The following is a 57459-nucleotide window of genomic DNA, read 5'->3' on the forward strand; positions in this document are numbered from 1 at the left end:
GTGCTGGGGCGGCGGGCGGTGCGGCTGCGGCTGCGGTGGCTTCGGCGCCTGTGGCTGCTCCTGGTTTTGCGGCGGCCGAGGAGCGTGCTGGGGCGGCGGGCGTTGCGCCGACGCAAGCGGCGCCGGCTCCGCAGGTTGCACCGTCGGCGCAAGAAAAGAGGCAGGTCGCTCAGCCGGCGCAAGGGGGAGTGCAGGCTGCTCCGCAGGCGCAAGAGGAGAGACAGGTTGCTCCGCAGGGCGGGGCTTCGGCTTCCGATCAGCTGAAGGCGAGTTTGCAGAATCCTGCTGCGTTGCAGCGGGTTTGGCAGGCGGCTTTGGCGACGCTCAAGAAGAACAAGGCCGCGTACGGCGTGCTGTTCTTGAACACGAAAGCGGTGTACGACGAGCGCAACGGGCTGCTGGTCATCGAGTTCCCGGCCGAGAATTCGTTCGCGTTCAAGGCGGTGCAGAAGAGCGACGTGCAGGATGCCGTGGGCGTGGCGCTCTCGCAGGCGTGCGGAGAGGCGTTGCCGTTTGCGTATGCGCAGGCGGGCTCGGCACCCGTGCCCGCAGGGGCGGCGGTGTCGGCTCCGGCCCCGCGTCCCGCCGCGGCCGCGGCCCCGGCCCCCGCGCCGCGTCCGCAACCGGCGCCCGCTCCGCAGCCCGCGCCGCGCCCGGCCCCGGCACCCGCCCCTGCGGCGACTCCCGACTACGACATTCCGCCGTACGAGGACGAAGTGGTTCCGTACGACGACGGCTTCGTCTCGTCGGCACCGGCCCCGGCTCCCGCGCCCATGCCGACTCCGGCACCTGCGCCAACGCCCGCCCCGACACCGGCACCCGCGCCCGCACCCGCGTCGGCGCCCGCGTCCGCGCAGTCGCCTGACGACCTCAAGGCCATCCTTGCAGCTGGCTTCGGCGCCGGAGTGCGCGTCGAAGAAGTGAAAGAATAACGATCCCGATACCGAACCCGAGAAGGAGCACCACCATGGATATGAAGAAGATGATGAAGCAGGCCCAGCGCATGCAGGCCGAGCTGGCGAAGGCTCAGGACGAGATCAAGGACATGGCGTTCGAGGCCACTGCCGGCGGCGGCATGGTGAAGGTGGTTGCCACGGGCGACATGGCCGTGCAGAGCATCACCATCGATCCCGAGGCCGTGGACCCCGAGGATGTCGAGATGCTGCAGGACATGGTGGCCGCGGCCGTCAACGAGGCCCTGCGCGGCGTGTCCGAGCTGAGCTCGCAGCGCCTGAATGCCGCCACGGGCGGCATGAACATCCCGGGCCTCATGTAACAAGGCGCGGGGAATCGAATCATGTACGCTGCGCCGTCCATTCAGAAGCTGCTCGACGAGTTCGAACGCTTGCCGGGCATCGGGCCGAAGTCGGCGCAGCGCATTGCGTACTGGATTCTCAACGCCGACAAGGCGACGGCGCTGCGGCTGGCCGAAGCCATCGTCGAGGTGAAGGATACTGTGCGCTTCTGCTCGCGTTGCTTCAACTATGCCGAGGACGAGCTGTGCGAGATATGCCAGTCGTCCAAGCGCGACGCGGGCATCATCTGCGTGGTGAGCGAGCCGCGCGACATCCCGCCCATCGAGCGCACCGCCGTGTACAACGGCGTGTACCACGTGCTGGGCGGCGCGCTGTCCCCCATGGAGGGCATCGGCCCCGATCAGCTCCATGTTGCCGAGCTCATGAAGCGCCTCGCGTCCGACGAGGTGAAGGAGGTCGTGCTGGCCACGAACCCCAACGTGGAGGGCGAGACGACGGCTGCCTACCTCGCGCGGCTCATCAAGCCCCTCGGCATCGTGGTCACCCGTCCCGCAAGCGGCCTGCCGGTGGGAGGCGACCTCGAGTTCGCCGACGAGGTGACCCTCGGCCGGGCCATTGAAGCCCGCCGCCCCCTCTAGCGCGCACGCGCCGTTCGGAAGGGCGCTCCCCAAGCGAGTTTACTCCTCGGGCGCCGAGTTTAACCCTCCGCATCGCCGCCGCTCACGCGCGCGTGCGATAAGATGGGAGACGTCATCGCAGGAGGGGGAATGCGCATGAAAACGTGGCCGGCGGCAAAATACCTGACCTATAGCTTTTGGCGTTCATGGATACTCGTCGTGTACACGGCGCCCATCTGGTCGTACATCGCGAATCCCGCGCAGGCCGAGGCGTGCTCGTTCGGCATGTACGTGTGGTCGACCATCGCCTTCTCGCTGCTGACGGCGCTCATCGCGCTGTTCCATCGTCGGACTGCCCGGCTGCTGGCGAACCGGTTCGTCATGTGCGCGTCCGGCGTCGCCGCGTCGCTGGGCATGGTCATGGAGTACGCCGGCGCGTACCTGGCCGATGCGTCTTCGCCGCTGTTCGCGGCCGGCGCGCTGCTCACCGGGGTGGGCACCGCGTTCATCGCCGTGCGCGCGGGGCAGATTTACGCCTCGACGCGTCCCGTCGTGGCGGTGACGAACACGGCGCTGTCCGAACTTGCCTCGGGCCTCGTGTTCTTCTTCGTGGTGGGCACAGTGCCGGCCATCGCGCTGCTGGTGGCGGCGGTGCTGCCGCTTGCCGCCGCGCTCATGACGCTGTTCGACCGCGACGGTGCGACGGAGTCGAGCGCCGAGCGTCCCGACGCGCAGCTGGACGCTGCCACGCGGCGTGCAAGCGTCGGCGCCTTCGCGCGCTTCCTCGTCATCGTGGCGCTGTTCACCTTCGTGGCAAGCCTCACGAAGGGCATGTTCGCGTTGCAGGACGCGCAGGCATCGCTCGCGAGCGGCGAGTTGGGCGTGTCGCTTGTCATCCTCGTGAGCTTCGGGCTGGTGCTGCTCAGCAGCCTGCGGTCTTCGTTCAACTTCGGCGCCGTCTACTACCCGCTCGTGCTCATGCTTGCGGTGGCCCTCGTCATCGCGTTCTCCTCGAGCGTGGGCAGCGAGCCGGCCGCCGCGGTCATCGTGCTGGTGTACTGCCTGTTCTCGCTGTTCATGTGGTGTTTGCTGGCCTACCTGGCGCGCAGCGATTACTGGAGCCCCGTGCAGGTGTTCGGGTGGGGCCGCTCGGTGTTCGCGCTCGGCTCGCTTGCCGGACTCGTGACGGGGGAGCGCTACCCGCAGCTGGGCATCGCCGACTCGCAGACGCTGGTGGTGGGGCTCGTCCTTGCGTTCTTGCTGGTGGCGGCATCCATGCTCATCTTCCGCGAAAGCGACGTGCGCAAGATCATCAACGCCGGATGGCTGGCGGCCGATCGAACCATCGCGGAAGCCGATGCGGCAGCTGCGGCGATCCCGGCATCTTCGGCCAACGTGTCGGAGGACGCCCGTCTGGACGGGGAAGGCGTGGTCGATGCCGAATCGTTCGCAGCCGATCATAACCTGACGATGCGCGAGCGCGAGGTGTTCGTGCTCATGCTGCGCGGGCGCGACGCCCGCTCCATCGGCGAGGCCCTCGTGATTTCCGACAACACGGCGAAGGCGCACATCCGCAGCATCTACGCGAAGACGGGCGTGCACACGCGCCAGGAATTCGTCGACGTCACGGAGCGCATTGTCCGTTAGCCCCGTTCAAAGGCTCGTGCGGTGGAGTTTACTCCCTGCGCCCCTCCGGTTTAGGCACCTGCCAAGCTCTTTTTATCCTTCCAGGCGATAGGCGCGATGCCGCGTTGCGCGCACACTGCTCACTCGTAAGGTCGACCGGCGCCAAGCGTCGGCGACGCATGCAAGACGAGTGAAAGGCGATGTGTATGAGTCAGCTCAACATGTCGAGGCGCGGGTTCATGAAGGCCGCTGCCGCCACCGGGGCGCTGGCGGCGCTCGGATCGGCGACGGCGCCCGGTCGCTTCCGCGAGGCGCATGCCGACGAGACGACGTCGGAGACGAAGAAGGTGTACACCTCGTGCCAGGCGTGCATCTGCAGCTGCGCCGTCATCGCGACGGTGCGCGACGGTCGCGTCATCCGGCTCGAGGGCAATCCGGAGAGCCCCATCAGCCGCGGCGGCCTGTGCGCGAAAGGCCTTTCGGGCATTCAAGCGCTGTACAACCCCTGCCGCAACAAGTACCCCATGAAGCGCGTGGGCGCGCGCGGCACGAACAGCTTCGAGCGCATCAGCTGGGAGCAGGCCATCGAGGAGATTTCCCAGAAGCTCATGCAGGACTTCAACAAGTACGGCGGCGAGTCGCTGGTCACCTCGACGGGAGGCGGCGGCAACCCGCACTTCGGCTCGCCGTGCCGCTTCACGCAGGCGCTCGGGTCGCCGAACGTCTTCGAGCCGGGCTGCGCGCAGTGCTTCCTGCCCCGCATGGCCACGTTCTCGCTCATGTACGGCGGCGGCAAGTCGGGCACGACGTCGATGGCGGACTCGAAGTACGGCGGATGCGCCGAACTCTACTTCCCCGACGTGACGCCCATTCAAACGCTCGTGATGTGGGGCACCACGACAAGCTACCATGCGCCGTCGGGCTCGGGCCGCGCCATCGCGGAGCTGCGTGCTCGCGAACAGGGGCTCAACCTCGTGGTGGTGGACCCGCGTTTCACGCCCGACGCCGCCATGGCCGAGGTGTGGCTTCCCATCCGCCCGGGCACCGACGTGGCGCTGCAGATGACCTGGATACGCTACATCATCGAGAACGAGCTGTACGACAAGGACTTCTGCATGAAGTGGACGAACCTTCCGTACCTCATCAACCCCGAGACGAAGAAGATGCTGCGCGCCCACGAGGTAGGCCTCGGCGATGCGGATGCGGACGACGCCGACGACACGTTCGTGGTGTGGGACGAGAAGACGAACGCCGCCGCGCCCATGCCGTGGCCGTGGGACGACGCCCTTGAGCCCGCGTTCTTCGGCACGTACGAGGTGGGCGGGATGACGTGCTCCACCGCCTTCACCCTGCTGCGCGAGCGCGTGGACGAGTGGACGCTTCAGAAGGGCGCGGACGTGTGCTGCCTCGATGCCGAGCAGATTGAGAAGGCCATCCGCGTGTACACCGACAAGGGACCGTCGGGCCTGATCCTGGGCGTGGCCACCGACATGAGCCCGCAGGCGGCGCAGGGTGCCGAAGGCGCGTGCATCATCGAGTTCCTCATGGGCAACGTCGAGCGGCCGGGCGCGCTGCTGCAGCGCTTCCCCGATCCGCCGAACAAGGTGGACCTGGGCACGCTCAACTCCATCGTGGACGAGGGCATGCTTGAGAAGCGCCTGGGCTACCGTGAGCACAAGGGCCTGGGCATCTGGTCGCACGCCCATATTCCCACGGTGTTCAAGGCCATCACCACCGGCGAGCCGTACCAGCCGCGCAACTGGATGGAGCGCTCGGGCAACAAGCACGCGATGATTGGCAACGCGAGTCAGCTGCCGGCCATCGTCGACAAGATGGAAATGATCTGCCACCTGTATATGTATCCCACGGCGTTCACCATCGAAGCGGCCGACTACGTGCTGCCCACGCAGGAGTGGCTCGAAAGCTACTTCACCATTGCGCACGCGAACAAGATCATCATTCGCCAGCCGGTGGTGCACCTCTACGAGACGGTGAACGAGGGCATCATCTGGGCGCAGATCGTGCGGAGGTGCGCCGAGCTGGGCAACCCGTACGCGCAGAAGGCCATCGACGCCGACTACCTCGCGTCGGTGGGCAGCGATCTCGTGTATTGGGACGGTCAGCAGTCCATGATGGACATGCACATGGGCAAGCTGCCGATGACCTGGGACGAGCTTGCCGAGATGGGCACGTACGAGTGGATTTCGAGCGAGGACTACCACACGTACTACACCTACAAGAGCATCGATGCCGCCACGGGCAAGGAGAAGGGCTTCAACACGCCGTCGAAGAAGGTGGAGCCGTATTCGGAAGGCATCCTCATGCTGGGGCGCACGGGCGAGCCGTGGGCGAGCGCGAACGGCAACAGCTACACGATGCAGCCTGCCGACGAGGACTACGATCCGCTCGTGTACTACCTCGAGCCCGAGGAGTCGCCGCTCACGGATGACGAATTCCCCATCACGCTCACCGAAGGGCGCATCCCGCACTACCACCATGGCACGCTGCGCAACGTTCCCTATCTGCGCGAGCTGTATCCCGTGCCGCTGGTGAGCATCCATCCCGAGACGGCCGCGGCCAACGGCGTGGAGGACGAGCAATGGGTGTGGGTGGAAAGCCGCCGCGGCAAGATTCGCGGAAAGGCGTGCGTGACGACGGGCATCGCGCGGGATGTGGTGCACATGGAGCGCTTCTGGAATCCGGAATACCTCGACACCGACACGCCGTCGAAGGCGTGGACGGAGATGAACGTCAACGTGCTCACGAAGACCGACGGGCGCTTCAACCCCGAGTTCGGCACGTACACGCTGCGCGGCTTCCAGGTGAAGGTGTACCCCGCCCCCGAAGGCGCTCCCGAGGGCGCCTGGATCAATCCGACCGACTTCGAACCGTGGATGCCTGAATTCAGCGATCCCACAGAGGTGGTGTTCAAATAATGGCTCAGTACGCAATCGTGGTCGACCTCAACCGCTGCATCGGGTGTCATGGATGCGAGGTCGTCTGCAAGAACGAGAACAATATCGCGCTTGGCGAGTATTGGAACAAGGTGGTGGATCGCGGCCCCTTCGGCGACTACCCGAACATGGAGCTGTATTTCCTGCCCACGATGTGCCAGCAATGCGCGGATGCGCCCTGCACGAACGTGTGCCCGACCGGCGCGAGCTACCGCGACGGCGACGACGTGGTGCTCATCGACAAGGAGAAGTGCATCGGCTGCAAATACTGCATGATGGCCTGCCCCTACGGCGTGCGCTCGTGGAACGCCGCCGAGCGGGTGGTGGAGAAGTGCACGCTGTGCGCGCACCTGACGAAGAACGGCGAGCTGCCCATGTGCGTGCGCACGTGCTCGGCCGGGGCTCGTTTCTACGGCGACCTGGACGATCCGAGCTCGGACGCGTCGAAGGCGCTTGCCGCGGCCGACCCCGCGAGCATCCACACGCTTGAGGACGTGGGGAACCATCCTGCAACCCACTACATTTTGTCGCCCGGTCGCGCGGCGTGGAAGGAAGGCGAGTAGCCATGACGATCCAATGGTCCTTGGTGCTGTTCACGGTGTTGGCCGGATGCGGCGCGTGGCTGTTCGCCTGCGTGGCGATCGACGAGTTCCGCGGCGCGGCCGCGAAGGTGCGCGTGCCCGCAAGCGTGGCGGCGGTGGTGCTGCTGGCCGTGGGCGGTATCGCCTCGGCGACGCACCTCTCGCACGTCGATCGCATGATGGCGGCGCTTGCGCATCCGGCCCCCGGCATCTTCCTGGAAGCGCTGCTGCTGGGATTGCTGGCGGTGTGCGCCATCGTGTACGCGGTGCTGGTTGCGCGTGGGGCGGGTGCGGGCGCACGCAAGGCGGTGGCCGTGGCGGGCATCGTGCTGGCGGTGGCGTTCTCGTTCGCGTGCGGGTCGTCGTACATGATGTCGTCGCGCCCCGCGTGGAACACCGTGGCCCTGCCGCTTGCCTACCTCGGCACGGCGGCGGCCTCGGGAACGGCGCTCTACCTGGTGATGTGCGCGGCGCTCAAGGTGGAAGACGGCGCGGTGAAGGCCGCAGGGTGGTACGCGGCGGCGGGTGGGGCGCTTGCGCTCGTGCTGTCGCTTGCGTACGGCCTCGTGTCCGGCGTGGCGTTCGGCGAACAGGCGATGCTGTTCTGGTTGGCGGTGGTTGCGTGCGGTGCCGTGGTGCCCGCGGCGTGCGGGTGGATTGCCGCGCGCAAGCCCGAAGCCGCCCTCGCTCCCGCGGTTGTGGCGCTGGCGGGCGCGCTTGTGGGCTCCGTGGCGGTGCGTGCGGTGATGTGGCTGGTGGGCACGGCGGTGGCGAACTACTTCGGGTTCGCGCTGTAACGCTGCGGTAGAGGGGCGCTTCGGTGCCGGAGGAATGCTCGGTCGCTTCGGCGCTGCGCGGTGTGCGGGCGCCGAGGCGGGAAAGGACGGAGGCGAAGCGATGGCTGTGTTTACGCGTCGCGCGTTCGTGGGGTTCGCGGCCGCGACGGCTGCGCTTGCGGGCGTGGGCGGGGCCGCGGTTGCGCTGGCCGGGGAAGAGGAGCTGCTGCGTCCTCCCGGCGGGCAGGACGAGGGCGCGCTGCTGGCCTCGTGCGTGAAGTGCGATCGATGCCGGTCGGCGTGCCCGACGGGCGTGGTGGGCGTGGCGCACGTGGAAGACGGGCTGCTGCAGGCGCGCACGCCTACGCTCGACTTCCATAAGGGCCTGTGCGACTTCTGCGGGTTGTGCCAGCGGGTCTGTCCGACGGGCGCGCTGGGTTCGTTCGACCCCGAGCGCGACAAGCTGGGCGTGGCCGTGGTGCAGAAGGACCGCTGCGTCGCCTACTTCGACGGCTGCTCGGAGTGCGAGAAAGCGTGTCCTTACGAGGCCATCGCGCTGGACGAGGCCGGGCACCCGGTGGTGGACGCGACGGCGTGCAACGGCTGCGGTGCGTGCGAGAACGTGTGCCCGGCGCTCGTGTACCGCTCGTTCGCGGGCGGGACGCGGCGCGGCATCGTGGTGGTGCCGCCCCGACGATACGAGCGGCTGGGCAAGACGGTTGTGGAAGACGAGAGCGAGATGATGGCATGAGCGGGAAGCGGAAGAAGCCGCGGGCATCGACGCTGAGGACGCTGTCGGCGCTCGGCGTGGTGGGGCTCGTGTGCCTGGGTCTCGCGGTGCATGCGGGCGTCGGCACGCCGAGCGCGTTCGGCATCGGCGACATTGCGGCGCTCTGCCCGCTTGGCGGGCTCGAGGCGATGATCGCTTCGAAGACCATCGTGCCGCCGATGCTCATAGGCCTTGCGGTGGTCGTGGTGCTGACGCTGCTGGTAGGCAGGGCGTTCTGCGCCTGGGGATGCCCGGTGACGTTGATGCGGAAGGTGTCGGGGAGGGGCGCGGGAAAATCTGGCGCCTCCCCCTTGGCCGCTGGGGGTGGACCTGCGGGTTCCCTTGTGGCGGCCGCGGAAGGGGAGGGTGGACCGGCGAGTTCCCCTGCGGCCGCAAAGGAGAAAGGGGTGGCTCCTCGGCCTTCACGGTTTTTTGTTCTTGGCGCGACCCTCCTCACTACGGCCGCCTTCGGGTTTCCGGTGTTCTGCTTGGTTTGTCCGGTGGGGCTGACGTTCGGGACGTTGGTGGTGGTGTGGCGGTTGTTCCAGTTCAGCGAGGTTACCTGGTCGCTGCTCGTGTTCCCCGCCATCCTGGTGCTCGAGCTCGTGGTGCTGAGGAAGTGGTGTCATCGGTTCTGTCCGCTCGGGGCGTTGCTGTCGCTCATCGCACGCGGCAACCGCACGTTCCGCCCGCAGGCAAACGCGGACGCGTGCCTGCACGCTGCGCACGGCGAACGCTGCAACCGGTGCGCCGACGTCTGCCCCGAGGGCGTCAACCTGCACGACAAGACGGTTTCGGCCCCGATGAACGAGTGCGTCAAATGCCGCGCGTGCGCCGACGCGTGTCCCATGCACGCCATCACATTCCCGCTGCTTGCGAAAGCGGCGAACGAAAGAGGAGGAGAATCGCAATGATCACCGAGAGCGAGGAGGGCGCGCGCGTCGAGGACGTGTTCAAGGCGGCCCCCGGAAATCAGAAGGTGCTGATCACGGCTATGGAGGCCTGCCGCGAACCACGCACGCCGCGCGAGCTCGATGCCATCATGGACGAGGTGCTGCGATGCAACCGCTCGGTGTACCGCCCGGTGGAGCTGCGCGCGCTGCTCGAGCGCTTCGGCGCACTCGTGTACGAGCCGAGCGACGAGGAGCGCGCGGCCCGCGCCGCACTCGACGCCGGCGAAGAGCGCGAACCCGTCGTGGACGAAGACGGGAACCTCGTCATCGGCGCGCTCGCCGAGGGCGTGTGGACGTTGAGCGAGGCCGGTGCGGCGTACCTTGACGGCGATCCGGTGGGGTCGTTCGCGCAGGGCCTGTTCGTCAAGGACGCGGTGTACCTACTCGTGTATCGTCTGCTGCTCGAGTTCTTGGCCGAGGGCCCGCGGGCGAAGGCCGCAATCGACGCGCTGGTCGATGCGCACCCCCTCGTGCAGCAGCCGCGCCTGTTTTCGGGGTACTTCCTCGGCGAGCTTGAGAAAGCCGACGTGGTGGAATGGCGCGAGGCGTGGCAGTTGACGGAGCGCGGACGCGTCGTGCTGGCGACGTTCCGCGCGGAATCGATCGGTGAGGAGCGATGAAGATGGACGAGACGATGAACGGGGCGATGAATGAGGGGACGCGTGTGTTCGCCGAGGCGCTCCGCGCGCAGAACGCCGGGTACGGGTTTCTGGCCCGCCTGTTTCGCGCAGAGGTGGACGAGGAAACGTTGGCCGACCTTCGTGCGATGAAGCTTCCGGCGGCAACGGGCAACGAACGGCTGGATGCGGGGTACCGCCGTTTGGCCGCGTACCTGAACGGTGCGTGGGAGCGTACCCGCACCGAGCTGGCGGTCGATTTCTTCCACACGTTCATCGGCACCACGCAGGACGCGCATGCCGTGGCGTTTCCGTACGAATCGGTGTACACGTCGCCCGATCGTCTGCTCATGCAGGACGCGCGCGACGAGGTGCTGGCGGCGTACCGCGCCGCGTGTCTTGTGCTGGTGGACGAGGTGTGCGAGCCGGAAGACCATCTTTCGTTCGAGCTGGAGTTCGCGCAGCTGTTGGGAGCGCGCGCGACGGACGCATTCGAAGCGGGCGACGAGGAGGCCTGCGCGCAGCTGCTGCAAGCTCGGCGCGCCTTCATGGACGCCCACCTCATGAATTGGGTTCCGTCGTTCGCCGACGATGTCGAGCGCATTGCGCAGACGGAATTCTACCGCGCCCTCGCGCTCGTGCTGCGCGGCGTGCTTGAAGTGGATCGCGCTTTCTTGGACGAAGCGCTTGCCCCTGCGGCGTAACCGCAGGGTTGCAAGGCATAAAAAATGGGACCTGCGTCCCAAAAGAAAGAATAAGGGTTCTGCCCCCTCCAAAAAACAGAACCCTTTTCTTTACCGAAGCATCAAAGCCTCTGTAAATGCAGGAATGATTATAGCACCGTCCTCCATGAAATCACAACATATTTTTTCGGCCAGCAACACCTACGCGTGCGACCTGCGAAAACGTGACTTCAAACGACGGTTGCGGGTTTGGTGAGGCGCAGGATGTCCTCGCGCGACGACACATCGAGCTTGCGATAGATGTTGTGGATGTGGGTGCGCACGGTGTTGGGGGAGATGAACAGCACGTCGGAGATGTACGCGCCGCTGTGGCCTTCGGCAAGGTAGGCGAGGATTTCCTGCTCGCGCGCGGTGAGCTTGTGCTCGGCGGCCAGCAGCGCAATGCGGTCGACGTTCTGCTCGGGTGCGGTTTCGGCGTGCACGGCTTCGGCATCCTGCTCGCCCGTCCAGGCGAGGTCGCGCGTGCGCCTCACGTAGGAGGACAGCACCATGACGAACGCGTACAGCGTGGTGGTCACCGTGACGGCCACGTGCACGAGATCGTCGTCGAGCACGCTTGCGAAGCTCTGGCCTGCGAACGACGCGGCGCAGAACAGCAGCACCGCGGTGGAGAACACGAGGTCGGACGAGAATTCGCCCGCGTTCGCCACCGCGCACAGCGTGGCGAGGGTGAGGATGGCGGCCAGAGCGTACAGCAGGTACGTGAGAAACGACACGAGGGCCGAGCCGCTGCCCACCGATGCGGCGATGCTCGTGGCGGCCAGCAACACCATGGCCATGAGCGGCAGAAACGTCTGGTGCATGCCGCCGCGCAGCGCGAAGCGTTTCTTGCGCAGCGCCGTGTACGCCAAAAGCGCCACCGCGTCGAGCGCGAGCGCCGCCAAGTAGGCGTCCTGGCTCTGGTTGAACGAGGTGCGCATGACGGCCATGACGAAGGCGAACACGAGCAGGCCGAGGCCCGGCGCCACGATGACGTCGGCAAGCGAGGCGATGGTGGCCGAGGTGGTGCGCCCCTCCGCCCCTTCGGGGCCGCTCGGCGCATCGATGCGCGTCGCGCCCGAGAACGCGAGGGGGACGATGACGGCCACGATGGAGCTGAGCACGAACAGCATCGTGACGCCCGGCAGCGGAAGCACGGCGTACAGGTAGCAGATCCCGGCCGACAGGATGCTTGCCAGCGACACGAGCACGAGCGCGCGGCGAATGCGGAAGCGCGCGCAGATGCGTCCCCATGCGAGCGCGAGGCACACGTCGCCGAGGGCGGTTGCCACCGACAGCGCGATGAGCAGCGTGGTGCCGAGGCTGCCGAACCATGAAAAGTAGGCGAATACGAGCGAGCAGCACAGGTACAGCATGCCGCCGCCGGCACCGAGCAGCATGAAGGGCAGCTGCTTGCGTGCGAGCGACAAGCCTACGAACAGCGCGCCGAACAGCGTGGCCGCAAGCAGCGCGGTTTCGGCGAACGTGCCCACGAACAGCTCGGTGTGCTCGAAGCGCAGAAACGAGATGACGGTGCCCGAGTAGATGAGCAGCGTGGAGAACAGGCAGGCGACGCCCACGACGAGCGCCGTCATGGCGGGCAGGGCCGTCCCCGTGCCGGCCGAGGCTGCGGTGCTGTTTCGTGGCGCTTCGATTGCTGCTCCCTTCCCCGTGATATGGGTCGCATTATAGCATTCGACCTCGGTGAGAACGCCTACGTAAAACCGTTGAGACGCCTTCGGTACCTGGGGAAACGAGAATCAACGTTTTTTCGGATGGAAGCGTGCGGCGCGGCGGGCGATGATGGCCCCAGAGTTCGAAGGCAATGCAAGCACGACAAAAGGAGATGGGGAGCATGGAGCTTTCACGCAGGAATTTCTTGATGGGCGCCGCGAGCGCCGGCGTCATCGGAGCTATGGCGGGCCTCACCGGCTGTGCGCCGCAGTCGTCCGCGTCGGCCAAGACCGACGGTGCCGCGACGGGCGGCTCGTCCGCCGCGACGCGTCCCACCTATTATATGTGCGACGAGGACTGGCTGGGCAGCGCGCCCGAGATCGCCGACGCCGACATCGCCGAGACCAAGAGCTTCGACGTCGTGGTGGTGGGCGGCGGCCACGCCGGCACCCAGGCTGCGCTCGCGGCGGCCCAGGAGGGCGCGAAGGTGGCCGTCGTGGAGAAGCATAACGACGGCGAGATCGTGTACCGCGGCGACGACATCTGCTCGTACAACTCCAAGATGCTGGAAGCGTGGGGCTTCGGGCCGTACGACCTCGACGACATCGTGAACGAGTACGTGCGTCGCGCCAACGGCCGCTGCAACACCGAGGTCATCCGCTCGTTCGTGTACAACTCGGGCGAGATGATGGACAACCTGGCCTCGCTCATTCCCGAGACGTCGAACGTGTTCGACCGCGACGGCGGCCAGTGCATCGTGCAGATCGCCTACGACAAGCCGAGCGGCGCGGACTACCCCGTGGAAGTGTCGGGCTACAAGATGTGGGCCTCCACCGTGCAGACCGTCGGCACGAAGAACGAGCAGCCGGTGGGCAAGAAGCAGAAGACCGGCATCTCGCGTTTGGCCGAGATCGAGGAGTACTGCCGCGACGCGGCGGAAGACCTCGGGGCCGAGTGGTTCTGCGGCCATACCGCAGCCCGGTGCGTGCAGGATTCCGACGGCGCGGTAACCGGCATCATCGCCGAGGACGCCGACGGGAAGTACGTGAAGTTCGAGGCGGCCAAGGGCGTCATCCTGGCCACGGGCGATTTCGGCGGCAACACCGACATGGTGTGGGAGCTGTGCTCCGAGTGCGCCGAGAACGCCGAGCGCCACGGCGTGGACCGCGGCGAGCTCATGGGCATGACCGACTGCGACGGCTCGGGCCACAAGATCGGCTGCTGGGCCGGCGGCGCCATCGAGAGCCACCCGCGTCCCGTGGCGGGCGACGCGCCCTCCATCTCGTTCGGCCCCTGGGGCTCCACGCCGTGCCTGTGGATGAACTGCAACGGCGAGCGCTTCATGAACGAGTCGTTCGCCGGGCTCGTGCTTGCGCAGTCCGCGCGCCAGCCCATCAACCCGGACGCCAAGATGGTGGGCAACTTCGCCATCATGGACAGCAAGTACATGCAGTACATCCAGGCGGGCGGCCTCGACCACGGTGCTCCCAACTGGGGCTTCCCCGAGGGCATCGAGGACTTCCAGGCGAACATGGAGGCGGCCGACCCCGCCGTGGGCACCGCCGAGGTGCGCGGTTTGGAAATCGCGAACCGCACGAGCCCGTTCGTGAACGAGATTTTCGTGGGCGCCACCGTTGAGGACGCGCTCAAGAACGCGGGCCTCGAGGGCGATGCGCTTGCCGCCGCGAAGGCCAGCGTCGAGCGCTACAACGAGCTGTGCGCCGCCGGCAAGGACAGCGATTTCGGCAAGCCCGAAGACCTGCTGATCCCCATCGACGAGGGCCCCTTCTACATTGCCACGCAGGGTACGAACAAGCTGTACGGCCCCGGCCTCAACACGCTGGCGGGCCTGTGCGTGAACGGCAACTACCAGGTGCTCACCGCGTCGAAGAACAAGGTGATCGACGGCCTGTACGCCGTGGGCAACACGATGGGCGAGCGCTACGGCAACGCCTACAACTGCCCCTCGGCCGGCAACAACATGGGCAACGCCATGACGAGCGGCCGCGTGGCCGGCAAGCACGCCGCGCAAGCCTAACGCCTCGGCGCCCCTGAACCTCCGACATCCCTCCCTCCCGAAGATGCCGCGCCCCCAAGGCGCGGCATCTGGTGATTGGGGGGGGGCGCGGCGACGTTGGCGGCTTTGACGGCGCTCCCTCAGTGGCAGTCGCCGTCGAGCTCTATCATGTCGAGGAGGGCTTGCTGGGAGTGCACGCCGAACTTGCGGTAGATGCGCTTGATGTGGGTTTTCGCCGTCTCGTCGGAGATGACCAGCTGCGTGCTGATGAAGCTGCAGTTGCGGCCCTTCGCCAGCAGCTCGAGCACCTCGGTCTCGCGCGGCGACAGGCCGCGCATCTCGGCGAGCTTCTTGAGCGAGCGCTTGAAGCGCGGGGCGGGGCCGTCCTGCGCGAGCGGATCGAACATGCTCCATCCCGAGGCGGGAAACGGGCTCTCGAAGGCGAACAGCGCCACGAGCAGGATGACGAACACCGAGCACGCGGCCACAATGGCCATGGTGTAGCGGTCGGTGGCGATGGCGACCAGCTGCGCGCCCACGATGGAGCCCAGCAGCTGGCCGGCCATGAGCATCATCATGGACAGGGATGCGAAGCGGGCGACGGGCTTGTTCAGCTTGCGCGCGAGGATGGCCCACAGCGCCCAGATGATGATGTAGAAGTACTGGTAGCCCAGCTGATGCACCGCGAACCCGATGAGGTCGAGCGGATAGGTGAGCGAGAAGAAGATGAAGCCCGCCGCCATGAGCGGCAGCGCCACCTGGTACGTCATATGGCGCAGGTCCATGCGGAACACGCTCGTGGTGACGAGGATGGCCATGGCGCCGAGGATGAGCGCGCCGATGTTGAGGTAGTCGCGCACGATGGTGAGGTGGGTGCCGCCGAAGGAGAAGAAGCCGCGCATGACGCCGTACGACAGGCCGAAGAACAGCGAGATGCCGGCGATTTCCAGCAGCGCCTTGCGCGAGGCGGTGAGCCGCGGCTTGCGCGCGCCCTTCGCTCCCCGTGCGCCCTTCGCCACACCTTCCGCGCTCTCGCCGTCGGGCTCGTCGGACGCGAGGCGCGCCGTGCGCACGATGCTCTGCTTGCGGGTGAACAGCCACATCTCCGCGACGGGCAGCACCACGGTGAGGAAGCGGGCCACCTGGCCCGGCAGGAACGTGATGAGAAGGTAGCAGGCGCTGCCCACGACGGTGGCCAGCACGCTGTACACGATGGTCTGCCGCGGCCCCAGCGTGGCCAAAAGCTCGCCCCACAGGATGACCTCGATGGCGCTTCCCACGCCGGTGAGCAGCGCGCCCAGCACGTAGGCGAGCGAGCTCGCGTCGCCGAAGGAGGCTGCCGAGGGATAGGACACGAGGAACGTGCCCACGAGCGTGAGGAATGCGGCCACGAGGGGCACGACGGCGCTGCGCCCGAAGACGGGGCGCTTCTTCGTCATGAGAAACAGGCCGCCGTAGCACAGCACGTTCGTCAGCAGCGACAGGAGCCACAACGGCTCGAGCGGCACGTGCTGCGTGACCCCGCTCGCCGCCGGCGAGGCCGAGTAGAAGGTGGAGCTCCAAAACGTCACCCACACCCACGTCCAGTGCAGCGCGAAGCCCACGACGATCGTGGCCTGCAGGTCGAAGCTGAACGCGGACAGCTTGATGCGCTTGTTGAGCGCGCCTAAACGGAACTTTCCCATCGACACCCCTTCCCCCGGTTACCTATTGTATCGGGTTTGATTTCGGATGCTACGTCGGGGCCGCGTGAACCCGGCGAAACGTGTCCCCCTAGGAGGGGTATTTTCGGGTTGCCCCCGCTCTGTCAAGGCGAAACGGCGCGCCGTCCTGCTAGATTGCACCCAACGTCACGGGGGACGGCGTCGGCCGAGCGAGGGCGGCGCACGACGATGAGGGGGACGCATGGAAACCTATCTGGACAACGCAGCCACCGCGCCGATGCACCCGTGCGTGGTGGACGCGGTGACGCGGGCGATGCGCGAGACGTACGGCAATCCGTCGTCGCAGCACGCGAAGGGCCGCGCGGCGCGGGCGCTGCTCGACGAGAGCCGCGCCGTTGTCGCGGACGCCGTGGGCGCCTTTCCCGATGAAATCTACTTCACGTCCGGCGGGACGGAATCGAACAACCTCGCGTTGACGGGGGCCTGCGCCGCGATCGCCCGCACGCAGGGCCCGGGCGCGGTGGTCACCACGGCCCTCGAGCATCCGTCCGTCACGAAAACCGTGCGCGGCCTCAAGCGCGATGGCTGGCGGGCGACCTACCTCGACGCGCCCGGAGGCGCGCTCGACATGGACGGCCTGAGCGCGGCGCTCGATGCGTCGGACGAGGTGCGCCTCGTGTCGGTGATGAGCGTGCAGAGCGAGCTGGGGTACCGCTTCCCGGTCGATCGCGTGGTGGACGCCTGCGCGGCGGCGCGCGGCCGCGACGGGGCGCGGCCCCTCGTGCACACCGACGCCGTGCAGGCGTTCGGGAAGATTCCGCTCGACGCGCACCGCTTGGGCGTCGACCTCCTGTCGTTCTGCTCGCACAAGGTGGGCGGCCCGAAGGGCGTCGGCGCGCTGTACGTGCGCCGCGGCGTCAACCTGTTCACTACCGCGTTCGGCGGCGGGCAGGAGCGCGGCCTGCGCTCGGGCACCGAAGCGCTGCCGCTCATCGCCGGCTTCGCCGAGGCGGCGCGCATCGCCCGCACCGAGCAAGGCGCCGCGCAGGCGCGCGCCGCGGCGCTGCGCGAACGCCTGGTGAACGCGCTGCGCTGCCGCTACGCCGACCTCATCCTGAACTCGCGCGACGACGGCTCGCCCTTCATCGTGAACTTCACGCTGCCCGGCACCGACAACCGCCGCGTGCTCGAGCGCTTGAGCGACGCCGGCGTGTACCTTTCGGCCTCGATGGCCTGCAGCTCGAACCACACCACGGTGCCGCCCGGCACCTGGCGCGAGAAGCACCCGCTTGCGCTGCAGCTGGCGGGCGTTCCCGCGCGCTTCACGCGGTGCACCTACCGCGTGAGCTTCAGCGATCGCACTACCGACGACGACGTGGATCGGTTCATCGCGGAGTTGGGGGAGGTGGTGCCCGCCCGCTTAGCGCAACGCATTGCATGATTTCAAACGCAACGGAGGAGGAAACGATGGAGAACGACTTCAACGAGGCTGCGGGCGGCATCACCCGCCGCACCTTCGTCAAAGGGGGCGCGGCCGTGGCCGCCGTGGGCGCGACCGGCGCGCTGGCGGGATGCACGGCTCCGCAGGCTCAGAACGCGGCCGAGGAAGGCGCGAAGCCCGCGCAGGACGAGGGCGTGTGGCTGCCCTCGCAGTGCAACATGTGCTTCAACGCGTGCAGCATCCTCGGACACGTGGTGGACGGCAAGCTCGTGGAAATCAAGGGCGACGACCGCAGCCCGGCCGGATGGGGCCACCTGTGCGGCAAGGGCACGGCCGGCATCATGCAGCTCTACGACGAGAACCGCATCACGAAGCCGATGAAGCGCACGAACCCCGAGAAGGGCGTCGGCATCGATCCGGGCTGGGAGGAGATCAGCTGGGACGAGGCCTACGACCTCATCTTGGAGAAGCTGGCCGAGCAGCAGGAAAAGAAGAAGCCCGTCATCGTGTTCGCGCTCATCACGAGCATCATCTCGTGGATCGACTCCATGAACTGGCTGGGCAGCACCGGCAGCATGCCCATCCCGTTCAAGGCCGACATCTGCGGCGCGCCCACGCACCCCATCTCGTCGCTGCTCACCGGCTGCGGCAACGCGCTGCCCGACTACGGCAACTGCACGTACCTCATGCAGTTCGGCACGCAGGCCGGTGTGGCCACGCGCCATGGCACGAGCATCACGGCGAAGGTGTTCGCCGAGGCGCGCGCGAACGGCTGCAAGCTGGTGAACTTTGACCCGCACATGTCGGGCGCGGCCGAGAAGGCCGACGAGTGGGTGCCCATCCGTCCCGGCACCGACGCCGCCGTGGCGCTCGCGATGGCGAACCTGCTGGTGAACGAGTACGACCTGTACGACAAGGAGTTCCTCACCGACCGCACGAACGGCCCCTCGCTCGTGGACCCCGCGACGCAGCGCATCGTGCGCGACGCATCGAAGGGCAACAAGGCGCTGTACTGGGATCTGTCCGACAACACGGCGAAGCCCTACGACGAGGCCGAGCAGCCCGCGCTCGAAGGCGACTTCGAGGTGGACGGCGTGGCCGTGCGCACGGCGTTCAGCATCTTCAAGGAGTCGATTGCGGAATACACGCCCGAGTACGCCGAAAAAGTGTCCACCGTGCCCGCCGACACCACGCGCCGCCTGGCTAAGGAGTTCGGCGAGGCCGCCTGCATCGGCCAGACCGTCGAGGTGGACGGGCTCACCGTGCCGTACCGCCCCGCCGCCGTGGACACGTTCTCCGGCATCGCGCGCCACAAGCACGGCTTCATCACGCACTGGGCCATTCTGCAGCTGAACACGCTCGTGGGCGCCACGTTCGCGCGCGGCGGCTATCTGGGCTACTACACGCGCAACCAGCACGGCTTCTACGAGGGCGACAAGGATCACGCCTGGGAGTTCACCATCTGGGAAGAGGACGGTCTCATCGAGGACCTCAACATGGCGCACGGGTGGCCGTCGAACGGCTCGCACTACCGGCACGTGCGCGAGGCCAGCTACACGCCCACGTCCGAGGCCATGGAGGAGCTGCAGCCGCTCACGATGGACCAGCACTTCGGCTACATCGCCCAGGTGCAGCCCGAGGTGTACGGCACCGAGCCGTCCGAGGTGGCGTTCTGCATGGCGTCGAACCCGCTGAAGAACTGGTGCAACCACGACTACCAGGCCAAGGTGCTCGAGTCGTTCGACTGGATTTTCGGCATGGACATCTACCTGAACGACTCGTCGTACTACTTCGACCTCATCATCCCCGAGCCGTGCTACCTCGAGCGCTACGACCCGCTGCCGCTGTCGTTCAACAACCACCGCGTGCCCGGCCTGCCCGAGGTGCCCTACATCGTGGCCGGTCGCATGCCCATCGTGGAGGCGAAGGACAACTGCCCCTCGGCGCTCGACACGTTCGGCGCGCTGGCGGCGAAGGCGGGCAAGACCGCGGAGTTCTCCGGGGCGCTCAACGAGTACTATCGCCTGGCCGACGAGTACAAGCTTGACGGCAAGGAGCAGATCACGGCCGAGCGCGTGTGCGATGCGGCGCTCAAGTCGCTGGCGGGCGAGGACCGTGGCGTCGACTGGTTCCGCGAGAACGGCGTGCTGACGCGCGAGCGCACGGCCGAGGAGGTATACGTGTTCGCCGCCGGCATGAAGGGCCGCATCCCGCTGTACTTCGACTTCATGCTGGAAGCGAAGGAGAAGATCGAGGCCGAGGTGGAGAAGCTGGGCATCTACTGGGAGACGGACGACTACATCCCCCTGCCCGCATTCATGCCGTGCCTCGACCACGAGGTGGAGGAAGAGGGCTTCGACCTGTTCCCCGTGTACTGGACGAACGCCATCAACACCGACACGTGGCAGGTGGAGAACGCCTGGATCAACGAGATCAACGAGGCGGACGACACCACGTACTTCCTCGAGATCAACGCGGCCACCGGAGCGGCGAAGGGTATCAAGTCGGGCGACAAGGTGCGGCTGTCGAACCGCGACGGCGACGTCGTGGAGGGCGTGGCTGTGCTCACCGAGTTCGTGCATCCCGAGTGCGTCGCGTCGGTGGGCGGCCACCTCAATGCGAAGTCCGAGTACCAGCCCATCGGCAAGACGAAGGGCACCGCGGTGAACCACCTCGTGCCCGCCGGCGATCCGAAGCGCATGGAGTACGTCGGGTCCGGCGTGGACCAGTGCGTGCGTTGCAAGCTTGAGAAGATTTCCTAACCCCCGGAAAGGAGGATGAGTTTCATGGCTTACGGATTCGTGATCGATCTGGAGAAATGCGTCGGGTGCCACGGGTGCTCGGTGGCGTGCAAGGGCGCGAACGGCACGCCTCCGGGCGTGACCCGCTCCCGCGTGGAGCGCGGCACCGAAGGCGCCTACCCCCATGCGGTGCGCACCATCCGCCCGGTGCTGTGCATGATGTGCGAGAACCCGCCGTGCGTGGCGGTGTGCCCCCAAGAAGCCACCACCGTCCGCGAAGAGGACGGCATCGTGGTCATCGACAAGGAGAAGTGCATCGGCTGCAAGAGCTGCATGACCGTGTGCCCCTACGGCGCCCGCTACCTCGTGGAGAGCGAGCAAGGGTACTTCGGCGCCGACCTCAACGAGTACGAGAGCGTCGCGTACGAGAACATGCCGAAGATGACGGTGGACAAGTGCGACTTCTGCATCGAGCATGCCGGTGACGGAAAGCCCGACCCCGTGTGCGTGAAGGCGTGCATGGCCGAGGCGCGCATATTCGGCGACCTCGACGAGATGAAGAAGCTCGTGGCCGAGCGCGGCGGCGAGGCCTACCTGCCCGACGAGGGCACGTCGCCCCGCGTGTTCTACCTGCCCACCATCACCGCGTAGCGCTGCGGCCGGCATCCGGGAGTTCGCACCCGGACGCCGGCCTCGTTCGTCCCCTGCGTTCGGGCGGCTCATGCTATACTGGTGCGCCGGAAAGGACGCGTGAACATGGTCAATATTCCCAGCCCCGCCCTGGCTATCGTCGGGCGGCACAATTCAGGTAAAACGACGCTCATCGAGCAGCTCATCGCTGCGTTGGTGGAGCGCGGCCACGATGTGGGCAGCGTGAAGCACCACAGCCATGTGGGCTTCGACATCGACTACCCCGGGAAGGACTCGTACCGCCATCGCGCGGCCGGCGCGAGCGAGACGGTGATTGCCGCTCCGGGGCAGATGGCGCGCATCAAAACGGTGGAGGGCGAAGCGGAGTGCGCCGACATCGTGCGCAGCATGCCCGGCCACGACGTGGTGGTGGTGGAGGGGTACCGCAAGAGCGGGCTGCCCACCATCGAGATCATGCGCGCGGGCAACGATGCGGACGCCCGCGTGGCCGCCGTGTTCGCCGAGGGCGCGCGCTGCGGCTGGCCGTTGGGCACCGACTTCACGCAGTTCACGCGCGGTACCGTGCCGCCGGCCGACGACGATGCGCGCGAGGCGCTGCGTCGCGCCGAGCAGCAGGCCGACGAGGCCGCGGGCGGGCACTTCAAGACGCAGCACCCCGACTACGCCGACATCTCGAACAAGCTGCCCACCTCGGACACGGTGGCCATCGTCACCGATATCGAGGAGGCGCGCCGCGCGGCCGAGCTGTACCATGTGCCCGCGTTCGCGCTCGACGACATCGCGGGGCTTGCCGACTTCGTGGAGCAGCACTACGTGCGCCCGCGCGTCACCGTGGTGATTCAGGCCGGCGGCGAGAGCCGGCGCATGGGGCAGAGCAAGGCGACGGTGCCCTTCGCGGGCCGTCCGCTCATCTGCCGCCTTGTGGAGCGTCTGGGGCCGGTGGCCGACGACCTCGTCATCACGACGAACGAGCCGGAGAACCTGGCGTTTCTGCACGGCGAGTTCCCGCAGTACCGCATTCAGCTCGTGTGCGACGCGTTCAACGTGCGCGGCGCGCTGCCGGGGCTGTACACGGCGCTGCAGGCGGCGCGCAACCCCTACGTGGCCGTGGTGGCGTGCGACATGGTGTTCGCCTCCGCGTCGCTCGTGGTGGCCGAGGCGCTGGCCATGAACGAGTCGGGCGCCGACGTGGTGGTGCCCGTCAACAAGCACGGCTTCGAGCCGTTCCATGCGATGTACCGCCGCATGGGCTGCCTGCCCGCCGTGCGCGCCGCGCTCGACCGCGGCGAGAAGCGCGCGCAGGGATTCTTCGCGGACGTGAACGTGTGCGAGTTCCCGCAAGAGCGCGTGTTGGAGGCCGAGCCTATGGGCGGCTGCTTCATCAACGCGAACACGCCCGAGGAGCTGAACGCCCTTGAGGAGACGTTCCTCGCGAAGTAGGGTGCATCGAAGGGGAAGACGAGACGAGGGAATCGGATGCCGAACCTGATCGACATAGTGGAAGTGGCCGAGGCGCTTGAGTCGAGGGCCGTGTACTTGGCGAGCGACCGCTGCGTGGTGGTGCGCAACCGCCACGCATCGTGCGCGAAATGCGCGGACGCGTGCCCGTCGGGCGCCGTGTTCGCCGCGAACAACGTGCTGGAGCTCGATCCCGAGCAGTGCGTGGCGTGCGGCGCGTGCACGACGGTGTGCCCGGTGGAGGCGCTCATCCCGCTGCGGCCGCTCGACGAGGACCTCGCGTCGAGCGTGGCCGAGAGCGTGGTTGCCACCGGTGGCGCGGCCGTGTTCGCGTGCGCGCGCATCGCCTCGAAACGCACCGCCGACCCCACGATGTTCACGGAAGTGCCCTGCCTCGCCCGCATGGAGGAGAGCGTGCTGCTGGGGCTTGCGGCGCGCGGCGTGGATGACCTGCTGCTGGTGGACGGCACGTGCGCCACGTGCAAGTTCCGCGCGAACGTGCCGGGCATCGACGCGACGGTGGCCTCGGCGAACGACCTCATGGCCGCCATGGGCTCCGACGTGCGCGTGGAGCGCTCGTCGGCGTTCCCCGACGAGCTGCTGCTCGAGGACAAGCGCACGCTGCTGGGCGAGTCGCGCCGCGGCTTCTTCACGAGCGCGCGGACGCGGGCGAAGGACGCGGCCGGCAAGACGGCCGAGGTCATGGTGTTCAAGCACGACGACGCCGCGCCGTCGCTGCGCGAGCGGCTGCGCATGTCCGATTCCGGCACGCTGCCGCAGTTCAACCCGCAGCGGCGCATGCTCGTGCTCGACGCGATGGACCGCCTCGGCGCGCCCGTCGTGCCCGAGATCGACACGCGCCTGTTCGGATCGGTGTCCATCGACACGGACGCGTGCAGCTCGTGCAACATGTGCACGGTGTTCTGCCCGACGGGCGCGCTGCGCAAGAGCGAGCTCGTCCCCGAGGAGGGCGAGGGCAGCTTCCTCGAGTTCTCCGTGGCCGACTGCGTGCAGTGCAACCTGTGCGCCGACGCGTGCCTCAAGAACTGCCTGACCGTGAACTCCGTCGTATCCACCGACGAGCTGTTCGACTTCGAGCCGCGCCTCATCCATCTGCCGAATCCGCCTGCGCGACCGGGCATTCTGTCGAGCCTCAAGCGGTAGGCGGGACGCGCCTGCGCGTGGAGATCGTGTCGATGGCCGAACTGTATCTATCTTTGTTACAGCAACTGCGGTATAACGGGAGTGAACAAAGAGCGACACGGCGCAAGCCGTAGACGGAGCGATACTATGAACAGCGATTTCATCGTGGCGGTGCACGCGCTGGTGTTCCTGAACCACAAAGCGAACGAGACGGTGTCGAGCGAAGCTCTGGCCGAGAACATCTGCACGAACGCCGCGCGCGTGCGCAAGGTGATGGCGCCGCTCAAGCGCGCCGGGTTCGTGACGACGCGCGAGGGCAACGTGGGAGGCTACCGGTTCGCCGGCGACGCGGCCGCAATCAACCTGCGCACCGTGGCCGACATCCTGGACATTCGGTTCGTGCAGTCGAACTGGCACAGCGGCAACATCGACATGGAGTGCCTCATCGCCTCGGGTATGGCGGCCATCATGGACGACATCTTCCTCGACCTGGATGCGCGCTGTCGCGAGCGCCTCGAGCAGATCGCCATTGCCGACATCGATCATCGCATCTTCGGCCCCGGCGGCGTTGCCGAGCTCGAAGAGCAGCTGGCCCTTGCCGGCGCGACCGGCTAGGGGGCTGCCATGGGTTTCTCCCTCGAATCGAGCATCCCGGCGCTCACCGTGTTCGTGCAGGGCCTGCTCAGCTTCTTCTCGCCCTGCGTGCTGCCGCTCATCCCGCTCTACATAGGCTACCTGGCCGGCGGTGCGGCGAAGACGAACGACGACGGCACCATCGAGTACCCGCGCAAGAAAGTGTTCGTGAACACGCTGTTCTTCGTGATCGGCGTGAGCTTCGCGTTCTTCCTGCTGGGCTTCGGCTTCACGGCGCTCGGGCAGTTCTTTACGGGCAATCAGCGCGTGTTCTCGATCATCGCCGGTGTCATCATGGTGGCGTTCGGCCTGTACATGCTAGGCGTGTTCGGCAAGACGAAGCTGGTGGAGAAGGAGCATCGTCTGCCGTTTCAGCTGGGCCGCTTCGCGATGAACCCCCTCGTGGCGCTCGTGCTGGGCTTCACGTTCAGCTTCGCGTGGACGCCGTGCGTGGGTCCGGTGCTGGCAAGCGTGCTGCTCATGGCGTCGTCGAGCGCGTCGGCTGCGGCGGGCTTCGGCCTCGTGGCCGTGTACACGCTGGGCTTCGTGCTGCCGTTTCTGGCGGTGGGCCTGTTCACGGGCGAGGTGCTGCGGTTCTTCCGCACGCACGGCAACGTGGTGAAGTACACGGTGAAGGTGGGCGGCGCGCTGCTCATCGTCATGGGCATCATGACCGTCACCGGATGGATGAACGGCGTGACGAGCTACCTGTCGTCGTTCGGCGCGGCGCCGAGTGCGCAGGAGCAGCCGGCGGACACGGGCACGGACGCGGGTGCGGACGGCGGCGCTGAGGGCGATGCGGCGGGCGCGAGCGGGTCGGGTGGATCGGGCGGGGCTTCGGGCGCGGCCGATTTGGAGGCGGCTCCGCTGGTCGACTTCAAGATGGTCGATCAGCACGGCGAAGAGCACTCGCTTGACGAGTACCGCGGCAAGACGATCTTCCTCAACTTCTTCGCAACCTGGTGCGGCCCCTGCAAGATGGAGATTCCCGACATCGAGAAGCTGTACACGGACAACGGCGGCAACGCCGAGGACCTCGTGGTGCTGGGCGTGGCGAACCCGAAGACCGACGAGCATCCCAACAACAATGACGTGACCGTGGACGAGGTGAAGGCGTTCATCGACGAGCAGGGCATCACGTACCCCGTGCTCATGGACACGTCGGGCACCATGTTCTCGGGTTACCGCATCATGTCGTTCCCCACGACGTTCATGATCGACAAGGACGGCAACCTGTTCGGCTACGTGAGCGGCATGCTTACCTCCGACATGATGAGCAGCATCGTCGAGCAAACGATGACCGGCGAGCGAACGTAGGACGCGCGGAGCACGTTCAACGTGGCAAATGAGAACGAATGTTTCACGTGAAACATGCGGGAGGAAGGCAGCCGGGGCTGCCTTCTTTTTTGTTTCCCGCCCTCCCTCTTGCGCCGGCTGGGCGTTGTGTGGGCTGCACGTCTCACCGCCGGCGCAAGAGGAGGAAACGGGTCATCCTCCCATTCTCCCCGTCCTCCTCCCATCCTCCCCAAATTCTTACTTTACAGCGTAAAGAAAATGTCTTACCCTGTGCTTTACATTGTAAAGTTCGTGAAGGAGGAGGACTATGGGGAATGATGTGACGCGGCGTTCGTTTTTGAAGGGGATCGGGTTGGCCGGGTTGTCGGCGGGCGCGCTTGGGGCGCTTGGGACGACCGGTATCGCGTTCGCCGACGAGGAAACGACGGGCACGGCGTACGAGGCGATAGCGACGGGCCGCGAGAAGGCGTCGTGCCCGGGGCCGCGCGGGCCTGTCGCGTTCGAGGACCGGACCATCGCCGCATCCGAGATCGTCGCGACCGAGGAGTGCGACGTGCTGGTGGTGGGCGCCGGCATCGCGGGGCTCACGGCAAGCCTCAAGGCCGCCGAGGAGGGCGCGCGCACCGTGTGCCTCGAGAAGATGACGCGCGGCCGCGGGTGCTTCGAGTGCTTCGGCGCATACGATGCGCAGGCGCAGAAGGACGCGGGCATCGAGATCGACCCGGCGCAGCTGCTCGACGAGATCTACCGTTCGGCGTACTGGCGCACGCGCCCCGAGCCGGCGAACACGTACGTGTATCGTTCGGGCGAGGCCACCGATTTCTGGCAGAAGATGCTCGACAAGGGAGACAACGGCTTCGTCATCACGCCGGTGGAGGAGGCTCCGAGCACGAACGGCATGCCGACGATCCCCTCTGAGCTGGGCTTCTACGACAGCCCGTCGCTGCCGCCCGATGCGGGCGTGCGCTCGGGCTACTCGGGCATCTACGTATGCCTCGAGATGGCCGAGGTCGCCGCAACCTACGACAACCTGGACGTGCGCTACCGCATGCCGGCCGTGCAGCTCGTGCGGGCGGACGGCGGGCGCGTGACGGGCGTCATAGCGAAAGGCGACGAGGGGTACGTGCAGATCAACGCCGCCAAAGGCGTTATCCTCGCAACGGGTGGCTACGACGCGAATCCCGAGATGATGGAGGCGTGGGTGCGCCCCGAGGACTACGCGTCGTCGAGCTGGTGGAACCCCGGCTGGGGCACGACGGGCGACGGCCACATGATGGGCCTTGCGGCCGGCGCGCAGATGGACTCGCTGCCGCAGCCGGTGATGAACTTCCGCTGGGGCAATCCCGATTCGTTCTACGACGCGCGTGTGTGGACGCCCATCTGGCTGGCTATCAACGTGAACGCGCAGGGCAAGCGCTACGTGAACGAAGACCTGCCGTTCCAGGCCGTGTCGAACGCGCAGAACGCGCAGCCCGGTTTCGGCGCGAACTGTTGGCAGATTTTCGACGACGGCATGCTGGGCGCGTCGGATGAGGAAATTGCGGCCGCGAAGGCGGCGCTCGAGGAGTTCGAGCAGAAGGGATGGGCATTTTCCGCGTCGAGCCCGCGTGAACTGGCTGCCGCCTGCGGCATCGACGCCGACGGCCTTGAGCAGACCATCGCCACGTACAACGAGTACTACGCGAACAAGAAGGACCTCGCGTTCAACCGGTTTATGGAAAGCGTGGCGCCGTTCGCGGGCGAAACCATCTACGCACTCACCACGAACAGCTGCGTGCTGGCCACCGTGGGCGGCCTGACCATCGACGGCTCGTGCCGCGTGCTCGACACCGACGACGAGGTGATCGAGGGCTTGTACGCCGTCGGAAACGCGTCGGGCAATTTCTTCGCGGGCAACTACCCGCGCCATATTCCCGGAACATCCATCGGGCGTGCCGTCACGTTCGGCTACGTTGCCGCCGAGCATGCCGTGAAAGGAGCGTAAAGCCATGTTGAACGTCAAACGATCCACCTGGGGCGCAGGTGTTGCTGCCGCTTTCGTGTTGTGCCTGGTCCTGGGCTTGACGGCGTGCGCGCCGAAGGCGGTCGAAGCGGGTGCGGGCGCCGATGGCGCGGGCTCGTCGTCGGCTGCGACGCAGACCGCTGCCGACGGCACAGGCGCGTACGTGTCCGACGAGCAGTGCCTGAGCTGCCACGGCGGCTCCTATGAGGCGCTCGCCGAAACGACGGCGAGCTACGGCGTGAGCAACCCGCACGATTCCATTCACGGCGGGTACGGCGCATGCGTGAACTGCCACGCGAAGGACAAGGAGATCACCGACAATCAGTGCCTCCACTGCCACGATTGGCCCCACAACCCCGACGCTGCATAAGGTTCGGGGGAGGGGGCTTCCCTCCCTGCGCGGGCGTCCTTGACGGGGCGCTCGCGCTGCGCTGCGGGTTGGTTTTCGTGTGGCGCGCGGCCGTCCGTCGCGACGGCTCGTCTATACTGGCGGGAGGCAATCACGCGGCGCGGAGGATGGCATCACGATGGACGGCACACGCAAGGCTCCTGCAAAACGCTCTTTGACCAGGGAGGGCATCGTAGATGCCGCCTACCGTATGATCGACGAGAACGGTATGGGCGCCTTCACCATGCGCGCCCTGGGCGCCGAGCTGGGCGTGTCGGCCATGGCGTTCTACGCGCACTTCGCCTCGCGCGAGGAGGTGCTTGTTGCGGTGCTCACGCGGTTCATGGGCACGCTCGATACCGACCCCGTGCCCGGCGAACGGTGGGACGACACGCTGCGCCGCACCATGACGTCCATCCATCGCGAATACTGCGCGCATCCTTCCATGTACCACATCGATCTCGACCCGCGCGTTTCCTACGAAGGTCTGGCCGCGCATACCGAGAAAATCGTGTCGTTGCACCTGGCACAGGGGATGCCCGAGCCCATCCTCACGAAGGCGTGGGCCATGATCGATGCGTTCCTCACCGGTTTCAACGGCAGCGCCATCAGCGCGCAGGACATTCGCCGCATCGAGAAGGCCGCCGGCGTCGACGAGCGGAATCTGCCCGTGTGGCAGCGCATCGTGCGCTCGGCCTACTCCGAAGAGTCGTTCCAGAACGGCGTGGAGATGATCATCATGGGCGTCCGCGGCCTGGCCGCCCCCGACCCCTGCGACTGGCGGACGCCGGAGTAGGGGAACGACATCCTGCGTGCTTTGCGCTGCCCTGTACCGAATTCGGTACAGGGCAGCTTTGTTTACGGGGTCGCGATGACCCCGTAAACGAGTCAAAAAATCGCCTGTTCAAAGCGCCAGACCCCCCATTACTCGATAAGCGCGGTTATGTAAACTCGAATGAATTCGAGGCTTCCGACGTCGCCTTCCTCGCCCCTGAGCTCACGAGCGAGGCCGAGGGCTCCCTCCGCGCCTCCGAGCGCGCCGACGGGCGCCTGGGCTACCGCTTCGTGAAGCGCGCCTTCGACATCGCCTTCTCGCTCGCCGCGATAGCGGCGCTGATCGTCCCCTCGATCGCGCTCTGCATCGCCATCCGCGTCGAGAGCCCCGGCTTCCCGATCTACTCCCAGAAGCGCGTCGGGCGCATCGGGCGCGCAGGCGAGGTGCGCACCTTCGACATGTACAAGTTCCGCTCCATGAGCGCCGACGCCGACGAGCGCCTGGCCGAGCTCGCCGACATGAACGAGGCCGACGGCCCGCTCTTCAAGATCAAGGACGACCCGCGCGTCACGCGCATCGGGAGGTTCATCCGAAAGCACTCGATCGACGAGCTCCCGCAGTTCCTGAACTGCCTCACAGGCCAGCTCTCCTGCGTGGGCCCCCGCCCGCCGCTTCCCTCCGAGGTGGCCCAGTACGACGGGCGCGCCATGCGCCGCCTGTCCGTCAAGCCCGGCCTCACCGGCTACTGGCAGGTGTCCGGCCGCAGCGACACGACGTTCGACGACATGGTGGACCTGGACCTCGCCTACATCGAGGAGAGGTCGTTCCTGGTCGACCTGCGCGTGATCGCGAAGACGGTGACGGCAATGTTTACCGGGAAGGGGGCGTGCTGAGATGGATGTCGACTCTCCGTCTGTGAGCATCGTTATTCCCCTCTATAACTGCGAAAAGTTTCTCGCAGAGGCGCTAGACTCTATCATCGCGCAGACACTTTCGGACTGGGAGGCTATTCTCGTAGACGACTGCAGCGCTGACAAATCAGCCAATATCGCCCAGTTGTATGTGGGGCAGGATAAACGCTTTCGTCTGTTCAGGCAGCCTGAGAATCGAGGTGCGGCCATGGCGAGGAACAAGGCTCTCTCCGAAGCTCGCGGACGCTTCATCGCCTATTTGGACTCCGACGACTACTGGCTTCCCGAGAAGCTGGAACGGCAGGTCGCCTTCATGGAAAAGCACGGCTATGGTGCCTGTTTCACGTCGTACGAGACGGTGAACGAGGATGGGAGTCACCGCAACTTCGTTCATGTGGATGGTGAGGTGAACTACGATAATTTTTTGAAGAAACCACCGACATGCAGCCACACAATCATGTTCGACACTGCCATGGTCGATCGCTCTCTTCTCGTCATGCCCGACATCCGAAAGCGCCAAGACGCAGCTACCTGGCTGCAGGTTGTAAAGGGCTACGGGCCTCTACAAGGCCTCGATGAGGTTCTGGCGTGCAATAGGAAACGTCCCGGATCGCTCAGCTCGAACAAGCTCTCGGCCGTTCGTAGCACATGGATGCTCTACACGGAGATCGAACGGCTAAACAAACCATATGCAGCGTACTGCCTTTTCTGGCAGGTGCTCCATGCTGTCCTCAAGAGAATTGGAAGGATATAGATGCTCAGTTCGCTTTACGAAGATCTGCTCGCCGGCAATGCAAAGCTCTCCCTGGTCGGCTTGGGATACGTCGGAATGCCCATTGCCGTTGAGTTCGCCAAGCACGTTCCCGTCATCGGGTTCGATGTCAACGAGGCCAAGATCGCCCGGTACAAGGCGGGATTGGATCCCACCAAAGAGGTTGGTGACAAGGCCGTGGCATCCACGGCGGTCGAGTTCACGGCCGATGCCGAACGGCTCGAGGAGGCCCTCTTCCACATTGTGGCCGTGCCGACGCCCGTAAACCAGGACAAGACGCCCGACCTCTCGCCCGTCATCGGCGCGTCGGAGACGTTGGGAAGACACCTGAAACCTGGGTCCGTCGTTGTCTACGAGTCCACCGTCTACCCCGGCGTCACCGAGGATGTGTGCGTGCCCATTCTGGAGCGTGAGAGCGGTCTCAGATGCGGAATTGATTTCAAGGTGGGCTACTCTCCGGAACGCATCAACCCTGGCGACAAGGTGCATACTCTCACGAGCATTCGAAAGATCGTTTCCGGGCAAGACGCCGAATCCCTTGAGCTCATCGGGAGGGTGTATGACATCGTCATCGAGGCCGGAACCTATCCAGTGTCGACTATCAAGACCGCCGAGGCCATCAAGGTTGTGGAGAACTCCCAGCGCGATATCAACATCGCCTTCATGAACGAACTCGCCATGGTATTCGACCGCATGGGAATCGACACCTCCGAAGTTGTGGACGGTATGAACACCAAGTGGAACGCCCTTGGTTTTCGTCCCGGCCTGGTCGGGGGTCACTGTATCGGCGTGGACCCCTACTACTTCACCTACGAGGCCGAGAAACTCGGTTACCACAGCCAGATCATCCTTTCGGGTCGCAAAGTGAACGACGGGATGGGTGAGTTCGTGGCGGACGCGGCCATCCGCGAGATGATCCACGCGGGCTTGGCGCCCGCCAAGGCGCGCGTGGCCGTTCTGGGTCTCACCTTCAAGGAGGACTGTCCCGACGTGCGAAACTCCAAAGTCCAGGATATCCTGGACCGTCTGCGGCAATATGGAATAGTCCCGATCGTCTGCGACCCTTGGGTCGATCCGGTCGACGCGAAAGCCGCTTATGGAGTGGAGCTTGTGCCGATGGAGGGCCTTTGTAATCTCGACTGCCTGATCGTGGCCGTGGCGCACCGTCAGTTCCGCGAGCTTGCGAGCGACGATGTGAAGGCGCTTTTCGCCGATGGGGCTGATGGAGCTAAAGTTCTTGTGGATGTGAAGAGCATCTTGAGCAAAGCGGATTTCCCTGGTTACCGGTATTGGAGGCTGTAAAGCGCTCATGGACGCGAGGACGAGAATAAAGACAAAGCTGCCCGAAAGTGTATACAATTTCCTTGTGGCGAGACGCGATGCTCGCGCGTATCGAGAAATGAGCGTTCTCGATACGAAGGACTACCCGACCAAGCTTATGCAACTCTACGAGCGAAGGATGGGTAAGTCTCTGGATCTGGAAAACCCTCGTACGTTTAACGAGAAGATTCAATGGCTTAAGCTCTACGACTCCTCAGCAGAAAAGGGGATGCTGGCGGACAAGTACCAAGTACGCGCTTGGGCTGCGGAGCAAATCGGCGCTGAGCATCTGATTCCACTGTTGGGCGTATGGAGCGATCCTAGCGAGATCGACTTCGATGCTCTTCCAAATAGCTTCGTTCTCAAAGCGACCCATGCGAGCGGCTGGAACATCATTGTACCCGACAAAGCCGACTTGGATGTTGCCAAAGCTCGTAGGAAAATGCGACGTTGGATGGAGACCGACTTCGCAATGACGAAGCCGACGATGGAGTTGCATTATCGGTATTGCTCGCGTCGCATCATCGCTGAAGAATTTATGGACTTCGACCACGGTGAGCCGGTGGACTATCGTTTCTTTTGTTCGTACGGTGAGGTTTTCTCGGTTTGGGAAGACGTTGCCTCCGGAACGCTCAGCCATCGCAGGAACATTTACGATCCCGAATGGAATCTTTTGCCGTCCGTTGCGACATGGCCCAAACTCGGAGCAACGAAAAAACCCGTGCATTATGACGAGATGCTTCGCTATGCGCAGGACATGAGTCGTGACTTCTCGTTCGTGCGGGTGGACTTTTATGACTATGACGAGACAGTCCTTTTCGGAGAGATGACGTTTACTCCTATGGCAGGCTACGTCGTGTTCGAACCTGAAAGTTTCGATGCTGAGCTAGGGGGATGCATCGCCCTTCCTCAAAAGAAAATTGCGCCAGGTGAATCGCGCGGCATCGAATCGGTTTTGTCGATCGACTGCATGCAAATGCGAGACGCTGGGACGGTCGAGGGTGCGAAGGATGCGATATAAGCAGAGCCCGCCGAGGAAGACGCTCTAGATGTGTGATTTGTTTCACATGAGTGAGCGTAATTGGGTGGGCCTTTTTGGCTCGCACGACCGTTCCGTCGATGTTCGCTCTGATGAGAGCGAACTTATCTCTGGGCAAAATCCAATGCATCATAGAAGACTTTTTTTGAGGGGTTGTTCGTCTAGATGCTGGATGTGAATCGCATGAAATCGTCAGGCTCTTTCTTGAACGTGCGACCTGATCCAATTGTTGCAACCACGGGCAAAGAAAGGGGTTTCGCTCTCTTTGCGTCCGGCTTCATAGTGTACCTACTGCATATGCTCTTTCCGATGAGCGCGATTGGGGAGTTTGCGACCGCCGCTGCAGGTGCCCTAGCGATGCTATGCTCCGCATTCATTTTTCGTCCGAGTATGCGGAAGATGGATCTGATCGCCGTTCTTCTCGTTGCAAGGGCGGTATGGCTGAGTTTGGTCAACCTTGTTGTGGGCGGTGGTCTGGACTACTTCGCTAATGGAGCATACTTTTCCGCAATTGTCTCGATTTTCGTTTATGTAGGCTGTCGGAGTTACTCTGCTGATGGACGGTCTTCTTCTTTGATGACGACTGGAATGCTCATCCTCTTCGTTGTCGTTTTTGCCCAGACCTTATTCTATTACATTCAGCTAGGCTCATTTGGTGACTTTAGAACTAGCAAATACATGATCTCTATTCCATTCGGCGATTCTAATGCAATTGCAATGGGCTACATCGCTGTGGGGCTCTACCTTGTTTACACCCTGAAGACCAGGTTGCAGCGAGGCATAGTCATTGTTTTGATGATCGTGGGTAGCGTTCTCTTGGCCTCAACGGGTAGCCTCGTCTCGTTGGGGTTGATTGCGACCTGTCTTGCACTTGGCTCCTTTGATCCGAACAAGCGATTATCTCACGTGACTCTTCTGCTTGGTTGCTTCGTATTCATAGCGCTTACGGTAATCGTCGTGAACATCACGCAAGGAGGATCCGTCGCTGCGCTCTTCGCCTCTACAATTGAGAAGATCGAGGAATTTTTGTCTGGTAACTTTGCGAGCGCCTCAACCAATAGAACGTATATATATGTTCATTACTTTGATCTGTTCTGCGATAGCCCAGTCGTAGGATATGGAACTGCGCCGGTGAACGCGGTGTGGGGTGTCGTTGAGTCGTATCGTCCCCACAACTGGGTTCTCGAAGCTCTTAACCAAGGAGGATTCGCGAATCTTTTCTTCTTTACTGCTGCTTGCGTGCTGGGATTTAAGAACTCGCGTCGTGACGGTTTCTCCAGAGCTTGCTGTATTCTTGCGGCTTACCTGTTGATCAATAGCTTCTTTGAACCTGGTGTTTTTGGCATCAACAAAGACTTTCTTTTGTGGTGCGCGCTCGGGTTCTCTGCCGGGAGGGGTGTGAGATCGTGAAGCGCGTAGGGGCTGTTGTATTGAACTACAACTGTTCGAGCTTGACTAAGAGGTGCTGTGAAGCTCTGCTTGACATAAGAGGCGGGCATCAAGGGATTGAGATTGTCGTAGTTGATAATTGCTCGGCAGATTCCGATCTCCGGAATTTGAGAGGTGTCACGTCGAGCATCGGTGTAACACTTCTGGAGTCAAAGAGTAACGGCGGGTATTCGGCTGGGAACAATATCGGTATAAAACATCTTCTCAAAATGGGATGCGATTTTGTGCTCGTCGTGAATCCCGATGTGATTATATCCCCGACCGCTGTAGGGAAATTGGTGTCCGCTTTCGAGCAGGACGAAGATGCGCTCTTTGCTGGGCCTCGAATCGTTGGCGCCGACGGATCGATTGACAGGCGGGCTCAGATATTTAGGCGATGGGGATACTACGCAACGTTTTTTTCGAAGTATCCACTTTCGAAAATCAAGCTAACCGGACTTGACTCAAGATATTACAGGACGAGCAGAGATTTTTCCGTCGATACGCCCGTTTTTACCGTATCGGGTTGCTGTGTCTTGTTCAAAGCTTCATTCTTCCGCGATTGCGGATTTCTTGATGAAGCCTATTTTATGTATAACGAAGAAGTGACGTGGGGGCTGAAAGCGCAGGCATGTCGACAGGGTGGGCACGGGCTTTACGTTGCATCCGCTGAAGCGATACACGACCATCCTAAGTCTTCTGGAGTTGCGAGCCCTTTCACTGTGACGCAAAGAATGAAAAGCAATCTTATCTATTGCGAGAAATATCTCCGTTGCTCGCGGATACAAAAGCTCTTGCTGCTTTCCTATTACAGGCTTTCCTATTGCTACCTATCCAGATCGAACGATTCCTTTATTGATCATCGGAGTGCTTTTATCGCTGCGCAAAGGGAGTCAATGTCTTATTGCGAGGTGGACGAATGAGTAAAATTCAACGTATAGTTAGACGAGTGCTATTTCCTGTTCGCAAAATAGAATGGCGCCTGCAGAACAGAAAAAATGCAACATCTATGCAGAATCCTTTCGATATGGGAAAGGTGATTGTCGGTCGCTATTCTTACGGAAAGCTGAACGTTTCGTTCTTTGGCGCTCCAAACGAGGCTCTTTCAATAGGAGACTTTTGCTCTATCGCAGACGGAGTCAAGTTCATCTGCGGCGGAGATCATCGTATGGATACGATCATGACCTTCCCTTTTGAACACCGTGTTTTTGGGCGGGTAGAGGCGATTTGCAAAGGTCCAATTGTTGTTGAGGACGACGTATGGATCGGAACAAACGCGGTAATCCTTTCAGGTGTCACTCTCGGACGTGGAAGCGTGGTGGCTGCCGGTGCCGTTGTAGGCAAAGACGTCCCTCCATATGCGATAGTGGGAGGAATACCTGCGAAGATCGTCAAGTACCGATTCTCTGAAGATACGATACAGGAACTAATGCGGGTCGATTTCTCGTGCGTCGACGATGACTTCGTCAGAAGCCATAGAAATGAGTTCTTGGGAGAGTTGAGTCAGGGAACGATCGAGATCCTAAAGAACCACGCCTAGTTTTATGGCATCAATAAAAGACGATCTTAAAAGCGTTGTGGGAAACTTTTCCGTGGCGATGATTGCGCAGATCGTTGCTCTCGGCATGAGTTTTCTTCAATCCTTCCTTGTGCCTAAGCTTTTAGATGTCGAGGAGTTTGCCTATTGGCAGCTGTTTGTCTTTTACGCAAGTTATACGGGCTTTTTCACTCTGGGGATCAACGATGGCATTTATCTTGTGCTTGGTGGGAAGACAAGGGACGAAATTGACAAGCGAAGCGTCGAGTCCCAGTTTATTGTTGCGCTTGCAATGCAGGTTGTTATCTGCGCAGTTGGCATCGTCTATGCGTTTGGATTCGTAGAGGAGCAGAGCAGGCAATACGTTCTTATTGCGACGGCAGCCTATCTCCTTCTTTACAATATGAGTGGTTTTTTGGGATATTTCTTTCAAGCGATGAACGAGACGCGGCTGTTTTCCTTCTCGACTATGATCAGCAAGGGGCTTTATCTCGTCCCCCTAGCATGCATGCTTGCCCTGAAAATTACCGTTTTCGTTCCGTATGTTGTTTTGTACGTCATGGTTCAAGGCGTCGCGTTCGTTTATTGCGTCTTCATGGCGAGGGATGTTCTGCGCTCCAAACCGTACGGTGCCAAGCGTTCGATAGAAGAGTCGTTCGCCAGCGCAAAGGTTGGAATCATCTTGATGCTTTCCAACATCGCCAGCATGCTCATTCTCGGCGTGCTTAGGTTTATAGTAGATGAGCACTGGGGCATCCAAGTGTTCGGCGAGGTTTCGTTCGCGCTTCAGCTGGTTTCCCTTTTCATCGTGTTCGGCTCTCAGCTAGCGATGGTCCTTTTCCCTGCTCTTAGACGTATCGATTCCTTGAAACTGGCGAGCATCTACACTCTTATCAGGAAGACGCTAACGCTCGGGCTGCCCGCCATCTATCTGTTTTACTTCCCGGTTGAGATGGCGTTGAGTTGGTGGCTTCCTCAATATGTAGCAAGTCTCCATTATCTTGCCATCCTCCTTCCCGTATGCTTGTTTGATTGCAAGATGAACCTTGTTGGAACCACTTTCTTCAAGGTGTTACGTCAAGAAAGGCTGCTATTGCTCGTCAACGTCTTGAGCGTTGTCGCATCGGGCGTTTTTGTGGGCGTATCGGTCTATGTCTTCGACAGTCTGCTTGCGGCAATGGCTTGTACGGTTTTGGTAGTCTGCTTTCGCAGCACGATAAGCGAAATTGCGCTTAGTAAGTATTTTCAATCCTTTCATCTGAGAAGCTTGGTGGCCGAAATCGTTTTGTCTGTTGCGTATCTCGTCCTAATCATTAATGTCGCCAATGTCCTGGCAGCCGTTCTTTATTCCATCCTGTATTGCGGCTATATTCTTATCAACCGGAAAGACGTGGTATCGCTCATCACCGCAATGCAAAAGAGGAGATAAGAAGAGGTCAACTTCATTATCTTGCGCAAAAGGAGTCACTTGAACGTTACGATGTTGATCGTGATCGATTTTTTCTTATAAAATGCTGCTGTTAATATGGTAAACGGCCGTTATTCCGTGTCCTTCTGAGCGGATATCTCGTACGCCTCATTAGCTATGCCGTTGAAGTCAGAGATTTGGCAACACAGAAAACTATTTGTCTGTATCTCTAATTAATGAGTCGAAATCAAGATTAATCACAACTCTCGCCGAGTGCTACCGGTTTTGATAGAGACGTGGATGTGGATGCAAGCTCGACGATTTTGCTCTTCGAGTCGGGCTGTATTGCGAGTGCTCGAGCGTCTCGTCGAGTCGGCCGACTCCGGAAGTAGGCACCTTCGTCCTTCCGCCAGTCTTTCCCGTCGATGCCGAGATGGCTGTATAGCGCAACAGGTCAAACGCACCTCCTGCGCTAGCGGCCCATGGGATCGCGCTACAGCGTCGGCCACCACGCACGGTGCCTTCGCCCCAGCTTCGACCTCGACGGCCAGCCCAAGTTCGAACGGGTCGCGTAGCCTGCGCGTCTACCTTCTTCAGCCGTCTCGTGCAGGAACGGGCCGGCGGTCCGCCTGGAAAGCTTAGTGTGAGCGTGGTGGAACGGCAGCTCGGTGCAGTGGCGTAGGATCCGACCAGCTCGTCGTCGAACCGTTTCTAAACTTCGGGACTCACGCGCTAGCCAGGGTGCAACTCGAGGGCCTTGTCGAGTGAGCGAAAGCGGATGGCGTCCGCGCACTCGAAGCGCCGGGACCGGAGCGTCACCTGGCTTTGCTCGCGCAAAAGCGTAGTTCTCGCGCACGTCGTGCACCTTCGCGCCACACTATCATTATTGTGGTATTACATGCGTAATACATGTATTTTGCATGTAATGAGAATTATCAATATCTACGTCTCTAACAGAAACCCCTCCACCACCTCGTTGAACTTCTGCGGGTTCTTCCTCGCCGCAAAATGATCCCCCTCTACGAAGGCCAACTGGGCGCCTGGGATGCTGCTTGCTATCAACCTGGTGTGCTCCTCCTTGATCATGTCCCTCGTGCCGGCCACCACGAGCGTCGGCACGCTCAGGGCAGGTAGCTCCTCAGGGGCGATGTTCGGGTCGTTCACCATGAGGCCGAGCGTTTCGGCGTTGCGGCGCGCCTGCTCGCTCCATCGTCCGAAGAACGACGCCATACGATAGCCCATGACGATGGGCAGCTGCACCGACGGTTTTACGCCGCCGGCGTCGAGGTTCGCGCCGTTGAGCACGAGCTTGTCCACGCGCTCGGGGTGCGCAAGCGCGAACACGAGGGCGATGTTGCCGCCGTCCGAGAATCCCAGCAGGCGCGCGCGCTCGATGCCGTGCTCGTCCATGAAGGCGAGCAGGTCGTCGGCGAACTGGCGGATGGTGAAGGGCGCCTCCCCGCGCGGCGAGCGCCCGTGCCCGCGCGTGTCGAGCGCGATCACGCGGAATCGCGACGCGAACGCGTCTATCTGATGCTCGAAGTACGTGCCGTCTTCGCCGTTGCCGTGCAGCAGGATGAGCGTCTCGCCCTCGCCGGCTTCTTCATAGTGCAGATCGACGTCCATCGCCGCTCCTCGTCTCGTGCCGTATGGGGTGCCGATCCATGATAGCATGCGCCGTTATGCTACACTTTCGAGCCGTTACCACCTGAAAACGACGAACGAGGGGGCACCGGTGCCTACGGCGCAAGACACGGCGGGCGCGGCGGAAGCCGACGGCCTGCGCATCGACGAATCCGAGCGCAAGAGCTGGGCGAGCATCGCCTTCATCCGCGCGGGCGGCATGTTCAGCGCGCCGACCCTCATGGTGGGCGCGGCGCTGGGCCTGGGGCTTGCGCTCAGCGGAGCGGCCCTCGCCACGCTCGTGGGGTTCGGCTTCATCGTTGCCTACATGTGCTTCGTGTCCATGCAAGCCTCCGACCTGGGACTTCCCACGGCATCGCTCGCGGCGCCGGCGCTGGGGCGCACGGGCGCGCGCTACCTCGTGTCGCTCATCGTGGGCGTGGTGACCATCGGCTGGTTCGGCGTGCAGACGGCCGTGTGCGGCGCATCGCTGGCGCTCATGCTGGAAGGCGTGTTCGGGCTGGCGGTGCCCGTGTGGGCCTGCTCGGTGGCGCTCGGCGCGCTCATGCTGGTCACGGCTTTGGTGGGCTTCGACGGCTTGAAGTGGGTGAGCTCGGTGGCGGCGCCCTTGCTCGTGCTCATCTGCGTGTACGGCGTGAGCGCTTCGGTGGCGCAGACGGGCAGTCTCGACGCGCTGTTAGGCTACGTGCCGCTGCCCGCCGACGCCATCGGCCTCATCGCCGGGGTGAATATGGCCGTGGGGCTGTTCGCGTTCGCGGGAGCGACGGCGGGCGACTTCGCGCGGTTCGCGCGCACGCGCAAGGACGCGGTGCTGTCGTGCGTCGTCGGCGTCATCCCCGCGGCGCTCGTGGCCCTCATGGCAGGTGCGGCGCTTGCCATCGTCACCGGTCAGGGCGACATCGCCGTCATCATGAACTCCATCGGCCTGCCAGCGGTGGGCCTCCTCGCCCTCGTGCTGTCGGCGTGGACGGTGAACGCGAGCAACGTGTACTCGGCAGGCCTCGGCTTCGCCGTGATGCTAGGCAAGGACGAGGGCGGCAGCAAGCTGACCACGGCCGTCTCCGGTATCGCGGGCATCGCGCTGGCGGTGGGCGGCATCCTCGGGCAATTCGAGGCGTTCCTCACGGTGCTCTCGGCCTGCGGCCCGGCGCTCGCGGGCGTCATGGTGGCGGACTACTGGCTCGTGCGGAAGGGCCGCCCGGCGAACGTGCGCGTGGTCGCGGGCATCTCGGCCGCGGGCGTGGCCGGGCTCGTGTGCGGCATCGCGGTGGCGCTTGTCGCGGGCGGCACGTTCGCGCTCGTGCCGGGGCTCGAGATGCTCGACGTGCCGTTCTTCGTCGGGCCGGTGAACGGCATCATCGTGGCGATGGTCACGTACGTGGCGGCGTATCGCCTGACGGGCGGCGAGCGATTCGCCGGCGGCATCGCGTTTGCGCGTCCGACGGAGCCGGGCGCCTCGCCCGACAACCTGGTGTACAATCGTACGGTCGTCGCGAAAGGAGAGGGCGAATCGTGCGGTTCATAGACGTTGACGATGTCGAGGACATCGCGCTGGGTTCGTCGCTCCTCGGCGCGGGCGGCGGGGGAGACCCCTACATGGGCCGCTTGGAAACCATCACCGCGCTCCGGGCGTGCGGCCCCGTGCAGCTGCTCGACGCGGACGAGGTTCCCGACGACTGGACCGTCGCTTCGATCGGCAGCGTGGGCGCGCCGACGGTGGTGCTCGAAAAGGGCGTGAACGGGCAGGAGTACGCCCGCGCGCTCGACATGCTGCAACGGCGGCTTGGCAGGAAGATCGACGCGTTCGTGCTGGCGGAAGCGGGAGGCCTCAACTCGCTCGTGCCCATCGCCGCTGCGGCGCGCGTGGGCATCCCGGTGGTGAACGTCGACGGCATGGGCCGCGCGTTTCCCGGGCTGCAGCAGGACACCTACTGCATGGCCGGCATCCCCACCACGCCCATGGCGTTCGTGGACGAGAAGGGCAACCGCACGCTCGTCGAAACCATCGACAACGACTGGACCGAAGCGCTCGGCCGGGCGGTGACCACGGCATGCGGCGGCGCGCTCATCAACGTGGGCGCGTCCATGACGGGCGCGCAGATGAAGGCGTGCGCCGTGCGCGACACGGTGGACCTGGCGCAACGCCTCGGCCGCGTCATCCGCACGGCGAAGGATGCGCAAGGCTGCACGCCGCGTGCGTTCTTCCTGCGCGAATCGGGCGCGCTGCCCTTCCTTCAGGGTAAGATTTCCGATGTGCTGCGCGACACGCGCGACGGGTTCAACGTCGGACGCGCCGTGCTCGAAGGCGTCGGGGAGGACCGGGGCCGCACGGGCTCGGTGGTGTTCCAAAACGAGAACCTGTACGCCGAAGTGGACGGGCGCGTGGTGATGAGCGTGCCCGACCTCGTGTGCCTCGTGGATGCGGAAACATTCGTGCCCGTGACCACCGAGGCGCTCAAATACGGCAAGCGCGTGCTGCTGGTGGGACTGCCCTGCGACGCCGCCTGGCGGACGGACGCGGGCGTGGCACTGGGCGGACCTGCGTTTTTCCGCTTCGACATACCGTACGTGCCCATCGAGGAAAGATACGAGACGTTCAAAGGAGAGCATACGTGCGCACTATAGGCATTCAGGAAATCGAGGACATCGCGCTGGGCGCGGCGCTCCTCGGCGCGGGCGGGGGCGGCGACCCCTACATCGGCAAGCTCACGGCCATCGGCGCGGTGAAGGAATGCGGCGAAGTTGAGCTCATCAGCGCCGACGAGGTTCCCGACGGCGCGTTCATCATGCCGGCCGCGTCCATGGGCGCGCCCACCATCCTCGCCGAGAAGGGCGTGGGCGCCAACGAGTTCGCCAAGCTGTTCGACATGGTGTCGCGCTACTACGGCAAGCCCGTGTACGCCACCATGCCCATGGAGGCCGGCGGCGTGAACTCCATGCTGCCCATCGCGGCGGCCGCGCGCCTCGGCATCCCCATGGTGGACGCCGACGGCATGGGCCGCGCGTTCCCCGAGCTGCAGATGGTCACGTTCACCATCGGCGGCGCGTCGGCCACGCCCATGGCGTTCATCGACGAGAAGGGCAACTCGGGCATCCTCGACACCATCACGAACAAGTGGACCGAGGACATCGCCCGCGCGGCCACCATGACCATGGGCGGCACCATCACCATCGCGCTGTTCTGCATGGACGCCGACACGCTGAAGAAGTACGGCGTGCACGGCATCGTGACGCGCTCGGAGGAGCTGGGGCGCGCCATCCGCACGGCGAAGGAGGGCGCAGCGGCGGCCGGCCTCACGCCCGAGGAGTACTTCCTGCAGTTCACGGGCGGCCACAAGCTGTTCAAGGGCAAGATCGCCGACGTGCTGCGCGAGACGCGCGGGGCGTTCAACTTCGGCAAGGTGGTGCTCGAGGGCATCGGCGAGGACCGCGGTTCGAGCGCGTTCGTCGAGTTTCAGAACGAGAACCTGGCCTGCACGGTGGACGGCGAGATCGTGGCCACCGCGCCCGACCTCATCTGCCTCGTGGACACCGAGACGTTCACGCCCGTTCCCACCGACGCGCTCAAGTACGGCAAGCGCGTGCTGGCGGTGGGCCTCGAGTGCTTCGACATGTGGCGCACGCCGGCGGGCATCGAGCTCGTGGGGCCGCGCTACTTCGGCATCGATACCGACTACATCCCCGTGGAAGAGCGCTCGGCGCGGAAGGGAGCGTAAATGTACAAGCTGGGCATTGACGTGGGCGGGACGAACACGGACGCCGTCTTGATCGACGAGAACCTGGACGTGGTGGCTGCCGTGAAGAACCCCACGTCGGGCGACATCTACACGGGCATCATGGGCGCGGTGGACGCCGTGCTCGAGCAGAGCGGCGTCGATCGCGCGCTCATCGGGCAGGCCATGCTGGGCACCACCCAGTGCACGAACGCCATCGTGGAGCGCAAGGGCCTTGCGCCCATCGCCATCCTGCGCATCGGCGCGCCGGCTACGGTGGGCATCCCGCCCATGGTGGACTGGGCCGACGACATCGCGGCGGTGTGCGTGGACTCCACCATCATCGAGGGTGGCTTCGAGTACGACGGCAAGCGTCTGGCGGTGTTCGACGAGGCCGCGTGCCGCGCCTTCTTCGAGGGCGTGAAGGGCCGTGTGGAAGCCGTGGCCGTGTCGTGCGTGTTCTCCACCGTGCGCAACGACGACGAGCTGCGCGCCGCCGAGATCGCGCGCGAGGTGCTGGGCGAGGACGTGCACGTGTCCATCTCGAGCGAGATCGGCTCGATGGGCCTCATCGAGCGCGAGAACGCCACCATTTTGAACGCGGCGCTGTACGATGTGGCGCGGCGCTTCACCGAGGGCTTCGCGGCGAGCTTGGCCGACAAGGGCGTGGTGAACGCCGACGTGTACCTGTCGCAGAACGACGGCACGCTCATGACCATGGAGCACGCGCGCCGCTATCCCATCCTCACCATCGCGTGCGGGCCGACGAACTCCATCCGCGGCGCGAGCTACCTGTCGCATCGCGACGACGCCATCGTCATCGACGTGGGCGGTACCACTACCGACCTGGGCGTTTTGAGCCACGGCTTCCCGCGCGAGAGCGGCGTGGCCGTCACCATCGGCGGCGTGCGCACGAACTTCCGCATGCCCGACGTGGTGAGCATCGGCCTGGGCGGCGGTTCCATCGTGCGCGTGGCCGACGACGGCAGCGTAACCGTGGGGCCCGACTCGGTGGGCTACGAGATTGCGAGCAAGGCGCTCGTGTTCGGCGGCGACACGATGACCGCCACCGACATCGCCGTGCGCCTGGGCATGGCGTCGGTGGGGGACGAGGCGCTTGTGGCTTCCATCCCGCAAGACGTGGCCGAGCGCGCCATGGCGGCCATTCGCCAGCTGGTGGAGGACGCCGTCGACGTGATGAAGGTGTCGAGCGACGACATCGACGTGGTGCTGGTGGGCGGCGGCGCCATCGTGCTGCCGCACGATTTGGCCGGCACGGCCGAGGTGGACGCGCCCGAGCATGCGGGCTGCGCGAACGCCATCGGCTCGGCCATCTCGAAGGTGAGCGGCGTGTACGAGGCGCTCGTGGACTACGACGTCACGCCGCGCGACGAGGCGCTGGCCATCGCGCGTGCCGCTGCCGTCGACGCCGCCGTGGAGGCGGGCGCCGTGCGCGACACCGTGGAGATCATCGACGCGGAAGACGTGCCCCTGGCGTACTACCCGGGCCACACGAATCGCGTGAAGGTGAAAGCCGCCGGGGATTTGGCGGCGATGTAGGGAGAAATCCAGCTTCGGGTGCCCTGCTTATCGAATGCGGCCGTCGTATCGACGGCCGCATTCGTCGTTTGTTGAGACGATTCATTGGCATTCCCTTGTGTTATCATACGAATGGATGATACTTTGAAAGGAAGGCTGGGCGCGCGTGTTCGAGACGTTGCGGGTGAACGATACATCGGGCGTTCCCGTGTGGATTCAAATCCGCAACCACATGATCTTCCTCATTCGATCGGGGCGGCTGCGGCCGGGGGACACGCTGCCCACGGTGCGCGAGCTGGCCATCCAGCTGGGCGTGAACTACAACACCATCCACAAGGTGTATCAGGACCTCGAGACCGACGGACTGATCCTGTCGGGGCGCGGAAAGCGCTCGACCATTGCGGAGATCGACCGGGAGGAGCTCAACCTGCCCGATTCTCCGGTGGACGTTGTGATTGAGGAGCTGATACGCGTGGTGCGGGAAACGGGGATTTCCCGCGTGGACGCGATGGCGCGGATCGAGGAAGCGTTTGCGACGCTCGACGAGTGACAAGGGGAGAGCCATGAGCGAGAAAAAGCCGTATTTTGACGAGCGGGACGAGGTGAGCGCCGACGACGTCGTGATTGCGACCGAGGCGCAGTTCGACGAGACGACGACGAGCCGAACCGGCGCGACGGCGCTTCGATGGGTGTTGACGCTGCTGGTATGCGCGCTGTTCGCGGGCGCGGCGTGGCTGTTGCAATCGCTCGCGGTCGCCATTGTGGGTGTGTTGGCAGCCGGCGTGCTGTTCAGCTGCATGCACGTCGTGCTGGAGTGGGAGCGTTCGGTTGTTCTTCGCTTCGGCAAGTTCAACCGCGTGGCAGGCCCCGGCCTCATCTTCATGATCCCGCTCGTGGAGTACTCGGCGGCCACCGTGGACATGCGCATGCGCTCGACGGCTTTCAAGGCCGAACACGTGCTGACGGCCGATCTCGTTCCCGTGAACGTGGACGCCGTGCTGTTCTGGACGGTGTGGGATGCGGGAAAGGCCTGCTCGGAAGTGAAGAACTATGTGCGGCTCGTCTACTGGGCGGCGCAAACCACGCTGCGCGACGTGATGGGCGCGGTGAACATCGCCCAGCTGAGCACGCGCCGCGAACAGATCGACCGCGAGGTGGCCGACATTCTTGAGCGCAAGACGAACGAGTGGGGCATCACGGTGGTGTCGGTGGAAATCCGCGACATCGAGATTCCCGACGAATTGCAGGAATCTCTTTCCGCCGAAGCGCGTGCCGAGCGCGAATACAACGCGCGCGTCATCCTTGCCGAGGTGGAGAAGGAGATCTCCGAAATGTTCGTGGACGCCGCCCGCACCTACGGGCGCGAAGACGCGGCGCTCCAGCTGCGCGCCATGAGCTTCGTGTCCGACAGCGTGAAGGAGAAGGGCGGCCTCGTGGTTATCCCGAGCGCCCTGTCGGAGGCCTTCGAGGGCTTGGAAAAGCTCACGAAGGGGTAGACGCCCTGCGCACGATGCCGATCGTGCGATCGTCGGTGGCTTGTTCATGGTAGGGGCCTTGCCGGATGCGCGGCGGGCCCCTTCTCTATTCTCAAAAAAGAATCATATACCTGTAAGACAAGTATCACAAATTTGTATGATTTATGATAGGATACGAGAAGAGGGCGAGTATCAAGCAAAAGGAGAGGAGATCGACGATGCGGAAACATGTTTTGTGGACCGGCATCCTATGCTCCGCTGTGGGACTGACGCTGGTGGCGTGCGTTCCCAACGTGGAGGGGAGCGCGGAAAGCGAAGCCGCCGCCGACGGAAGCGCGGCGCTGCAGACCACGCCCACGGGTGAGGCGGGCAGCCTGCAAGAGGTCTACGACGCAATGAACAAGGTGCACGGCGAGAACATGCCGGAGGTCAGGACGCTTGAGGATGGCACGCAGGTACAATTGACCCCTGACGTGGATTTCTCCTATTGGCATTTGGGTGACGTGCCATCTTCGTACAACACGAACTACCTGAACGCCGACAATCGCGGCTGTGTATCGTGCCACGAATCGGGTTTGAAGGATCTCGTGCTGAACAAGCTCGACTACGAGCATATCGACATCACCAACAACATGGGCACCGATCTGACCCCGATGGACTGCCAGATATGCCACGACGTGGGCACGGGCTACGTGACGAAGAACTTCGAATTCGGAAACCTGATCCACGGCATTCACAGCAAGGATTCCTTCAAGGGCGATTGCATGTCCTGTCATGCGGCCACGGCCGACGGCAACGGCATGATGCTCTGGGAAGAGGCGAAGTACACCGCCATGCAGGGCATCACGTTCTTGCCCGACGAGGACTTCAGCGCCGATCTCTCCTATGAGCAGGAAACCACGAACGACATGTTCAACCTCACGTTCTACACGGGCGATACGAATCGCGAAGCCGTGGACAACGCCATGCAGGGCAAAGAAGAGGACGAGGAAACGTTCAACTCCTGGGAGATCAGCGTGACGGGTCTGGTGGATAAGCCCTTCTCGATGACGCTGCCCGACCTCATTGCGCAGGCGCCCAGCGAGACGCTGATCAGTTCCACGCAGTGCGTGATGAACAGCCCTGGCGGCGAAATGGTGAGCAATGTGGAGATCACGGGCATTCCGGTATCTTGGCTGCTGGACAAGGCGGGAGTGAAGGACGGAGCGACGGCGCTCATGGCTACGGCTCCCGACGGCTGGTCGCGCGGCGAGACGCTGGAGACGCTTGCGGACAAAGGCGCGTACCTGGTGTACGAGATCAACGGCGAGCGCCTGTCGTGGGAAGAGGGCTACCCGGTGAGGATTTGGTACCAGAACCGTGGCGTGCCTTCTTCCATCCGCTGGACATCCGAACTCGAGGTCGTGGATACCGATCCGTCCGAGGTGAAGGTGTTCGAGGGTTGGCAGCTCGACGAGACCAACACGCTTGACCCTGCGGATGAGGGGACCTGGTTCAACAAGCCCAACGTTGGCATCGCGCACTTCCATGAGGGGCAGATCATCGATGCCGGTAAGCCCTACGAGTTCGAGGGGTACGCCCAGGGCTTCGATGAGCACGTGGTGGCCGTAGAGTTCTCGCTCGACAACGGCGCAACGTGGAAGCGCCTGGACACGGCCGATTCCGATCCGACCAAATGGGTGTACTGGCACTTCACGTACACGCCCGAGAAGGCGGGATCGTACGTGCTCAGCGTGCGTGCCGTAACGGAAAGCGGCTTGGTGAGCGCTACGCCCGACAAGGTCATGTTCAACGCGAAGTAAATTGGTGAAACAAGTGCCGTGCCCGGCATGCGGTGCACGCCGGGCACGTGATAAGAGGAGGTGCGCAATGGGCACGTTGAAGAAAACGTTGGTGCTGGGAACCAGCTCGGTGCTTGCGCTGGCGGGTATGAGCAGCGGTTTTGCCTTGGCTGCCACCGATGCGAGTGCGCAGGAGGACGCGCCGAGCGCGGCGTCCCACGATGCGAGCGCGGCATACGCGAAAACCGACATCGTTACGCTTGATGCGGTGGAGGGGCAGTTCGCTTTCACGCAGAGCGAAACGTCGTCCAACGAGGACATTCAGAAGAATCTGGGAGCGTCGCAGTACCTGTGCGGAGCACGGCCGATGGGCGAGGCATCCGCTGCGGATGTGGCGCCTGAGGATTGGCAGATCGCCGTCGGCGGCGCGGTGGCGAACCCGTACGTCGCAACCTACGGCGAGCTCGTCCAGACCGACGAAGTGCAGTCGCTGCTGATGGGCTGCGCGTGCGCCGGAAACCCCGCCGATGGCAAGGCAAGCGCGAACGCCGAAGTCACGGGCATCTCGGTGCTCACGATGATCGGCATGGCGCAGCCGGACGCGAATGCGAACACCATCGTGTTCACGTCGGCCGATGGCTACGAAGTGGCGTTGCCGCTGTCGTACGTGCAGCGACGGTACTGTCCGGTCGTGTTCGATGTGAACGGTGCACCGCTGGCCGAGAGCGTTGGCGGCGTGAACCAGCTATGGCTGGGCTCCACGTCGGCGAACTACTTCGCGCGTGATGTGGTGGCAATCACGTTGGAGGAGCGCGAGACGCCCCCGCCAAGCCCGAGCAGCGACGAGGCACGCGAGGCGTATGCCAACCTGCCGAACATCGGCGTGCTTCTGGGCGGCGACGTCGCATGATTCCCCTCGTGCGGGGAAACGTTGGGAAGCCGGTCAGGCTCAAGGGAACCGCGTATGACTTCGATCGCACGATTTCGGCCGTGCAGTTCTCGCTTGACGACGGCGCCCACTGGACCGCGTACCCGACCGCGAACACCAACGATTATCAAAACGTCAGTTGGGTGTTCGATTTCACGCCGCCGCAGGCGGGTCGGTACCGGATGAAGGTAAGGGCCGTGAACGATCGGGGCGAAGCGAGCCCCGAGGCGGCGTATGTTGAATTGGAGATTGACTGAAAGGGGGAAGCATGCAAGCGAGCACAATGATGACGCGGCGGGTTCTGCTGCAAGGAACCGCCGCGCTGGGAATCTCCGCGCTTGCGGTCGGCGGGGCTGCGTGCGCGGGGAGTTCGGCCTACGCCGAAGACGCGAGCGCGGCGGCGAGCGGCTCGCGCGTCGGGGACGTGCAATACGGCTTCCTCGTAGACCTGGGGAAGTGCGTGAACTGCGAGCTGTGCATCGAGGCGTGCCGGCGGGAGAACCGCCTGTCGGACGATACGCCTGACAGGCGGCGGATAACCCTGTTCGTGAATGCGAAAGGGGAGAACGTCACCTTGTCCACGTCGTGCATGCACTGCGCCGAACCCAGCTGTCTGCGCGTATGCCCGGCGGGTGCCATCACGAAGGGCGAGGCGGGTATCGTGTCGGTTGACCAGGAGCGTTGCATCGGATGCAAGTACTGCTTCCAGGCGTGCCCGTACGAGGTGCCGCGGTACAACGCCTTGAGCATGGACAAGTGCGACTGCTGCCTGGGAGCCGGCGTCCCGGCAGGGGAAACGCCGCACTGCGTGCGCGCGTGCAAGTTCGACGCGCTGCAATACGGTCCGCTCGAAGAGTTGAAGGCTCAGGCGAACGGCTCGGCAGTGCCCATCGCGCAGGAGAACGACCCGTCGTGCCTGCTGCTGGGAACGAGGGGGTGAGTGGGATGCTGCAATTGACCTGGAGCTGGCAACCGGCGCTCTACTTGTTCTTGGGCGGTATGGGCGCCGGGGCGTTCGTCATGGCGGCCGTGCTGTTCCTGATCGACCGGACACGCCATCGCTTGATCGTGTGCGTGTCGATGTGGGCGGCGCTCGCGAGCCTCGCGGTGGGCTTGCTGCTGTTGCTCTCGGAGCTCATCACGCCGGCGCGCGGCCTGCTCATGTGGCAGAGCTTCGGGCATTTCACTTCGTGGATGACCTACGGCGCATGGGGCGCGTTTGCGGCTATGGCGGTGTTCGCGGTGTCGGCGCTGCTGGCAACGAGGCCGGTGGGCGTGTGGCTGGCGACGAAGTGGAAATGGTTCGAGAAGCACGGCGTGGCATTGCGTCGGGTGCTGGCCGTCGTCGGCATCGTGCTGGGGGCGTTCGTGGCGGTGTACACCGGCATGCTGCTCATGTCCGCGGGCGGTGTCCCTCTGTGGAACACGCCGCTGCTGCCGGCGTTGTTCACGGTGTCGGCGTTTGACACGGGCGTGGCGCTGGTGGAAATCGTGGCGGTCTTGCTGTCGAAGAAAGACGCCCTTGCTCCCAAAGCGCGCGTGATCATGGAGCGCGCGGTGGTGGTGCTCGTGCTGGTGGAATGCGTGGTGATGGCGGCGTTTCTGGCGAGCATGCTGGGCGCTGACGATCAGACGGCGATGGGCGCGACGGCTGCGTCCTCTGCAGCGTTGTTGGTGTCGGGCGGCCTCGCGGCCTGCTTCTGGGGCATGGTGGTGGCCTGCGGACTGGTGTTGCCGCTCGTTATGGCTGCTGCGGGGCTCGTGCTGCATCGGAGAGGCGGCAAGAAGCCGTGCTCCAAACGGCTTCAAGGGGCGCTCATGGCCATCGGTGCTGCGGGAGCGTTGATAGGCGGGTGCGAGCTGCGCTTCTTGATCCTCGCGGCGGGCATTCATGCCGACGTGGTGGCCGAAACGGTGAGGAGCCTGATCGGATAAGCGAGGGGGTGGCACCTCCCTCGCCATCCTCCGCGTGCGAACCGGCAGCTTTCGGGCTGCCGGTTCGCGTTGCGGGATGCATTTTGCACAGGCTGCTCGCTTGTGGTACGGTGGGCGCGCGTGTTTTGAGTGCGCGTGACGAGGGGATGGCGGCTGGTGAAGGGAGTTGGCGGTGACGCATCGCGTAGGGGAGCCTCTCGAGTTCGACGGATACGTGGATGACTTCGAGCGCAACGTGTCCGCCATGCAGTTTTCGCTGGACGGCGGCGTTACGTGGACAACCTATCCGACGACGGATGTGGCCATCGACAAAGGCGTCAACTGGCGCTTCGTGTATCGTCCCGAACGTCCCGGGCGCTATCTGCTGAAGGTACGCGCGGTCGACGGAGAAGGCGCGGCGTCGGACATCGTCGCGGAATACGCGTTCGAGGTGGAGTTGTGACAAGCGCGTACGGCGGGTTCCGTTTGCGCGCCATCGACGGCGGGCCGCTTGAGGGGTCCCTGCTGTTCCGCTCGGCCTCGCTCGCGCACATTACCGAAGACGAAGCCGCGTATCTGGTGGGCGATTTGGGCGTGCGGTCGATTTACGACCTGCGCAACCAGTGGGAAGTCGCGTCGAGTCCCGAGCCGCGCATCATGGGCGTCAAGACGCTCGCATTCGAACCCTCCACCGACCGCGGCCGTTCCGACGCGTCGCGCCGCCTCGTGGCCGGCGTCATCGGCGAGTACGGTGCTCCCGAAGAGCGCATGATTCGAAACTATCGGCGCTACGCGCGCGAGTTCCCCCTCATGGGCACGGTCTTGCGCACGATGGCCGCCGAGCGCCGCGCGGCGCTCGTGCACTGCGAACACGGCAAGGACCGCACGGGCGTGTTGTGCGCCGTGCTGCAGCGCATCGCGGGATTCTCGGAGGACGACGTCATGGCCGGGTACCTGGCGACGAACCAGGTGAACGCCGCAGCCACGACCCGGGAGATGTCGCAGCTGGAGCAGGGGATGACGGACGAGGAGCGCGCCGTGCTCCGGTCGTTTCTCGAGGCGCGGCCAACGTACCTGCGCGCGTTCTTCGACGAGATCGACGGGCACGCCGGCGGGTTCCCGGCGTACGTGCGCGACGCCCTGCGCCTGACGCCGGTGCAAGTAGCGAATCTCCGCGAGCTGTTGAACCGCTGAGTCGCGTGCGGCTTCGCATAATCGTTGAGTGCCGTTCTTGCCGTTTGCCGCCGGTTTCCGATCACCAGGGCTTCCGCTTCTCGGGCGCTGTGCTATACTGTGCCCGCGCTTTAGTACAGTAAAGTAGAAGAGTGGTTGGAGCGGCGGGGTTCTTGAGGGAAGGACGCGCTTCGGCCGGTTTGGGATGATGGGAGATGCGATGAAGAAGAAACTCGTTGCGATCGTGGCCGCGGCTGCGACGCTGGCACTTTCCGCGGTGCTGCTGGCCGGCTGCTCCGGCGGCGGGGACGCGCAGCAGGGCGCCGACAGCTCGACCTCCGACGGCACGTTCACGCTGTCGGTGGGATTCGACCAGGGCTATCCGCCGTACGGCTACGTGGGCGACGACGGCCAGTTCACGGGCTTCGACCTGGAGCTCGCCAAGGCCGTGTGCGAGAAGAACGGCTGGAACCTCGACCTGCAGGCCATCGACTGGGATGCGAAGGACGCGCTCATCGGCAGCGGCTCCATCAACTGCATCTGGAACGGCTTCACCATGGAGGGCCGCGAGGACGGTTACACGTTCTCCGAGCCGTACATGTACAACGAGCAGGTTGTGGTGGTGAAGGCCGACAGCGGCATGAAGAAGCTCGAGGACCTCAGCGGCAAGATCGTGCTCACGCAGGTTGACTCGGCGGCGCTCGACGTGCTTGAGAGCACCGAGGACGGCGGCCAGGCCGAGCTTGCGGGCACCTTCAAGGAGCTGCAGACCATCGGCGATTACAACAACGCGTTCATGCAGCTCGAGTCGGGCATGGTCGACGCTGTTGCGTGCGACCTGTCCATCGCCAGCTACCAGATGGCCGCGAAGCCGGATGCGTACGTGAAGCTGGGCGTGCTCGCTCCCGAGAACTACGCCGTGGGCTTCAAGAAGGGCGATACCGAGCTGGCCAAGCAGGTGACCGACGCCCTCAAGGCGCTCAACGAGGACGGCACCGTGAAGCAGCTGTGCGAGAAGTACGCCGACCAGGGCATCACGTACGACAACTGGGTACTGTAACGTTCCGTCGGCCTAACGGCCGACGGAACCGCTCGACGCTGCGGGCCGTTCGCGCACCTCATCTTCGCGCGATCCCGCAGGCTTGCGTACCAAAGTACGCGACGCCTGCGCGATCCCACGAATCTGAGGCACGGGAACGGCCCTCGCTGACGTGTATCGAACCTGCGATGTTTGAGAAAGGCCGGACATGGAATTCGCAACCATGATGGAGCTGTTGCTCTCGGGCTTGGCGTTCACCGTGCAGATATTCTTCATCACGCTCGTCGGCTCGTTGCCGCTGGGCGTGCTGGTGGCGTTCGGGCGCATGAGCTCGTGCAAACCCGTCGCGCTCATCACGCGCTTCTACATCTCCGTCATGCGCGGCACGCCGCTCATGCTGCAGCTCATGGCGCTCATGTTCGGCCCGTACTACCTGTTCGGCCTGCAGCTGGGCAACGATTGGAAGTACGTCGCCTGCTCCATCGGCTTCATCATCAACTACGCGGCCTACTTCGGCGAAATCTACCGCGGCGGCATCCAGTCCATCCCGCGCGGGCAGTACGAAGCCGCCGAGGTACTGGGCTACTCGCGCGCGCAGACGTTCATGAAAATCGTGCTGCCGCAGGTGGCCAAGCGCATCCTGCCGGCCATGAGCAACGAGATCATCACGCTGGTGAAGGACACGTCGCTCGCGTTCGTCCTGGGCATCATGGAGATGTTCAGCCAGGCCAAGGCCATCGCCGCCTCGCAGATCAGCCTGCTTCCCTACGTCATCGCGGGCGTGATTTACTGGCTGCTCAACTTCATCGTTGAAATCATCCTGACGCGCATCGAAAAGCGCCTGAACTACTATCACGACTAGAGGAGCCTCCATGACGAACGAACGACCGGTGGTGTCGCTGGAACACGCGCGGAAAAGCTTCGGAGACACCCCGGTGCTCAAGGACATCTCGCTCACGGTGCGTCCCGGCGAAGTGGTGGCCGTCATCGGGCCGTCGGGTGGCGGCAAGTCGACGCTGTTGCGCTGCATGACGCTGCTCGAAACGCTCGACGCGGGGCGCCTCGCGTACGGCGACCTCGCGGTGGCCGAGAACGGCGCGGCGGGGGCGCAGTACGCGTCGAAGGCCGTGCTGAAAGAGGCGAAAACCCGCTTCGGCCTCGTGTTCCAGAACTTCAACCTGTTCCCGCACTACACGGTGATGAAGAACATCACCGACGCGCCGCTCCACGTGCAGAAGCGCCCGAAGGCCGAGGTGCTCGACCACGCGCGCAGCCTGATGGCGAAGATGGGCCTCGAGGGCAAGGAGGACATGGTGCCCTGCGAGCTGTCGGGCGGGCAGCAGCAGCGCGTGGCTATCGCCCGCGCGCTGGCGCTCAACCCCGACGTGCTGTTCTTCGACGAGCCAACGAGCGCGCTCGACCCGGAACTCACGAAGGACGTGCTCAAGGTGATCCGCGATCTGGCGGCCGAGCACATGACCATGGTGATCGTGACGCACGAGATGAGCTTCGCGCGCGACGTGGCCGACCACATCGTGTTCATGGACGGCGGCGTCATCGTGGAAGAGGGTGTGGCCGAGCAGCTTATTAACAACCCGCAGCACGAGCGCACCCAGGCCTTCTTGGCGAAGTACGAAGAGGGCTAAGCGCCGCGACGAGACGCGTCGCTGTTGAGGTCCTTCGACTCCGGCCTTGGGCCTCCGCTCGCTCAGACAGCAGGGGGCGGCACTTTGCTATACTTGCTGCGAAGGAGCACGACGCGAAAGGTGGGCGACATGGCTATCGACAAGGTGAGGGCGCACCTGCGCGCGCTGGGTATGGAGGAGCGCGTGCTGGAGTTCGAGACGTCGAGCGCGACGGTGGAGCTTGCCGCGCAGGCGGTGGGGTGCGAGCCCGCGCGCATCGCGAAGACGCTGTCGTTTCACGTGGGCGATCGCGTGGCGCTCGTGGTGGCCGCCGGCGACGCGCGCATCGACAATCCCAAGTACAAGGCCCGGTTCGGCTGCAAGGCGAAGATGCTCGCCGCCGACGAGGCCGAGCCCCTCGTCGGCCACGGCGTGGGCGGGGTCTGCCCGTTCGCGCTCAATGACGGCGTGGACGTGTTCTTGGACGAATCGCTGCGCCGGTTCGACGTCGTGTACCCGGCGGCCGGCAGCGCCGCGAGCGCGGTGCGCCTCACGCCTGACGAGCTGGAACGATGCGCCGAGCCCTGCACGTGGGTCGACGTGTGCAAGGTTGTCTGATGGTGGCCTTGCAGCCCGACGAGGGCACCGACGGCGCGGTGAAGTTCTACATCGTGCGCCATGGGCAGACGCTGTTCAATGTGATGGGGAAGGTACAGGGCTGGTGCGACACGCCGCTCACGGACGAGGGCGTACGCGGGGCGCAGGCGCTGGGGCGCGGGCTGACGGGCCTCGAGTTCGCGGCGGCGTACTCGAGCGACAGCGGGCGCGCCGTGCAGACCCTCGATGCGCTCCTCGACGCGCGGGAGCGGGAGATGCCCGGCATCGTGCAGCCGTCGTGGCGCGCGTCGGACGCGCGGCTGCGCGAGTGGTGCTACGGCGATTTGGAGGGCGAGCCGGGCGAGCGCCTGCACAAAACGCTCACGGCGGGGTTCGGCCGCGAGCTGCCCATGGAGGAGCTCAACCGTCGGCTGCCCGAGGTGGCCGACGTGCTGGCGAACGCCGACACGTCGGGCCGGGCGGAGCGCTTCGACGCCATCGAGGCGCGCTTGCGGCAGTTCTTCCTCGATGCGGGCCGCACCACGCGCGCCGCGGGCGGCGGCAACGTGCTGGTGGTGACGCACGCGTTCGTCGTGCGCTCCATCGTGTACCTGCTCGACCCGTCGCGCGTGAACGACCCGCTGAAAATCCTCAATGCGAGCGTGACCGAGGTGGCCTTCGACGGCGAAGCGTTCTCGCTCGGGGCCGTCGGCTCCACCGCATGGCATCGCCCGTGAGCGGAAGGCTGCGGGCTACCAACGATCCCAGCTGATGATGCAGGCCGGGCCGTGCGGTCGCGGGTTGTCGTCCGAGGGCGCGTCGCGGTGCGCTCCGTGCCCGTGATGCGAGCAGTGCCGGTGGTGCGTTCCGCGTCCGTGCTTCGTCTCTTCTTGCTGGTCGTCGGCGGGTTGGGACGGGTCGGGAGAGCCGGGGCGCTCGTCTTCCTCGTCGAGCGGGTGCTTGCGTGAGCCCATGAGCCAGGTGGCGGCCACCATCTGCGCTGCGAGGGGCATGAAGCGCGTGGAGAACGCGCCCACCTTGTTGTACCAGCCGGTGACGGCGCAGCGCTCGCCGCGCATGAGCGCGCGGTAGGCGCGGATGGCCGTCTCATCGGCGTCCATGGCGAAGAACTTCCAGGCGGGGGCGTCCTCGATGCCGGCGTTGTGCGCGAAACCCGTGAGCGTGGCGCCGGGCAAGACGGCGGTGGCCGTGACGCCCGTGTGCTTGAGCTCGGAGGCGAGCGCGGTGGTGAACGACAGCACGAACGTTTTGGCCGCGCCGTACAGCGCGTTGTAGGGGCAGGGCACCTTCGCCATCATCGAGCTCATGTTGAGGATGCGTCCGCGCCCGCGTTCGAGCATGGGGTGCAGAAAGACGCTGGTGAGCTCCGTGAGGTTCACCACGCACAGCTGCAGCATGGAGCGGATGTCGGAAATGCCGAGCTCCGAGAACTGCCCGGCGGGGCTGTAGCCCGCGTCGTTCACGAGGATGTCGATAGCGAGGTTGCGGTCGCGTACCGCCTCGAACAGCTTGCGGGCGGCGCCTTCGCGCGACAGGTCGCAGGGGATGGGCGTCACGTCGATGTCGAGGACGCGCAGCTCCTTCGCCTGCTGCTCGAGGGCGTCCTCGTCGCGGGCGACGGTGACGAGGTTGTAGCCGTCGCTGGCGAGCAGCAGGCACAGCGATGCCCCGATGCCGCTCGTCGCGCCGGTGACCAATGCGGTTTCAGCCATGATGGCGCTCCTTTCGATGGGAGGGCGCAAGCGCCCGTGTGTTCTCCTGCATCATAGGAGCGCCGCCGCGCACCGCCGGGAGCGGTGTCCAGACTGTTGGAAAGGCGCGACCGGAACGCCACCGCGCCGCAAGACGGCGGGCTCCTCGGTGCGCGGTCGCGGGGGCGTTGGCCTCGCGTGCCGTCGCGGGTTCTTTCGCGTTGCAACGGTTGACGCGTTCTCGTGGCAAATTTTTTCGCGATTGCGGGCGAAGAACGGCGCGAGTCCCGCACTCGCTTCGCGCGATCAGGCACGATGCGGGGCCACGCGCTTTCGCGGCCTCCTGTGGAGCTCGAAAGGCGCTTTCCGGGCCGCAATCGCGAAAAAATTTGCCATTGTTCGGCCGGATTCGGTGCAGAGGGGCGGAGCGATGCGATTACTCGAGATTGGCGGCTTCTCCTTCGAGCGATGCGCAAGGGGAGGTCGGTTCGGTCGCGCCCGTGGCCGCGGGTGCCTTCGCGTCATCGAGGTTGCGCATGCCGCGCGCCACGAGGGCGAGGGCGGTGATGGCAATCCAGCACCCCACGAGCACGACGGCCGCCGTGGAGGTTCCCAGCGTGTCAACCGCCACGGAGGTGGCGAACACGGCGATGGGCGCCGCCACGAGCAACAGCGAGTTCTGCGTGCCGAGCGCGCTGCCGCGCGACTCCTCGGGGATGCGGTCGAGCATGAAGAACCCGAGTAGTGCCGAGGCGGGCCCGGCGCTCACGCCCAGGATGAGCGCGCCCAGCATGAGGAAGGGATAGGAGGGCAGCGCGCCCAAGATGGCCACGCCGATGAGCATGCCGAACAGCGAGAGCACGTACCACGAGCGGCGCGAGAGGCGCGGCGCGAGGGCGGCGTAGCCGAGTGAGCTCATCAGCAGGCCGAACGACATGACCGACAGCACGTATCCCAGAAGTTCCGGGTGGCCGTTCGCCGTGAAGTACACGGGCAGCACGAGGCCCTGGAACGAGCCCATCACCATGACGATGCCGAAGGTGAGCAGCGTCGATGCCGTGAGGATGCCGTCGGTGCGGAACAGCACGCGCGTGCCGGTGCGCAGCGCGTCGAAGGCCGACGCGACGAACCCGCGCTGTCCGAGGTCGGA

Annotated in this window: 52 protein-coding genes and 1 pseudogene (1 of these 53 only partly in view); 48 read left to right on the forward strand and 5 right to left on the reverse strand. The window is 64.4% G+C overall.

Annotation, left to right across the window (positions count from 1 at the left end; all coding sequences use genetic code 11):
* From C1876_RS17850 to C1876_RS11790, 11 genes and pseudogenes are all read left to right on the forward strand, one after another.
* Window positions 1–932 (forward strand): annotated as a pseudogene (locus C1876_RS17850) (DNA polymerase III subunit gamma/tau); the annotation flags it as partial.
* A 35-nt stretch (window positions 933–967) separates the two neighbouring features.
* The gene (locus C1876_RS11745) at window positions 968–1276 is read left to right on the forward strand and encodes a YbaB/EbfC family nucleoid-associated protein (RefSeq protein WP_114546916.1); all 309 of its coding nucleotides are present in this window, start codon (window positions 968–970) and stop codon (window positions 1274–1276) included.
* Between the two features lie 21 nt (window positions 1277–1297).
* Window positions 1298–1894: a recombination mediator RecR gene (gene recR / locus C1876_RS11750; RefSeq protein ID WP_114546917.1), complete on the forward strand. Its 597-nt coding sequence runs from the start codon at window positions 1298–1300 to the stop codon at window positions 1892–1894.
* Window positions 1895–2029: 135 nt separating this feature from the next.
* Window positions 2030–3520 (forward strand): helix-turn-helix transcriptional regulator, encoded by a 1491-nt coding sequence (locus C1876_RS11755; protein WP_114546971.1) that lies wholly within the window; start codon window positions 2030–2032, stop codon window positions 3518–3520.
* A 185-nt stretch (window positions 3521–3705) separates the two neighbouring features.
* Window positions 3706–6435 carry a molybdopterin-containing oxidoreductase family protein gene (locus C1876_RS11760; protein ID WP_114546918.1) on the forward strand — a complete coding sequence of 910 codons (2730 nt, stop codon included), beginning with the start codon at window positions 3706–3708 and terminating at the stop codon, window positions 6433–6435.
* Window positions 6435–7016: a 4Fe-4S dicluster domain-containing protein gene (locus C1876_RS11765; RefSeq protein ID WP_114546919.1), complete on the forward strand. Its 582-nt coding sequence runs from the start codon at window positions 6435–6437 to the stop codon at window positions 7014–7016. Before C1876_RS11760 ends, C1876_RS11765 begins: the two co-directional genes overlap by 1 nt.
* 2 nt (window positions 7017–7018) lie before the next feature.
* The gene (locus C1876_RS11770; RefSeq protein WP_114546920.1) at window positions 7019–7831 is read left to right on the forward strand and encodes a dimethyl sulfoxide reductase anchor subunit family protein; all 813 of its coding nucleotides are present in this window, start codon (window positions 7019–7021) and stop codon (window positions 7829–7831) included.
* Window positions 7832–7931: 100 nt separating this feature from the next.
* The gene (locus tag C1876_RS11775; RefSeq protein WP_114546972.1) at window positions 7932–8561 is read left to right on the forward strand and encodes a 4Fe-4S dicluster domain-containing protein; all 630 of its coding nucleotides are present in this window, start codon (window positions 7932–7934) and stop codon (window positions 8559–8561) included.
* The gene (locus C1876_RS11780) at window positions 8558–9493 is read left to right on the forward strand and encodes a 4Fe-4S binding protein (protein ID WP_114546921.1); all 936 of its coding nucleotides are present in this window, start codon (window positions 8558–8560) and stop codon (window positions 9491–9493) included. Before C1876_RS11775 ends, C1876_RS11780 begins: the two co-directional genes overlap by 4 nt.
* Window positions 9490–10152 (forward strand): hypothetical protein, encoded by a 663-nt coding sequence (locus C1876_RS11785; RefSeq protein ID WP_114546922.1) that lies wholly within the window; start codon window positions 9490–9492, stop codon window positions 10150–10152. Before C1876_RS11780 ends, C1876_RS11785 begins: the two co-directional genes overlap by 4 nt.
* 2 nt (window positions 10153–10154) lie before the next feature.
* Window positions 10155–10853 carry a TorD/DmsD family molecular chaperone gene (locus C1876_RS11790; RefSeq protein WP_244910132.1) on the forward strand — a complete coding sequence of 233 codons (699 nt, stop codon included), beginning with the start codon at window positions 10155–10157 and terminating at the stop codon, window positions 10851–10853.
* 209 nt (window positions 10854–11062) lie between these two features.
* Here C1876_RS11790 and C1876_RS11795 read toward each other — a convergent pair whose 3' ends face one another.
* Window positions 11063–12466: a helix-turn-helix transcriptional regulator gene (locus C1876_RS11795; protein ID WP_114546923.1), complete on the reverse strand. Its 1404-nt coding sequence runs from the start codon at window positions 12464–12466 to the stop codon at window positions 11063–11065.
* A gap of 260 nt (window positions 12467–12726) precedes the next feature.
* On the opposite strand from C1876_RS11795, the gene C1876_RS11800 reads away from it, so the two are divergent.
* Window positions 12727–14583, forward strand: a complete 1857-nt coding sequence (locus C1876_RS11800) for an FAD-binding protein (protein ID WP_114546924.1) — start codon at window positions 12727–12729, stop codon at window positions 14581–14583.
* 119 nt (window positions 14584–14702) lie between these two features.
* Here the strand turns inward: C1876_RS11800 and C1876_RS11805 are convergent, their stop codons facing one another.
* The gene (locus C1876_RS11805; protein ID WP_114546925.1) at window positions 14703–16247 is read right to left on the reverse strand and encodes a helix-turn-helix transcriptional regulator; all 1545 of its coding nucleotides are present in this window, start codon (window positions 16245–16247) and stop codon (window positions 14703–14705) included.
* A 220-nt stretch (window positions 16248–16467) separates the two neighbouring features.
* Between C1876_RS11805 and C1876_RS11810 the strand changes: the two genes are divergently transcribed.
* From C1876_RS11810 to C1876_RS11895, 18 genes are all read left to right on the forward strand, one after another.
* Window positions 16468–17667 (forward strand): cysteine desulfurase family protein, encoded by a 1200-nt coding sequence (locus tag C1876_RS11810; protein ID WP_114546926.1) that lies wholly within the window; start codon window positions 16468–16470, stop codon window positions 17665–17667.
* 26 nt (window positions 17668–17693) lie between these two features.
* Window positions 17694–20429, forward strand: a complete 2736-nt coding sequence (locus C1876_RS11815) for a molybdopterin-dependent oxidoreductase (protein ID WP_114546927.1) — start codon at window positions 17694–17696, stop codon at window positions 20427–20429.
* A 24-nt stretch (window positions 20430–20453) separates the two neighbouring features.
* Complete coding sequence (locus tag C1876_RS11820) at window positions 20454–21059, forward strand: 4Fe-4S dicluster domain-containing protein (protein WP_114546928.1); 606 nt, start codon at window positions 20454–20456, stop codon at window positions 21057–21059.
* A gap of 105 nt (window positions 21060–21164) precedes the next feature.
* Window positions 21165–22499: a molybdopterin-guanine dinucleotide biosynthesis protein B gene (gene mobB, locus C1876_RS11825; RefSeq protein WP_114546929.1), complete on the forward strand. Its 1335-nt coding sequence runs from the start codon at window positions 21165–21167 to the stop codon at window positions 22497–22499.
* A gap of 36 nt (window positions 22500–22535) precedes the next feature.
* Complete coding sequence (locus C1876_RS11830; RefSeq protein ID WP_114546930.1) at window positions 22536–23681, forward strand: 4Fe-4S binding protein; 1146 nt, start codon at window positions 22536–22538, stop codon at window positions 23679–23681.
* A 126-nt stretch (window positions 23682–23807) separates the two neighbouring features.
* A complete protein-coding gene (locus tag C1876_RS11835) occupies window positions 23808–24275 on the forward strand; it encodes an RrF2 family transcriptional regulator (protein ID WP_114546931.1) in 468 nt (155 codons plus the stop codon).
* 9 nt (window positions 24276–24284) lie between these two features.
* A complete protein-coding gene (locus tag C1876_RS11840) occupies window positions 24285–25610 on the forward strand; it encodes a redoxin domain-containing protein (protein ID WP_114546932.1) in 1326 nt (441 codons plus the stop codon).
* A 286-nt stretch (window positions 25611–25896) separates the two neighbouring features.
* The gene (locus C1876_RS11845; protein ID WP_114546933.1) at window positions 25897–27573 is read left to right on the forward strand and encodes an FAD-dependent oxidoreductase; all 1677 of its coding nucleotides are present in this window, start codon (window positions 25897–25899) and stop codon (window positions 27571–27573) included.
* 4 nt (window positions 27574–27577) lie between these two features.
* Complete coding sequence (locus tag C1876_RS11850; protein WP_114546934.1) at window positions 27578–27961, forward strand: cytochrome c3 family protein; 384 nt, start codon at window positions 27578–27580, stop codon at window positions 27959–27961.
* A 157-nt stretch (window positions 27962–28118) separates the two neighbouring features.
* Window positions 28119–28775: a TetR/AcrR family transcriptional regulator gene (locus tag C1876_RS11855; protein ID WP_114546935.1), complete on the forward strand. Its 657-nt coding sequence runs from the start codon at window positions 28119–28121 to the stop codon at window positions 28773–28775.
* 269 nt (window positions 28776–29044) lie between these two features.
* Window positions 29045–29647 carry a sugar transferase gene (locus C1876_RS11860; RefSeq protein ID WP_244910133.1) on the forward strand — a complete coding sequence of 201 codons (603 nt, stop codon included), beginning with the start codon at window positions 29045–29047 and terminating at the stop codon, window positions 29645–29647.
* Between the two features lies 1 nt (window position 29648).
* Window positions 29649–30419: a glycosyltransferase family 2 protein gene (locus C1876_RS11865; RefSeq protein ID WP_114546936.1), complete on the forward strand. Its 771-nt coding sequence runs from the start codon at window positions 29649–29651 to the stop codon at window positions 30417–30419.
* Entirely contained in the window at window positions 30420–31739 is a 1320-nt protein-coding gene (locus tag C1876_RS11870; protein WP_114546937.1) for a nucleotide sugar dehydrogenase, read from the forward strand.
* Window positions 31740–31896: 157 nt separating this feature from the next.
* Window positions 31897–32778 (forward strand): ATP-grasp fold amidoligase family protein, encoded by an 882-nt coding sequence (locus tag C1876_RS11875; RefSeq protein ID WP_158544680.1) that lies wholly within the window; start codon window positions 31897–31899, stop codon window positions 32776–32778.
* Window positions 32779–32961: 183 nt separating this feature from the next.
* Window positions 32962–34206: an O-antigen ligase family protein gene (locus C1876_RS11880; RefSeq protein WP_114546939.1), complete on the forward strand. Its 1245-nt coding sequence runs from the start codon at window positions 32962–32964 to the stop codon at window positions 34204–34206.
* Window positions 34203–35147, forward strand: coding sequence for a glycosyltransferase (locus C1876_RS18205; protein ID WP_158544681.1), 945 nt, complete (start codon window positions 34203–34205; stop codon window positions 35145–35147). The genes C1876_RS11880 and C1876_RS18205 overlap by 4 nt, the downstream gene beginning before the upstream one ends.
* Window positions 35144–35764: a CatB-related O-acetyltransferase gene (locus C1876_RS18210; protein ID WP_114546941.1), complete on the forward strand. Its 621-nt coding sequence runs from the start codon at window positions 35144–35146 to the stop codon at window positions 35762–35764. The genes C1876_RS18205 and C1876_RS18210 overlap by 4 nt, the downstream gene beginning before the upstream one ends.
* Window positions 35765–35768: 4 nt before the next feature.
* Window positions 35769–37190 (forward strand): lipopolysaccharide biosynthesis protein, encoded by a 1422-nt coding sequence (locus tag C1876_RS11895; RefSeq protein WP_114546942.1) that lies wholly within the window; start codon window positions 35769–35771, stop codon window positions 37188–37190.
* 921 nt (window positions 37191–38111) lie between these two features.
* On the opposite strand, the gene C1876_RS11900 is transcribed toward C1876_RS11895, so the two are convergent.
* Complete coding sequence (locus C1876_RS11900; protein WP_114546943.1) at window positions 38112–38795, reverse strand: alpha/beta fold hydrolase; 684 nt, start codon at window positions 38793–38795, stop codon at window positions 38112–38114.
* A 109-nt stretch (window positions 38796–38904) separates the two neighbouring features.
* Between C1876_RS11900 and C1876_RS11905 the strand changes: the two genes are divergently transcribed.
* From C1876_RS11905 to C1876_RS11995, 18 genes are all read left to right on the forward strand, one after another.
* Complete coding sequence (locus tag C1876_RS11905) at window positions 38905–40338, forward strand: cytosine permease (protein ID WP_114546944.1); 1434 nt, start codon at window positions 38905–38907, stop codon at window positions 40336–40338.
* The gene (locus C1876_RS11910) at window positions 40326–41438 is read left to right on the forward strand and encodes an S-methyl thiohydantoin desulfurase family protein (protein WP_114546945.1); all 1113 of its coding nucleotides are present in this window, start codon (window positions 40326–40328) and stop codon (window positions 41436–41438) included. The genes C1876_RS11905 and C1876_RS11910 overlap by 13 nt, the downstream gene beginning before the upstream one ends.
* Window positions 41426–42529: an S-methyl thiohydantoin desulfurase family protein gene (locus C1876_RS11915; protein WP_114546946.1), complete on the forward strand. Its 1104-nt coding sequence runs from the start codon at window positions 41426–41428 to the stop codon at window positions 42527–42529. The genes C1876_RS11910 and C1876_RS11915 overlap by 13 nt, the downstream gene beginning before the upstream one ends.
* A complete protein-coding gene (locus C1876_RS11920; protein ID WP_114546947.1) occupies window positions 42530–44086 on the forward strand; it encodes a hydantoinase/oxoprolinase N-terminal domain-containing protein in 1557 nt (518 codons plus the stop codon).
* A gap of 145 nt (window positions 44087–44231) precedes the next feature.
* Window positions 44232–44615 (forward strand): GntR family transcriptional regulator, encoded by a 384-nt coding sequence (locus C1876_RS11925; RefSeq protein WP_114546948.1) that lies wholly within the window; start codon window positions 44232–44234, stop codon window positions 44613–44615.
* A gap of 13 nt (window positions 44616–44628) precedes the next feature.
* Window positions 44629–45561 carry a slipin family protein gene (locus C1876_RS11930; RefSeq protein WP_114546949.1) on the forward strand — a complete coding sequence of 311 codons (933 nt, stop codon included), beginning with the start codon at window positions 44629–44631 and terminating at the stop codon, window positions 45559–45561.
* 197 nt (window positions 45562–45758) lie between these two features.
* Window positions 45759–47342 carry a molybdopterin-dependent oxidoreductase gene (locus tag C1876_RS11935; protein WP_158544682.1) on the forward strand — a complete coding sequence of 528 codons (1584 nt, stop codon included), beginning with the start codon at window positions 45759–45761 and terminating at the stop codon, window positions 47340–47342.
* A gap of 67 nt (window positions 47343–47409) precedes the next feature.
* Window positions 47410–48231, forward strand: coding sequence for a molybdopterin-dependent oxidoreductase (locus C1876_RS11940; protein WP_114546951.1), 822 nt, complete (start codon window positions 47410–47412; stop codon window positions 48229–48231).
* Window positions 48228–48506, forward strand: a complete 279-nt coding sequence (locus tag C1876_RS11945) for a molybdopterin-binding protein (RefSeq protein WP_114546952.1) — start codon at window positions 48228–48230, stop codon at window positions 48504–48506. The genes C1876_RS11940 and C1876_RS11945 overlap by 4 nt, the downstream gene beginning before the upstream one ends.
* 11 nt (window positions 48507–48517) lie before the next feature.
* Window positions 48518–49189: a 4Fe-4S dicluster domain-containing protein gene (locus C1876_RS11950; RefSeq protein WP_244910134.1), complete on the forward strand. Its 672-nt coding sequence runs from the start codon at window positions 48518–48520 to the stop codon at window positions 49187–49189.
* Window positions 49190–49194: 5 nt separating this feature from the next.
* Entirely contained in the window at window positions 49195–50184 is a 990-nt protein-coding gene (nrfD, locus tag C1876_RS11955; protein ID WP_114546953.1) for an NrfD/PsrC family molybdoenzyme membrane anchor subunit, read from the forward strand.
* 172 nt (window positions 50185–50356) lie between these two features.
* Complete coding sequence (locus tag C1876_RS17855) at window positions 50357–50626, forward strand: hypothetical protein (protein WP_114546977.1); 270 nt, start codon at window positions 50357–50359, stop codon at window positions 50624–50626.
* Entirely contained in the window at window positions 50623–51357 is a 735-nt protein-coding gene (locus tag C1876_RS11965) for a tyrosine-protein phosphatase (protein WP_244910135.1), read from the forward strand. Before C1876_RS17855 ends, C1876_RS11965 begins: the two co-directional genes overlap by 4 nt.
* A gap of 199 nt (window positions 51358–51556) precedes the next feature.
* A complete protein-coding gene (locus tag C1876_RS11970) occupies window positions 51557–52396 on the forward strand; it encodes a transporter substrate-binding domain-containing protein (protein ID WP_114546978.1) in 840 nt (279 codons plus the stop codon).
* A gap of 187 nt (window positions 52397–52583) precedes the next feature.
* On the forward strand, window positions 52584–53237 hold the full coding sequence (locus C1876_RS11980; RefSeq protein WP_114546954.1) for an amino acid ABC transporter permease: 654 nt from the start codon (window positions 52584–52586) through the stop codon (window positions 53235–53237).
* 10 nt (window positions 53238–53247) lie between these two features.
* A complete protein-coding gene (locus C1876_RS11985) occupies window positions 53248–54021 on the forward strand; it encodes an amino acid ABC transporter ATP-binding protein (RefSeq protein ID WP_114546955.1) in 774 nt (257 codons plus the stop codon).
* 129 nt (window positions 54022–54150) lie between these two features.
* Entirely contained in the window at window positions 54151–54618 is a 468-nt protein-coding gene (locus C1876_RS11990) for a YbaK/EbsC family protein (RefSeq protein ID WP_114546979.1), read from the forward strand.
* Complete coding sequence (locus C1876_RS11995) at window positions 54618–55334, forward strand: histidine phosphatase family protein (protein ID WP_114546956.1); 717 nt, start codon at window positions 54618–54620, stop codon at window positions 55332–55334. The genes C1876_RS11990 and C1876_RS11995 overlap by 1 nt, the downstream gene beginning before the upstream one ends.
* Window positions 55335–55349: 15 nt before the next feature.
* Here C1876_RS11995 and C1876_RS12000 read toward each other — a convergent pair whose 3' ends face one another.
* Window positions 55350–56330 carry an SDR family NAD(P)-dependent oxidoreductase gene (locus tag C1876_RS12000; protein WP_114546957.1) on the reverse strand — a complete coding sequence of 327 codons (981 nt, stop codon included), beginning with the start codon at window positions 56328–56330 and terminating at the stop codon, window positions 55350–55352.
* Between the two features lie 415 nt (window positions 56331–56745).
* Window positions 56746–57459 carry the 3' portion of an MFS transporter gene (locus C1876_RS12005; protein ID WP_114546958.1) on the reverse strand. It continues 615 nt past the right edge of the window, so 714 of the gene's 1329 nt are visible here — the last part of the coding sequence; its start codon lies beyond the right edge, outside the window; the stop codon is at window positions 56746–56748.

This window comes from Eggerthella sinensis (assembly GCF_003339815.1).
Lineage (GTDB): Bacteria > Actinomycetota > Coriobacteriia > Coriobacteriales > Eggerthellaceae > Eggerthella > Eggerthella sinensis.

What these genes read in the sequence shown, in the direction of transcription:
- C1876_RS11745 (WP_114546916.1), top strand. Translation starts at nt 968, where the DNA reads ATGGATATGAAGAAGATGATGAAGCAGGCCCAGCGCATGCAGGCCGAG.
- recR (WP_114546917.1), top strand. Translation starts at nt 1,298, where the DNA reads ATGTACGCTGCGCCGTCCATTCAGAAGCTGCTCGACGAGTTCGAACGC.
- C1876_RS11755 (WP_114546971.1), top strand. Translation starts at nt 2,030, where the DNA reads ATGAAAACGTGGCCGGCGGCAAAATACCTGACCTATAGCTTTTGGCGT.
- C1876_RS11760 (WP_114546918.1), top strand. Translation starts at nt 3,706, where the DNA reads ATGAGTCAGCTCAACATGTCGAGGCGCGGGTTCATGAAGGCCGCTGCC.
- C1876_RS11765 (WP_114546919.1), top strand. Translation starts at nt 6,435, where the DNA reads ATGGCTCAGTACGCAATCGTGGTCGACCTCAACCGCTGCATCGGGTGT.
- C1876_RS11770 (WP_114546920.1), top strand. Translation starts at nt 7,019, where the DNA reads ATGACGATCCAATGGTCCTTGGTGCTGTTCACGGTGTTGGCCGGATGC.
- C1876_RS11775 (WP_114546972.1), top strand. Translation starts at nt 7,932, where the DNA reads ATGGCTGTGTTTACGCGTCGCGCGTTCGTGGGGTTCGCGGCCGCGACG.
- C1876_RS11780 (WP_114546921.1), top strand. Translation starts at nt 8,558, where the DNA reads ATGAGCGGGAAGCGGAAGAAGCCGCGGGCATCGACGCTGAGGACGCTG.
- C1876_RS11785 (WP_114546922.1), top strand. Translation starts at nt 9,490, where the DNA reads ATGATCACCGAGAGCGAGGAGGGCGCGCGCGTCGAGGACGTGTTCAAG.
- C1876_RS11790 (WP_244910132.1), top strand. Translation starts at nt 10,155, where the DNA reads ATGGACGAGACGATGAACGGGGCGATGAATGAGGGGACGCGTGTGTTC.
- C1876_RS11795 (WP_114546923.1), bottom strand. Translation starts at nt 12,466, where the DNA reads ATGACGGCGCTCGTCGTGGGCGTCGCCTGCCTGTTCTCCACGCTGCTC.
- C1876_RS11800 (WP_114546924.1), top strand. Translation starts at nt 12,727, where the DNA reads ATGGAGCTTTCACGCAGGAATTTCTTGATGGGCGCCGCGAGCGCCGGC.
- C1876_RS11805 (WP_114546925.1), bottom strand. Translation starts at nt 16,247, where the DNA reads ATGGGAAAGTTCCGTTTAGGCGCGCTCAACAAGCGCATCAAGCTGTCC.
- C1876_RS11810 (WP_114546926.1), top strand. Translation starts at nt 16,468, where the DNA reads ATGGAAACCTATCTGGACAACGCAGCCACCGCGCCGATGCACCCGTGC.
- C1876_RS11815 (WP_114546927.1), top strand. Translation starts at nt 17,694, where the DNA reads ATGGAGAACGACTTCAACGAGGCTGCGGGCGGCATCACCCGCCGCACC.
- C1876_RS11820 (WP_114546928.1), top strand. Translation starts at nt 20,454, where the DNA reads ATGGCTTACGGATTCGTGATCGATCTGGAGAAATGCGTCGGGTGCCAC.
- mobB (WP_114546929.1), top strand. Translation starts at nt 21,165, where the DNA reads ATGGTCAATATTCCCAGCCCCGCCCTGGCTATCGTCGGGCGGCACAAT.
- C1876_RS11830 (WP_114546930.1), top strand. Translation starts at nt 22,536, where the DNA reads ATGCCGAACCTGATCGACATAGTGGAAGTGGCCGAGGCGCTTGAGTCG.
- C1876_RS11835 (WP_114546931.1), top strand. Translation starts at nt 23,808, where the DNA reads ATGAACAGCGATTTCATCGTGGCGGTGCACGCGCTGGTGTTCCTGAAC.
- C1876_RS11840 (WP_114546932.1), top strand. Translation starts at nt 24,285, where the DNA reads ATGGGTTTCTCCCTCGAATCGAGCATCCCGGCGCTCACCGTGTTCGTG.
- C1876_RS11845 (WP_114546933.1), top strand. Translation starts at nt 25,897, where the DNA reads ATGGGGAATGATGTGACGCGGCGTTCGTTTTTGAAGGGGATCGGGTTG.
- C1876_RS11850 (WP_114546934.1), top strand. Translation starts at nt 27,578, where the DNA reads ATGTTGAACGTCAAACGATCCACCTGGGGCGCAGGTGTTGCTGCCGCT.
- C1876_RS11855 (WP_114546935.1), top strand. Translation starts at nt 28,119, where the DNA reads ATGGACGGCACACGCAAGGCTCCTGCAAAACGCTCTTTGACCAGGGAG.
- C1876_RS11865 (WP_114546936.1), top strand. Translation starts at nt 29,649, where the DNA reads ATGGATGTCGACTCTCCGTCTGTGAGCATCGTTATTCCCCTCTATAAC.
- C1876_RS11870 (WP_114546937.1), top strand. Translation starts at nt 30,420, where the DNA reads ATGCTCAGTTCGCTTTACGAAGATCTGCTCGCCGGCAATGCAAAGCTC.
- C1876_RS11875 (WP_158544680.1), top strand. Translation starts at nt 31,897, where the DNA reads ATGGGTAAGTCTCTGGATCTGGAAAACCCTCGTACGTTTAACGAGAAG.
- C1876_RS11880 (WP_114546939.1), top strand. Translation starts at nt 32,962, where the DNA reads ATGCTGGATGTGAATCGCATGAAATCGTCAGGCTCTTTCTTGAACGTG.
- C1876_RS18210 (WP_114546941.1), top strand. Translation starts at nt 35,144, where the DNA reads ATGAGTAAAATTCAACGTATAGTTAGACGAGTGCTATTTCCTGTTCGC.
- C1876_RS11895 (WP_114546942.1), top strand. Translation starts at nt 35,769, where the DNA reads ATGGCATCAATAAAAGACGATCTTAAAAGCGTTGTGGGAAACTTTTCC.
- C1876_RS11900 (WP_114546943.1), bottom strand. Translation starts at nt 38,795, where the DNA reads ATGGACGTCGATCTGCACTATGAAGAAGCCGGCGAGGGCGAGACGCTC.
- C1876_RS11920 (WP_114546947.1), top strand. Translation starts at nt 42,530, where the DNA reads ATGTACAAGCTGGGCATTGACGTGGGCGGGACGAACACGGACGCCGTC.
- C1876_RS11930 (WP_114546949.1), top strand. Translation starts at nt 44,629, where the DNA reads ATGAGCGAGAAAAAGCCGTATTTTGACGAGCGGGACGAGGTGAGCGCC.
- C1876_RS11935 (WP_158544682.1), top strand. Translation starts at nt 45,759, where the DNA reads ATGCGGAAACATGTTTTGTGGACCGGCATCCTATGCTCCGCTGTGGGA.
- C1876_RS11940 (WP_114546951.1), top strand. Translation starts at nt 47,410, where the DNA reads ATGGGCACGTTGAAGAAAACGTTGGTGCTGGGAACCAGCTCGGTGCTT.
- C1876_RS11945 (WP_114546952.1), top strand. Translation starts at nt 48,228, where the DNA reads ATGATTCCCCTCGTGCGGGGAAACGTTGGGAAGCCGGTCAGGCTCAAG.
- C1876_RS11950 (WP_244910134.1), top strand. Translation starts at nt 48,518, where the DNA reads ATGCAAGCGAGCACAATGATGACGCGGCGGGTTCTGCTGCAAGGAACC.
- nrfD (WP_114546953.1), top strand. Translation starts at nt 49,195, where the DNA reads ATGCTGCAATTGACCTGGAGCTGGCAACCGGCGCTCTACTTGTTCTTG.
- C1876_RS11970 (WP_114546978.1), top strand. Translation starts at nt 51,557, where the DNA reads ATGAAGAAGAAACTCGTTGCGATCGTGGCCGCGGCTGCGACGCTGGCA.
- C1876_RS11980 (WP_114546954.1), top strand. Translation starts at nt 52,584, where the DNA reads ATGGAATTCGCAACCATGATGGAGCTGTTGCTCTCGGGCTTGGCGTTC.
- C1876_RS11985 (WP_114546955.1), top strand. Translation starts at nt 53,248, where the DNA reads ATGACGAACGAACGACCGGTGGTGTCGCTGGAACACGCGCGGAAAAGC.
- C1876_RS11990 (WP_114546979.1), top strand. Translation starts at nt 54,151, where the DNA reads ATGGCTATCGACAAGGTGAGGGCGCACCTGCGCGCGCTGGGTATGGAG.
- C1876_RS11995 (WP_114546956.1), top strand. Translation starts at nt 54,618, where the DNA reads ATGGTGGCCTTGCAGCCCGACGAGGGCACCGACGGCGCGGTGAAGTTC.
- C1876_RS12000 (WP_114546957.1), bottom strand. Translation starts at nt 56,330, where the DNA reads ATGGCTGAAACCGCATTGGTCACCGGCGCGACGAGCGGCATCGGGGCA.